The following is a 57018-nucleotide window of genomic DNA, read 5'->3' as shown; positions in this document are numbered from 1 at the left end:
GGGCACCAGCGCCAAGATGCTCTCCATCGTGCCCCTGATGGAGGGTGGCGGCCTGTTCGAAACCGGTGCCGGCGGCTCGGCGCCTAAGCACGTGCAGCAGCTGCTCGAGGAGAACCATCTGCGCTGGGACAGCCTGGGTGAATTCCTGGCGCTGTGCGCCTCCCTGGAGCACCTCGCCAAGACCTTCGACAACGAGCGCGCCGCCTTGATGGCCGAAGCCCTGGACACGGCTACCGGCCGCTTCCTCGAGGAGAACAAGTCGCCGTCGCGCAAGGTCGGCGAGATCGACAACCGCGGGAGCCACTTCTACCTGGCCCTCTACTGGGCAGAGGCGCTGGCCGCCCAGGACAAGGACCCCGGCCTCAAGGAGCGCTTCGCCCGCCTGGCCGAGACGCTCGTGGCCAAGGAGGCGACCATCATGGAGGAGCTCAATGGCGTGCAGGGTGAGCCGGTGGACCTCAAGGGGTACTACCATGCCGACTCCAAGCTGGCCCGTGAGGTGATGCGTCCCAGCAAGACACTGAACGAGGCCCTGGCCATGGTTGCCGAGGCCTGAGGGTAGCGCCCTCCGAGGTGTCACGCCTCCTCCGAGGAGGCGACTCTGGCCCCCGTCCGCCACCCGGCGGGCGGGGGCCTTGTCGTTATGTCGAAGGGTGTGTCATGGGCCGGGTAGGGCGGGCGATGCTATACTTCGCGCTCCACTGAACACACCACTACAGGGGAGTTCTCAATGGGATTCCAGAAAATTGTCGTTCCGGAGGGCGGCCAGAAGATCACCGCCAACGCCGACAACACTCTGAACGTGCCGAACGAGCCGATCATCCCGTTCATCGAGGGCGATGGCATCGGTGTCGATGTCACCCCGGCGATGATGATCGCCATCGACGCCGCCGTGCAGAAGGCCTACAACGGCGAGCGCAAGATTCACTGGATGGAGGTCTTTGCCGGCGAGAAGGCCACCCAGGTCTATGATGCCGATACCTGGCTGCCGGAAGAGACCCTGGAAGCCGTCAAGGACTATGTGGTCTCCATCAAGGGGCCGCTGACCACCCCGGTGGGCGGTGGCATACGCTCCCTGAACGTGGCCCTGCGCCAGAAGCTCGACCTCTACGTCTGCCAGCGTCCGGTACGCTGGTTCGAGGGCGTGCCGAGCCCGGTGAAGAAGCCCGCCGACGTCGACATGGTCATCTTCCGCGAGAACTCCGAGGACATCTATGCCGGCATCGAGTGGAAGGCCGGTACCCCGGAGGCCGACAAGGTCATCAAGTTCTTCCGTGAGGAGATGGGCGTAACCAACATCCGTTTCCCGGAGAACTGCGGTATCGGTGTCAAGCCGGTCTCCGTCGAGGGCACCAAGCGTCTGGTACGCCAGGCCCTGCAGTACACCATCGACAACGACCGCGAGTCGCTGACCCTGGTGCACAAGGGCAACATCATGAAATTCACGGAGGGTGCCTTCAAGGACTGGGGCTACGAGCTGGCCCGCGAGGAGTTCGGCGCCGAGCTGCTCGACGGCGGCCCCTGGATGACCATGAAGAACCCCAGGACCGGAAAGGAGATCGTCATCAAGGACGTGATCGCCGACGCCATGCTGCAGCAGATCCTGCTGCGCCCGGCCGAGTACGACGTGATCGCGACCCTGAACCTCAACGGCGACTACCTCTCCGATGCCCTGGCGGCCGAGGTGGGTGGCATCGGCATCGCGCCGGGTGCCAACATCTCCGATACCACGGCCATGTTCGAGGCGACCCACGGCACCGCACCCAAGTATGCCGGCCAGGACAAGGTCAACCCGGGCTCGCTGATCCTCTCCGCGGAGATGATGCTGCGCCACATGGGGTGGGTCGAGGCCGCTGATCTGGTGCTCAAGGGCATGGAGAAGGCGATCTCCAGGGGCGAGGTTACCTATGACTTCCATCGCCTGATGGACGATGCCAAGCTGCTCAAGTGCTCCGAGTTCGGTCAGGCAGTCGCCGACAACATGTAAGTGGCGATGCGGGATCCGGGCCCCCGTCCGCCATCCGGCGGACGGGGGCCTTTACGTTTCGCCCTGGTATCTAAGCGGGGCGGTGAACCCTGTCGGCAGCGTGACGTCCAACCTCGGTCGAGACCCTCGAATGGCTGCCGGCTTGTCGAGATGGAAAGTGGGCCCTATGTTCAGAAATGAAGTGGTGTGCGGCATGACGCGCCCCCCGGCGCCGGGGGAGGAGGACGGCGATCTGGCGGTACAGAGCGCCGATCCTCAACTGGCGACGCCGCCGATGTACAAGGTGGTGTTGCACAACGATGACTTCACCCCCATGGAGTTCGTGGTGGAGGTGTTGCAGACCTTCTTCCACCTGGATAGCGAGACCGCGGTGCAGGTGATGCTGACGGTGCATACCCAGGGAAAGGCGACCTGTGGCATCTTTACCCGTGACATCGCTGAAACCAAAAGTCATCAAGTCAATCAATATGCTAGAGAGTGTCAGCATCCGCTGCTCTCGGATATCGAGGCGGCGGACTGACTCCCCGGACATGGTCGCGACGGGTGTGCCATCGGCTGCCGTTGGTAAGTGAGCTTGCAACGGTGGCGTTTGTACCCGATGTTGATGATGCCGGACCGAGAAAGATCCGACGCAATGCCCTGGGCGGCAAGAAGGGGACTGCCATGCTGAGCAAAGAACTTGAACTGACCCTGAACACGGCCTTCACCGTGGCGCGCTCCAAGCGCCATGAGTTCATGACCGTGGAGCACCTGCTGCTGGCGCTGCTCGACAACGCCTCGGCGGCCGATGTGCTGCGCGCCTGCGGGGCCAACCTCGACAAGCTGCGGTCCGACCTGCAGGACTTCATCAATTCCACCACGCCGCTGATTCCCGAGGATCACGCCGACCGCGAGACCCAGCCCACGCTGGGCTTCCAGCGCGTGCTGCAGCGTGCCGTGTTCCACGTGCAGTCATCCGGCAAGAGCGAGGTGACCGGTGCCAACGTGCTGGTGGCGATCTTCTCCGAGCAGGAGAGCCAGGCGGTCTACTTCCTCAAGCAGCAGAACGTGGCGCGTGTCGACGCCGTCAACTATATCGCCCACGGCATCTCCAAGGTGTCCGGCCATGATCAGGCGCCATCCTCCTCGTCGCCCGATTCCGACGAGGTCGAGGAGGGCGGCGAGACAGCATCCAACCCGTTGACCGGTTATGCCACCAACCTTAACGAGCAGGCCCGCATGGGCAAGATCGACCCGCTGATCGGCCGTGAGCACGAGCTGGAGCGGGTGGTGCAGATCCTCGCCCGGCGGCGCAAGAACAACCCGCTGCTGGTGGGTGAGGCCGGCGTGGGCAAGACCGCCATCGCCGAGGGGCTGGCCAAGCGTATCGTCGAGGAGGATGTGCCGGAGGTGATCGGCGACGCCGTGGTCTACTCGCTGGACATGGGTGCGCTGCTGGCCGGCACCAAGTATCGCGGTGACTTCGAGAAGCGTCTCAAGGCGCTGCTTGCCGAGTTGCGCAAGCAGCCCAATGCCATCCTCTTCATCGACGAGATACATACCGTGATCGGTGCCGGGGCCGCCTCCGGCGGGGTGATGGACGCCTCCAACCTGCTCAAGCCGATGCTCTCTTCCGGCGAGCTGCGTTGCATCGGCTCCACGACCTTCCAGGAGTATCGTGGCATCTTCGAGAAGGATCGCGCCCTGGCCCGTCGCTTCCAGAAGGTGGACGTCCCCGCGCCGTCGGTGGATGACACCATCCGCATCCTCAAGGGTCTGCGTTCGCGCTTCGAGGAGCACCACCAGCTCAAGTACACCGATGGTGCCCTGGAGAGTGCGGCGCGCCTGGCGGATCGCTATATCAACGACCGCCACCTGCCCGACAAGGCGATCGACGTGATCGACGAGGCGGGTGCCCACCAGCGCCTGCTGCCGCCGGAGATGCGTGTCGATACCATCGATACCGACCAGGTCGAGGCGGTGGTCGCTTCCATCGCACGGATTCCACCGAAGAGCGTCTCCAGTTCCGACCGCAAGCTGCTGGCCAATATCGATCGCGACCTGAAGATGCTGGTGTTCGGCCAGGATGAGGCGATCGACAGCTTGTCGGCGGCGATCAAGCTGTCGCGGGCCGGCCTCAAGGCGCCGGACAAGCCGGTGGGCAGCTTCCTGTTCGCCGGTCCGACCGGGGTGGGCAAGACCGAGGTGGCCCGCCAGCTCGCGCACATCATGGGCATCGAGCTGGTGCGCTTCGACATGTCGGAGTACATGGAGCGGCACACGGTGTCACGCCTGATCGGTGCCCCTCCCGGCTATGTCGGCTATGACCAGGGTGGGCTGTTGACCGAGGCGATCACCAAGCAGCCGCACTGCGTGCTGTTGCTCGACGAGATCGAGAAGGCGCACCCCGAGGTCTTCAACCTGCTGCTGCAGGTGATGGACCACGGCCGGCTCACCGATAATAACGGCCGCGAGGCGGATTTCCGCCACGTGATCCTGATCATGACCTCCAATGCCGGGGTCGAGCAGGCTACGCGGCGCTCCATCGGCTTCCAGACCCAGGATCACTCCACCGACGCCATGGAGGTGATCCGCAAGACCTTCTCGCCGGAGTTCCGCAACCGCCTGGACGGCATCATCCAGTTCCACTCCCTGCCGACCTCGGTGGTGCGCAGCGTGGTCGACAAGTTCCTGGTGGAGCTGCAGGCCCAGCTGGACGAGAAGCGAGTCCAGCTCGACGTGGACGAGGAGGCCCGCGCCTGGTTGGCGGAGAAGGGGTACGATCCGGACATGGGGGCACGACCCATGGCGCGCCTGATCCAGGAGAAGCTCAAGAAGCCGCTGGCGGAGTTGATCCTGTTCGGCGAGCTTTCCGAGCACGGCGGATTGGTCCACGTCAGCGTGGAGGAGGGCGAACTGCACCTCGAGACCGAGTCGGAGATGGCCGACGCACCGTGATCGGGCGGGCGTCAGCCCGCCGCTCACCCACGACACAGCGCCCTGTCGAGAGACGGGGCGTTGTCGTGTCGGCGTCAGGGGAGGTCGAGTCGCTCGACCGCCGGGATCAGCGGGAGCGGTAGACGATGCGACCCTTGGTCAGGTCATAGGGAGTCAGCTCGACCTTGACCTTGTCGCCGGTGAGGATGCGGATATAGTTCTTGCGCATCTTGCCGGAGATATGCGCAGTCACCACGTGTCCGTTCTCGAGTTCGACGCGGAAGGTGGTGTTGGGAAGGGTGTCGACGATGACGCCTTCCATCTCGATATGGTCTTCACGTGCCATATAGGCGATTCCTCGCTGTTGGTTAATCACGACCCGCGGGCCAGCGTGGCCCCTGGGTACAAGAATAGCGCGGTATTGTGCCGCATGCCGGCCAGCAAGGCAAAGAAAGGGCGGTTGCAGTCACACGGAAATCAGCCGCCGCCAGTGGCGGCCCTCCAGCCGCTCGAGCGGTTGGAAGGCGTGCTTGTAGGCCATCTTGCGGCATTCACGTATCCAGTAGCCCAGGTAGATGTGGGGCAAGTCGCGGCGCCGCGCCAGGTCGACGAGGCTCAGCACCGCGTAGGTACCCAGGGAGCGCCGCTCCAGATCCCGGGCGGGATCGAAGAAGGTATAGATCGCCGAGAGGCCGTGCTCGAGCTGGTCGAAGGCGGCAACCGCTACCAGGCGACCTGCGAGGCGGAATTCGAGCAGCCGAGCATAGGGCTGATCGAGGGTCAGGAAGGTGCGGTACTGCTCGTGGCTCGGTGGATACATGTCGCCATCGGCGTGACGTGTGCGGATGTACCGGGCATAGAGCGCATAGTGTTCGGGGTCATAGATGGCCGGCCTCAGATGGAGGGTCAGGTCGGCGTTGCGCCTGGCCAGGCGCCGCTGGGTGCGGTCGGGGGTGAACTCCGCCACCGGGATGCGCACCGAGATGCAGGCGCTGCAGCCCTCGCAGTGAGGGCGATAGAGATGGCGCCCGCTGCGCCGGAAGCCGAGCAGGGCCAGGGCGTCATAGACCCCCTGGCCAGGAGACTCCTGGGGATCCAGGAACAGCGTGGTGGCCTCGCGCCCCTCCAGGTAGCTGCAGGCGTGGGGCACGGTGAGGAAGAAACGCAGGTCCCGGGTCGGCTGGCGGGGGGTGTTGCTGCTCACGGCGGTTCTCCCTGGCACAGGGCAGTCAGTCGGAATCGCTGGCAGGCCCGGCGAGGGGCGCAAAAGACCAGCAGGCGGGCGTCCAGCGGTGGGTCGATGAGTCATCATCACCGGGGCAACCCAGCCACTCTTCAAGATAGCCGATGAACGTTTTTCGGGCGATATCCCGAGCCCCCAGGCTGGCCAGGTGAGGGGTGTGCATCTGGCAGTCGATCAGCCGTCCGCCGTCCGCTGACATGGCGCTGGCCAGCCGCACCAGGGCGATCTTGGAGGCGTCGGCGACCCACGAGAACATCGACTCGCCGAAGAATACCGGTCCCAGGGCGACGCCGTAGAGTCCACCGACCAGCTTCCCGTCTCGCCAGACTTCCACTGAATGGGCCGCGCCGATGGCATGCAGGCGAGCGTAGGCGGTGCGCATCTCGTCGCTGATCCAGGTGCCAGGCTGGCCCTCCCGGGGCGCCGCGCAAGCCGCCGTCACGGCGTCGAAGGCGCGGTTGGCGGTCACCGTGAAGCCGCCGTTGCGCAGGCGCTTGGCCAGGCTGCGATGTACCCGAATCTCATTCGGGAACAGCACCATACGCGGGTCGGGGCTCCACCACAGGATCGGCTGGTCGTCGCTGTACCAGGGGAAGATGCCGCGGCGATAGGCGGCCAGCAGCCATTCGGGAGCGAGTGTCCCGCCGGCCGCCAGCAGGCCGTCGGGGTCGCGCAGCGCCTCGTCCACGGAGGGGAACTGCACGGGGGAAGGGGGCAGCCAGGGCAGCATGGCGTCGGCATCCTTGCGGTGGAGTGGGCAGTGTGCCGCCCGCGGCAACGTCGCTCAAGCCGCGACGACTGTGATGCGGCGCCCTCGCTCGGGTATGATTGGCCCCACGCATTCGCAAGGCGCCAGGCGTGGCGCAAGGGGGATGACCAGTTGAGTGTCGATAAGCAGACCGGGTCGCGCCAGACCGCGTCGCGGCGAGATCGCGCGACCAATGCCAGGGAATCGGCGAAACGCTTCGGGGTGAAGCTGCAGGGAGCGGCGCGCGAGGGCGTGGTGATCGTGCTGCTGGCGACCTGCGTGTTCCTGCTGCTGGCCCTGTTCAGCTACGAGGGAGCCGACCCCGGCTGGTCGCGCAGTGGTCCCGAGACCGAGGTGGCCAACTGGATGGGCCCGGTGGGTGCCTGGTTGGCCGATGTGCTCTATTCACTGTTCGGCGTCAGCGCCCTGTGGTGGCCGGGCATGCTGGGCTTTGCCGCCTGGCGGATGCTGCGTTCCCGACAGGTTCGCCTGGTCTGGGATGCCACGGCGCTGGCAGTGCGTGGCGGTGGGCTGATCCTGCTGCTGCTGGGGACCACCACCCTCGGCGCGCTGCACTTCTATCGTCCGGAGGGCCCCTTGCCCTACTCCACGGGGGGCATCCTCGGTGAAGGCCTGGTGGGGGCCCTGCTGCCCATGGTAGGCGTGGGCGGCAGCGGCCTTCTGGCGGCGGCAGCCCTGCTCTGCGGCTTTCCGCTGTTCAGTGGAATCTCCTGGTTCAGCGTGATGGATGAGCTGGGCCGCGGGGCGCTGCGCCTGTGGGGCTGGGTGGCAGGGCGTTTCGCCTTCACTCGGCAGGAAGCCTCGTCGCCTGCCGAGCCCGAGACGGCCAGCAGCGCTGCCACCGAAGAGGCCGAAGCCGACTCGGCGCTGGAGGAGGAGGGTACCGATCGACCGCGCTGGTGGCAGCGCCTGTTGCCAGGCCGGCGCGCCACGCAGCCCGCGTCGGCTGCTGCCTCCGCGCCGCGCCGTGAGCCCGGTTTCGGCGATGACGGCAATACCGAGATTCCCTGGGAAGTGCCCGAGCGGACACCGTCGGCCAAGCAGCCCGGCGCCGCCTATGCAGCGCGTGAATCCGCGCCTTCTGCATCTTCCGCAACGGCGACAACTTCCGCTTCACCCGCACCTCGTGGCACGACTGACGGCACAGGCGTGGCCGCCGGCGCCGCGGGCAGTGCCGCAGGCATGGCTCGCGCCGCCACCCAGGGTGCCACTGTCGGCGCGGCGGATGCGGCCGCGGAGTCGTCCGCAACCGGCGGTTCGACGCCTCCTCCCTCCGCTGCAGGGGCTCCCGAGGCCGGGCAGGCGTCGCCGGGGCGAGTGCCGGAGAGCGTGCCCGAGCCCATGCTGCCCGATGATGATGAGCCGGCAGCGGCCTGGCACGGGCCGGCCCTGAGGGCTACCCGCGACGACGAGGCCCCGGTGGCCGATCGGAGCCGGGTGGACGAGAAACCGGCGGTCGGGTCGGTCGCCCCCGCGGCGCAGACCCACCGGTCGGAGTCGGCCGGTCACCAGCGCCGCGAGCCGGCCCTGAGCGGCGGCCACCTCGATGGTGACGGCACGGACGATGATGAGCCGAGGCTCACCTGGGACGAGCCGGCGGTGGCCGAGGAGGCCACGGAAGACGAAGTGCCGCCGGCCGTGACCCCGGCGCCGGCTCCCGGCGCCTCCGCGCTGCACCAGCCGCCCGAGCCTCAGCAGGCTGGCGACGATGACGAGCCGGAGACGCCGCGAGTGGCCACCGCCGAGCAGGCCAGGGAGGCCACCGAGGAGGAGGGCATGCGGCTATGGACCGTGGAGCACCTGCAGAACCAGCGCCCGGCGCTGGATGACCTGCCCGAGCCCGATGGTGACCTGCCCAGCCTGCGCCTGCTGACCCCGCCGGAACCCCAGAAGCAGAACTACTCCGGCGAACAGCTAGCCGAGATGGCCGAGCTTCTCGAGGTCCGCCTGCGTGAGTACGGGGTCAAGGCCGAGGTGGTGGAGACCTGGCCGGGACCGGTGATCACCCGCTTCGAGATCAAGCCCGCCGCCGGCGTCAAGGTCTCCAAGATCAGCAACCTGGCCAAGGACCTGGCGCGCTCGCTGATGGTCAAGAGCGTGCGGGTGGTGGAGGTGATCCCGGGACGGCCCACGGTGGGCATCGAGATTCCCAATCCCCACCGGGCGATGATCCGCCTGCGCGAGGTGATCGACTCCGACCGCTACCAGCAGGCCGACTCGGCGCTGACCCTGGCGTTGGGGCAGGACATCGGCGGCGGCCCGGTGGTGGCCAACCTGGGCAAGATGCCCCACCTGCTGGTGGCGGGTACCACCGGTTCGGGCAAGTCGGTGGGGGTCAACGCCATGCTGATCTCCATGCTGCTCAAGGCGACTCCCGATGAGCTGCGGCTGATCATGGTCGACCCCAAGATGCTCGAGCTGTCGGTCTACGATGGCATTCCCCACCTGCTCGCTCCGGTGGTCACCGACATGAAGGAGGCCGCCAACGCCCTGCGCTGGTGTGTGGCCGAGATGGAGCGCCGCTACAAGCTGATGGCCTCCATGGGGGTGCGCAACATCGCCGGGTTCAACGCCAAGCTCGACGAGGCCGAGCGGGCCGGTGCCCAGGTGGCGGACCCGCTGTGGGAGCCCCAGCCCTGGGAGATGCACCAGAGCCCGCCGGTGCTCGAGAAGCTGCCCTACATCGTGGTGGTGATCGACGAGTTCGCCGACATGTTCATGATCGTCGGCAAGAAGGTCGAGGAGCTGATCGCGCGCCTGGCCCAGAAGGCTCGGGCCGCCGGTATCCACCTGATACTCGCCACCCAGCGCCCCTCTGTGGACGTGGTTACCGGCCTCATCAAGGCCAACATTCCTACCCGCATGGCCTTCCAGGTCTCCTCGCGGGTCGATTCGCGCACCATCCTCGATCAGGGAGGCGCCGAGAACCTGCTGGGCCACGGCGACATGCTCTACCTGCCGGCGGGTTCCGGCATGCCCTCCCGGGTCCATGGTGCCTTCGTCGACGACGATGAGGTGCACCGGGTCGTGGAGGACTGGAAGCGTCGCGGTGAGCCCGAGTACATCGAGGAGATCCTCTCCGGCGGCGTCTCCGCCGAGGCCCTGACCGGACTGGAGGCCGAGGGCGGAGATGGTGATGACGCCGAGCAGGATGCCCTCTACGACGAGGCGGTAGCCTTCGTCACTGACTCGCGCCGGGCCTCCATCTCGGCCGTGCAGCGCCGCTTCAAGATCGGCTACAACCGCGCCGCTCGTCTGGTTGAGGCGATGGAGATGGCGGGGGTGGTCTCCACCATGGGCACCAATGGTGCCCGTGAGGTGCTGGCACCGCCGCCGGCCGGCGGCTAACCTGCTGTCGCTGTCTGGCGACAGCATCATGTAACCATGCAGCTACCATGAACACGCCGCCGGGGACGCAACCCGGTGGTGCACGCGGGGTCCGAGTGTCAGGATCTACCGGAACCGCCCAGGGAGACAGACATGACAGTGAAGAAGACCCTCGCCACCCTCGTCGTTGGCCTCGCCATGCCGCTTTCGGCGATCGCCAGCGAAGGCGCCGAGCGGCTCAGTCGCATACTGGAGCCCATGCAGACCTACGAGGCCGCCTTCGAACAGCAGATACTCGATGCCAGCGGCGAGCGGCTGCAGGAGGCGCGCGGCAGTATGTGGCTGTCGCGTCCCGGCAGGTTCCGCTGGGAGGTGGATGCCCCCTATCAGCAGGTGGTGGTCTCCGACGGCGATGAGGTCGTGCTCTACGACCCCGACCTGGAGCAGGCGACCGTGCAGGCGTTGGACCAGCGGGTGACCCATACCCCGGCCCTGCTGCTCTCCGGCAGCGCCGACGAACTGGTCGAGAGCTTCGACGTGACACGCAGCCAGCAGGGCAGCGCCGAGCGCTTCACCCTGTTGCCGAAGGATCCCGACACCCTCTTCGAGGAGCTGGAGATGACCTTCCGCGGCGAGCAGCTGCGGGGCCTGGAGATGGTCGACAGCACCGGCCAGCGCACCGCCATCGCCTTCAGCGAGGTGAAAATGAATGACGACATCGACGACGAGCGCTTCAACTTTCAGATTCCGGATGGCACCGACGTGATTCGCGATACGCGCTGAGGCCTTCGGCCAGCAGTGAGCCACAAGGAGCAAGCTTCAAGGAAACCCCTTGGCTTGCTCCTTTTTTCGTCTGCTGTGCAGCCTGCTTGCCCCTTGCCCCTTGCCCCTTGCCCCTTGCCCCTTGCCCCTTGCCCCTTGCGCGCTATTCGCCGCCTTCGTCCGCCTCGGCGTCGAGCTGCTCCCGCCACGCCATGATCTGGGCGTAGCGCTTCTCCTGGCCGAACTCGGTGGGACGATAGAAGCGCTCGCGAGGGAGCTCATCGGGCCAGCAGTCGTGGCCGCTGCCGGCGGGGTAGCCATGGGGCTCGTTATGCGCATAGCGGTAGCCCTGGCCGTGGCCCAGGCTCTCCATCAGCTTCGTCGGGGCGTTGCGCAGATAGGTCGGCACCTCCAGTTGTGGCTGGCCCGCCGCGAAGGCCTTGGCCTGGTGCCAGGCCCGGTCGATGGCATTGCTCTTGGGGGCTACCGCCAGATGGATCGCGGCGTGGGCGATGGCGCGCTGGCCCTCGTAATCGCCCAGGCGCAGGTAGGCGTCCCAGGCGGCCATCACCAGCGGCAGGGCGCGGGGGTCGGCATTGCCCACATCCTCGGAGGCGATGGCGGTCAGGCGGCGAATCACGTCCAGCGGGTCGCCGCCGCCCTGGATAAAGCGGGCCATATAGAGCAGGGCGGCGTCCGGGCGCGATGAGCGCACCGACTTGTGGATCGCCGAGAGCAGATCGTAGAAGTGATCGCCCTGCTTGTCGAAGGCACTGGCCTGGTGACCGATCACCGCCTCCAGGGCTTCCCGGCGCAGCGTCTCGCCACCCCCCGGATTGGCCTGGGTAAAGTCGCAGGCGCTCTCCAGCAGCCCCAGGGCGCGGCGGGCATCGCCGGCGGCGGCCCGGGCCAGCACCCCGAGCACCCCCTCCTCGACGTGGATACGGCGCGTGCCCAGGCCTCGCGCCTCGTCGGCCAGCGCTCGCTGCAGCACCTCCACCAGCTCCTCCTCGGAGAGTGACGTCAGCACATGCACCCGAGCGCGGGAAAGCAGCGCCGAGTTGACCTCGAAGGAGGGGTTCTCGGTGGTGGCGCCAATCAATGTCAGCAGGCCGGACTCCACATGGGGCAGCAGGGCGTCCTGCTGGCTCTTGTTGAGGCGATGGATCTCGTCGAGGAACAGCAGGGTCGCCATCCCCTGGGACTGTCGCGCCTGGGCGCGCTCCACGGCGGCGCGGATCTCCTTGACGCCGGCCATCACCGCGGAGAGGTGCTCCAGGTGGGCGCCGGACTCGGCGGCCAGGATCTCGGCCAGGGTGGTCTTGCCGGTGCCCGGTGGTCCCCACAGGATTATCGAGCGCACCAGGCCGCTCTCGACCATGCGCCGCAGCGGCTTGCCGGGGCCGACCAGCGCCTGCTGCCCGACATAGTCGTCGAGGCGGCGCGGCCGCATGCGCCAGGCGAGCGGGGCGTCATCGTCGCGGTCGCTTGCGAAAAGGTCCATGGGCGGCTCCTTGCGTTGATCGGGAAGCGGCAGGTCGGCGGTCGGGCTGCTAGAGTGGGGAGACGTCGAGGGGCCGAGCGGGCTCCGCGATGAACCCTGTCCCGGATGGCGCATCCAATGGAGAGTGCCTTCTCCCATGTACCATACAGGAGGGCCCGACATGCCCATGCTGACCCAGTTGCGTCAGGATCATGCCAATATGGCGCGCATGTTGCACGTTCTGCAGCTCAAGCAGAAGACCCTCGCCACCGGCGAGCGTCCCAATTTCCAGCTGGTCCGCGAGGTCGTCGACTATATCCTCGACTATCAGGAAGGCTTTACCCAGCCGCTCGAGAAGGTCTGCACCGAGCGACTCACCGAGCTGGATCCCTCCAGCCACGAGGTGACCGAGCGCCTGGCCAGGGACTACCGGGCGCTGCAATCCCGGCTGCAGCGCCTGTCCAACGACCTGGACATGATCCTGATGGATGCCGTGGTCCCCATGGATCGCTTCGCCGAGGACCTCAAGGCTTACCTGGACAGCCATCGCGCCTACCTGCGCGACGAGCGTGAGCTGCTGTTTCCGCTGATCCGCGAGAACTTCAACGACGAGGACCTCAAGGCCCTCGCGGCGGCGCTTCCCGAGGGCGCCCAGGCGCAGCTCGAACGGCTGCAGGAGGCCTACCCCGAGCTCTATGCCGAGCTGCGCGATGCCCCCGACCCGGTGACCTGAGCACATCCTGCCTGGCGTCGGGTCAGCGCTTCGGCTCGTCGCCGAGTGTGAGGTAGAATGGCCGGCACTCTCAGCGGCCAACGCCTTGTCATGCCCATCCCGACCCTCATCACCTCGCCATCGTCCTGCCTGTGTCACCCCTCCCCGGGGCGACGGAGGGCAGTATGATGGCGGGTCCGATCCTGGTCTTCGACTCCGGCGTGGGCGGCCTCTCGGTGGTGGCCGCCCTGCGCGCGCGGCTGCCGCAGGCGGCCCTGGCCTATGCCTGCGACAACGCCATGCTGCCCTACGGTCTGCGCGAGGATGCCTGGCTGGTGCGGCGTATCCTGACGGTATGCGAAGCCGCCGTGGTCGCCAGCGGCTGTGTGGCCCTGGTGGTGGCCTGCAATACCGCCAGCACCCTGGCCCTGGATGCCCTGCGCGAGCGCCTGCGGGTGCCGGTGGTGGGGACGGTGCCGGCCATCAAGCCGGCCGCCGCCCTCAGTCGTAGCCGACATATCGGCCTGCTGGCCACCAGCGCCACGGTGGCGCGACCCTACACGCTGCGCCTGATCGAGGCCTTCGCTAGGGACTGCACGGTACGGCGAGTCGCGGCGGATCCCCTGGTGCGCGAGGCGGAGCGCCGCCTGGCCGGCGAGGCCCCCGATGCCGCCGTGATCGAAGAGGCCTTGGCGCCGCTGTGGGAGGATCCCGAGCTCGACACCGTGGTGCTCGGCTGCACCCACTTTCCTCTGCTGCGTGACGCCCTGGCGGCCGCCGCCTCCCGTGAGGCGGCCTGGGTCGATTCCAGCGAGGCCATCGCCCGGCGCACGGCCCAGGTGGCGGCCGGCGTGGCTCCCGCAGCGGGCCCCGGGGCGAGCTTTGCCACTGCTCCCGACGCGGCACTGGCCAGCGCCCTGGCACGCTTCGGCTTCGCCGCCCCGCAGCTGCTGCACCTGGACTGAATGTCCGGGACCCGTTCCCCTTTTCCTGTTCACTGGTACCCCTGGAGGCTTCTTGGCCATTCCCGTCGTCGACCCCGCCCGCTATGACCAGCAACTCGAGGCCAAGGCCGCGCGCATCCGCCGCGACTTCGCTCGCTTCGCCCCGCCTGCCCTGGAGGTCCATCCCTCGCCCCCCAGCCACTATCGCCAGCGTTGCGAGTTCCGGATCTGGCACGAGGGGGATGACCTCTTCTACGCCATGTTCGAAATACAGGAGACCGAGGGGGAGGCCGAGGAGTCGAAGAAAAAACAGAAGACGGTGGTCCGCCTGGATGACTACCCGGTGGCCAGCCGGCAGATCAACGCCCTCATGCCGCGCCTGCTCGATGCCATCCGCGACAACGACCTGCTGCGTCACCGGCTCTTCCAGGTTGAGTTCCTGACCACCCTCTCCGGCGAGGCGCTGGTCACCCTGATCTACCATCGTCCGCTGGACGAGGCCTGGGAGGCCGAGGCACGGCGCCTGCAGGAGCGCCTCGGGGTGATGATCATCGGTCGCGCCCGCAAGCAGCGCCGGGTGCTCGAGCGCGATCATGTCTGGGAGCGTCTCGAGGTGGAGGGGCGCGAGTTCGTCTATCAGCAGGTGGAGAACAGCTTCACCCAGCCCAATGCCGAGATCTGCCGCTCCATGCTGGCCTGGGCCCGGGACGTGACCCGGGGCAGCCAGGCGGAGGATCTGGTGGAGCTCTATTGCGGCAACGGCAACTTCACGGTGGCACTGGCCGAGAATTTCCGGCGCGTGCTTGCCACCGAGATCTCGCGCACCTCGGTGGCAAGCGCCCGGGAGAATCTGGCCGCCAACGGCATCGACAATGTCACCGTGGGACGCATGTCCGCCGAGGAGTTCGCCGCGGCTCTCAAGGGTGACAAGGGGGGGCGCCGTGTCGCCGAGTGGGGGCTCGATGACTATGCCTTCGGTACCGTGCTGGTGGACCCGCCCCGAGCCGGCCTCGACGAGGCCAGCTGCCGCCAGCTGAGCGGCTATTCGCGTATCGTCTATATTTCATGCAACCCGGAGACATTGGCGAGCAACCTGGAGCGCCTGACCGAGACCCACCGGATCACGCGCTTCGCGCTGTTCGACCAGTTTCCCTGGACCCACCACTGCGAGTGCGGTGTGCTGCTCGAGCGACGCGACTGACGGCGTCGGGCCGCTGAACGGCGATGCGCATCCGACATGCTCCATGAGCAGAACATCAAGTGGCTGGGTCACGCTCCGGGAGTCGCGTAAGCTGGCGACAGGGCCCCGTCGGGGCCGTGTCGAACACTTCCGGCCGCAGCAGCGGCCGCCGGTAGCCGAGGTGATGGATGCAGCACGTTGCGAATGACGAAGCCAGACAGGATCTGCTCAAGCAGCTTCATGAGCGTCTGAACGCCAAGCTGGACGCCGCCAAGGCGGAGGCCGTCGGCGCCTTCGCCGACTACTTCTATGCCGCCGTGCCGCTGGATGACCTGGAGGATCGTCGCCTCGACGACGTCTATGGCGCTACCCTCTCGGTGTGGCACTTCCTGCAGCAGTTCGATCCGGCCGACCCCAAGGTGCGGGTATTCAACCCGGACTTCGAGGAGCACGGCTGGCAGTCGCCCCACACCTTCGTGGCGGTGCTGCACGAGGATATGCCCTTCCTGGTCGACTCTGTGCGCATCGAGCTCAACCGGCGTGGCATCACCGTGCACGCCATTCACAATGCCGTGCTGGCCACCGAGCGCGGTCGTGACCATCGCCTGCAGCAGGTGACCTCGCCGAAGGATCCCGCTGCCCCTGCCCAGCGCGAATCGCTGATCGTCATCGAGATCGATCGTCACTCCGATGTCGAGATGCTGCAGGAGATGCAGTCCAGCCTCGAGGAGGTTCTGGTCGACGTGCGCACCTCGGTGGCCGACTTCGACCCCATGCGTGCCAAGGTCGAGGAGGCCCTGGCGGAGTTGCGTGCCGGCTGCCCGCCGCAGACCGATCCGGATGACCATGCCGAGGCGATCACCTTCCTGGAGTGGATGCTCCACGACAACTTCACCTTCCTGGGATACGACGCCTACGCGGTGAAGGAGAAGGGCGGCAAGGAGACCCTCGACAAGGTCAAGGGCAGCGAGCTCGGGGTGTTCCGCCTCGACCAGCCCCGTTATCGGGAGCGCATCCGCACCGAACTCGGCATCGAGGATGGCCATTACGTGCTGGTTCCCGAGCTCCTGAGCTTCTCCAAGAGTGCCCACCACGCTCGGGTTCACCGCCCCACCTATCCCGACTACATCTCCATCGACCGCTATGACGAGCGGGGGCAGCTGATCGGCGAGCATCGCTTCCTGGGGCTGTTTACCGCCACCGTCTACAACGAGTCGCCGCGCAACGTGCCGATCCTGCGCCGCAAGCTCAAGTCGGTGATGGAGATCGCCGGCTTCAACCCCAAGGGGCACAACGGCAAGCAGCTGCTGCAGATCCTCGAGGTCTATCCCCGCGACGACTTCTTCCAGATCGATACCGAGGAGCTGGCGCAGACGGCGCTGGGCATCCTCAGCATCCGCGAACGACGCCGCGTGCGGCTCTTCGTGCGCGAGGATCGTCCGGGGCGCTTCTACTCCTGCCTGGCCTTCGTGCCACGGGACGTGTTCTCCACCGAGCTGCGCCTGCGCATCCAGGAGATGCTCTGCGAGGAGCTCGATGCCACCTTCGGCGACTTCAATACCTACCTCTCGGAGTCGGTGCTGGCGCGCATCCAGTTCATCCTGCGCTTCAAGGACGAGCACCCGGCCGAGTATGACATCAAGCGCCTCGAGGCCAAGCTGTCCAAGCTGGCACGCAACTGGCGCGATGACCTCCAGGCCGCCTGCATCGACGGCTTCGGCGAGGAGCAGGCCAACCGCCTGATGGATCGCTTCCGCGATGCCTTCCCGGCCAGCTACCGCGACGACTTCAGTGCCCGCACCGCGGTCTATGACCTGCACCATATCGGTGAGCTGGATGATGGTGACGCGCTGTCGCTGTCGCTCTACCGGCTGGTGGAGGAGGAGGGCAGCGGGGTCAACCTCAAGCTGTTTCACCGTGATGCGCCGATCCCGCTCTCCGATGTGCTGCCGATGATGGAGAACCTGGGGCTCAGGGTGATTGGCGAGCGTCCCTATGAGATCGGCGCCACCGACTCCAGCTACTGGATCCATGACTTCAACCTCGAGCACCACACCAGCACCGAGGTCAATCTCCAGGAGATGCGTGAGCCCTTCATCGAGGCCTTCCAGCGCATCTGGGCCGGCGAGGCGGACAACGACGCCTTCAACCGGCTGATCATCGGCGCCAACCTCGACTGGCGCGAGGTGGCGATGCTGAGGGCTTACGCCCGCTACCTCAAGCAGATCCGCTTCGGCGTCTCCCAGGACTACATGGCCAACACCCTGGCCAGCTATCCGGAGATCACCCGCGAGCTGGTGACGCTGTTCGAGCTGCGCTTCGACCCCGCCGACCGCCCCGACGAGGGTGAGGTGGAGGCCTGCGTGGAGCGCATCCAGCGGCTGCTCGATGAGGTGGCCAGCCTCAACGACGACCAGCTGCTGCGTCGCTACATGGAGCTGATCCTGGCGACCCTGCGCACCAACTACTACCAGCGCCGCGAGGATGGTGGCGTCAAGGACTATATCGCCTTCAAGCTGGAGCCCTCGAAGGTCACCGGCATGCCCAAGCCGCGTCCCGCCTTCGAGATCTTCGTCTGCTCCCCGCGGGTCGAGGGCGTTCACCTGCGCGGCGGCAAGGTGGCCCGCGGCGGGCTGCGCTGGTCCGACCGCCACGAGGATTTCCGCACCGAGGTGCTGGGCCTGGTCAAGGCCCAGCAGGTCAAGAACTCGGTGATCGTGCCGGTAGGCGCCAAGGGCGGCTTCGTCTGCAAGCGCTTGCCCGAGGGCGATCGCGAGGCATTCCAGCGCGAGGGCATCGAGTGCTACAAGACCTTCATCCGTGCCCTGCTCGATGTGACCGACAACCTCAAGGGGGGCGAGGTGGTGCCGCCGCGCGACGTGGTGCGTCACGACGACGATGACGCCTACCTGGTGGTGGCCGCCGACAAGGGCACCGCTACCTTCTCGGATATCGCCAATGAGATCTCCGCCGAGTATGACCACTGGCTGGGCGATGCCTTCGCTTCGGGGGGCGCCAACGGCTACGACCACAAGAAGATGGGAATCACCGCCAAGGGCGCCTGGGAGTCGGTCAAGCGCCACTTCCGCGGCCTGGGGGTGAACACACAGGAGGACGAGTTCAGCGTGGTGGGCATCGGCGACATGGGCGGCGATGTCTTCGGCAACGGCATGCTGCTGTCGGACAAGATCCGACTGGTGGGGGCCTTCAACCACCTGCATATCTTCGTCGACCCCGAGCCCGACGCGGCGGCCACCTTCGCCGAGCGCAAGCGCCTGTTCGAGATGCCGCGCTCCAGCTGGGAGGATTTCGACAGCGCGCTGATCTCCGAGGGTGGCGGGGTGTTCAAGCGCAGCGCCAAGTCGATTCCCATCTCCAAGCAGATGAAATCGCGCTTCGGCATCCGCGAGGACAGGCTCTCGCCCAACGAGCTGATCAGCGCCATGCTCAAGTCCGAAGTCGACCTGATCTGGAACGGTGGCATCGGCACCTACGCCAAGGGCAGCGACGAGACCGATGCCCAGGTGGGGGACAAGGCCAACGATGGCCTGCGCATCGACGGCCGCGAGCTCAACTGCAAGGTGGTGGGCGAGGGCGGCAACCTCGGCTTCACCCAGCGTGGCCGCATGGAGGCCGCCGCCCGGGGCGTGCGGGTCAATACCGACTTCATCGACAACGCCGGCGGGGTGAACTGCTCCGACCATGAGGTCAACATCAAGATCCTCATCGACGAGGTGGTCAAGCGCGGCGACATGACCGACAAGCAGCGCAACCAGCTGCTTGCCGAGATGACCGGTGAGGTCAGCGACCTGGTGCTGCTCGACAACTATCGCCAGACCCAGGCGCTGGATCTCGCCGAGCTGCTCTCGCAGCAGGGGGTCGGGCCCTTCCGGCGCTTCATCAGCGAGCTGGAGGCCGCCGGTCAGCTCGACCGCGAGCTGGAGTTCCTGCCCGCGGACGAGGAGCTGCAGGAGCGTGCCGCCAACCAGCAGGGCATGCTGCTGCCGGAGCTGGCCATGCTGATCTCCTACGCCAAGAGCGTGCTCAAGGGTGACCTGATCGTCTCCGACGTTCCCGACGACCCGGTCATCGTGCGCTATGTGGAACGCATCTTCCCGCGGGTGCTGGTGGAACGCTACCGCGACGAGATGTACGAGCATCGCCTCAAGCGTGAGATCGTTGCCACCCAGGTGGCCAACGACCTGGTCGACCACATGGGTATCGTCTTCGTGCGTCGGCTGATCGACTCCACCGGGGCCGGCCGGGCCGAGATTGCCCGCGCCTATATCATTGCCCGCGAGGTGTTCGGGCTGAGCGAGACCTGGTCGCAGATCGAGGCGCTGGACAACCGGGTACCGAGCCACGTGCAGTACTCGATGATGCTCGACCTGATGCGGATGATCCGCCGTAGCACGCGCTGGTTCCTGCGCGGTCGTGTCGGCCTCGATACCCACGACTGCATCGATTACTTCGCCCCGCGCCTGGCGGCGATCCGTGAGGGTATCGGCGAGCGGCTTAGCGGCGAGGAGCGCGAGAGCTGGGAGGCGCGTCGTGACGAGTTGGTGGACTCCGGGGTGCCCGAGGCACTGGCGGCCAGCGTGGCGGCCGCCGGGAGCCTGTATGCCGGGCTGGGTATCATCCAGGCCGCACGCCAGGCCGATGTAGCGCCGGAACAGGTGGCCGAGGTGTTCTACGAGATCGGCAGTCGCCTGGAGCTGCCGTGGATGATTCGCCAGATCACCGATCTGCAGGTGCGCGACAGCTGGCAGGCCCAGGCCCGCGAGACCTTCCGTGACGACATCGATCGTCAGCAGCTGGCGTTGACGGTCAGCGTGCTGCAGATGGAGGCGGGGCCCGACGACGCCGTGGCCCGTGTCGCCGAGTGGCTCGAGCGGCATGATGCCATGCATGCGCGCTGGCGCCGTCTGCTCGAGCAGGTGGGTAGCGGCGGCCAGGGTGGCTTCCCGCTCTTCGCTGTGGCGGTTCGCGAACTGGTCGACCTGGCCGAGAGCAGCCGCGATCTCTGAGCACTTTCCATTCACCACCAACGAGGAACCCCGCCATCAGGCGGGGTTCCTCGTTATGGGCAGAGCGAAGGTGGGTGACACAAGGTTTCGAGCCGGTCAGGGCTCACAGCAGGAAGTAGGTGGCCAGGCCCAGGAAGGACATGAAGCCCACCACGTCGGTGACGGTGGTGAGGATCACCGAACCCGACAGTGCCGGGTCGATTCCCGCCCGCTTGAGCAGCAGCGGGATGACGATGCCGGCGATGCCTGCTGCCAGCATGTTGATCACCAGGGCGGCGCCGATGATCGTGCCGATGGCGATGCTCTTGAACCACAGCAGTGCCAGTACCGCCACCACCAGGGCCCACAGCACACCGTTGAGGATGGCGATGCCGACCTCCTTGCGCAGCAGCCAGGCGCTGTTGGTGCTGCTGATCTGGCCCAGGGCCAGGCCGCGGATCGCCAGGGTCAGGGTCTGGCTGCCGGCGATGCCCCCCATGCTGGCGACGATGGGCATCAGTACCGCCAGGGCGACAATCTGGTCCAAGGCATCCTCGAAGCGGCCGATCACCCAGGCGGCCAGGAAGGCAGTGATCAGGTTGATGCCCAGCCACACGGCGCGACGCTTGGCGCTGGGCAGCACCGGGGCGAACAGGTCCTCCTCCTCGTCGAGGCCGGCCATGTTCATCAGTGCCTGCTCGGAGTCCTCGCGGATGACGTCGACGATATCATCGATGACGATGCGACCGAGCAGCAGGCCCGCTTCGTCCACCACCGGTGCCGAGACCAGGTCGTGGGTCTGGAACAGGGTGGCCACGTCGCGGGACTTCATGTCCACGCGGATGCTGTCCACCTCGTGGTCCATCAGGTCGGCCACTGCCATCTCCGGCGGGTGGCTGATCAGCCGCGCCATCGGCAGGGTGCCCTGGAAGAGGCCGTCGCGGTCCACCACCATCAGCAGGTGGGTGTTGTCGGGGATCGACTCCTTCCAGCGCAGGAAGCGGCACACCGTCTCCAGGCTGACGTCGCTGCGCACCGCGATGGTGTCGGTGCGCATCAGGCGCCCGGCGCTGTCCTCCTCGAAGGAGAGGGTCTCCTCCAGGCGTTCGCGCTGCAGGGCATCCATGGAGCGCAGCATGTCCTCGGCGACCTGCTGGGGCAGGTCCTCGAAGATCTCCGCCAGGTCGGCGGTGTCCATGCCGGTGGCGGCGGCCACGATCTCCTCGTGGTCCATGTCGTCCAGCAGGGTGCTGCGCACCTCGTCGTGCACATGCAGCAGCACCTCGCCGTCGACCTCGCCCGGTACCCGCTGCCACAGGCGGATACGCGCGGCGGGAGGCAGCGATTCCAGCAGCAGGGCGATCTCGGCCGGCTCCAGGTCGTCCAGCACGGCATCGACGGCTTCGAGATGCTCATCCCCCAGCGCACGGTGTATGCGCGACAGGCGGTCCTCGAGGGTTTCGGTGGTCTCGGCCATATGCATCTCCCTGGCTCCGCGGCGGTGTGTTCCGGGTGCTCCACACCCCGGTGTCTCTTGGTTGGCTACAGTAGATCACAAAATCGGCGTCGGCTGCCCCCTGTGACGTCGTTTCCCCAGGGAGGCGCTGCTATACTCACGCCCCGCCCGTGACCGCCACCCTCCGGAGACGCCATGTACTCTCTTGCCCGCTCGCTGCTCTTTCGTCTGGACGCCGAGACAGCCCACGGCCTGACCCTGCGCGGGCTGGACCTGGCCGCCAGGGTGGGGCTGGCGGCACGCCTGGGGGGCGAGCGAGTGGCGGACCCGGTAGAGCTGATGGGGCTGCGCTTCCCCAACCGGGTGGGACTCGCCGCCGGACTCGACAAGAATGGCGACCACCTCGATGCTCTGGGCGCGCTGGGCTTCGGCTTCGTGGAGGTCGGTACCGTGACCCCCAGGCCACAGCCCGGCAATCCACGGCCGCGGCTGTTCCGGCTGCCCGAGGCGGGTGCCATCATCAACCGCATGGGCTTCAACAACGCCGGGGTCGACCACCTGGTCGCGAAGGTCAGGGCCAGCCGTTTCGACGGCGTGATCGGCATCAATATCGGCAAGAACCTGACGACCCCGGTGGAGCAGGCGGTGGATGACTACCTGACCTGCCTTGAGAAGGTGCACGCCCACGCCCACTACATCACTGTCAATATCTCCTCGCCCAATACCCCGGGGCTGCGTAACCTCCAGTTCGGCGAGCACCTCGACGGACTGCTCTCGGCGCTTCGCGAGGCGGGCTCGCGCCTCGACCGCGACAGCGGTCGCCGCGTGCCCCTGGCGGTGAAGATCGCGCCGGACATGGAGGCCGAGGAAGTGGGGCTGGTGGCCGATTGCCTGGCGGTTAATGCCATCGATGCGGTGATTGCCACCAATACCACGGTGTCCCGCGAAGCGGTGGCGGGCCTGGCCCATGCCGACGAGGCCGGTGGCCTCTCCGGTCGACCGGTGTTCGAGGCCTCCAATGCGGTGATCCGGGAGCTGCGCCGCCGGCTTCCCGAGATGCCGATCGTCGGCGTGGGTGGCATCGACAGCGGTGCGGCGGCACTGGCCAAGCGCGAGGCCGGGGCCGACCTGGTACAGCTCTATTCGGGCTTCATCTACCGCGGCCCGGCGCTGGTAGGGGAGTGCGCGCGGGCGCTGCGCGACGGGGCCTGAGCCGCAGCGTACCCACGCAAAAAGCCCGCGGCTTGCCGCGGGCTTGAGGAAGCGTGAACCTCGATAGGTTCGGGTAGCGGGTTCACACCACCATGGGGTTCTTGTGGATGCCGGAGACACCGGTCATGCCGGCCCAATGATCCCCACGACCTTCACGCCAACCGCTCATCCAGTATTCGCGAAGATTGACGTCCTGACTGGGACAGTCATCGCGGGAGCGACCTGAGACACCTGCCTTGTAGCCATGCGTATAGGCACGCTGGAAGCGATCACGTTTCTGTCGTTTCATTGGACTACCTCTTGATAAGGTATCTGACTGGCTCGGGGATTATTGAAGCGGCCCGAGCCGTAACATGCCATGGGCCCAGAATCTGGAAAGGGCAGGCCCGATGACAGGAAACGCATGCGTGTTCTCAGTAGCTACTGTCCTATTGATAGCCCATCCCGATCCGGGTTGTCGACCACCGATTTGTAACAGCTCGTTCACCTGCCTGACATGGCACACATTTACCCTACTGCCTCGCGGTGATTGCCGATGAATCCGACCCCATCCACGTCCTCCCTTGAGCTATTGGTGACCTGCCCCCGCGGTCTCGAGGAACTGCTGGCCGAGGAGCTGGCAGCCCTTGGCGCCGCACCCGGCAAGAGCACCGTGGGGGCGGTGAATGCCCGGGCTGACCTGGCCTCGGCCTACCGGCTCTGCCTGTGGTCGCGCCTGGCCAACCGCGTCATCCTGTGCCTGGTCCGCGAGGAGGGCGTGAATACCCCCGACCAGCTGCGCGAGGCGGTGGCCGCGGTGGCCTGGGAGCAGCACCTGCCGCTCGGTGCCAGCCTGGCGGTGGACTTCCATGGACGCAGCGAGGAGATCCGCCACACCCGCTTCGGTGCCCAGACGGTCAAGGATGGCGTGGTCGATCGCCTGCAGGCCCGGGAGTTGCCGCGCCCCTCGGTGGATCTCAAGCAGCCGGACCTGCGTCTCTACGCCAATCTCCACCGTGGTCGCCTGGTGGTGGGTATCGACCTCTCCGGCGAGAGCCTGCACCGTCGCGGCTATCGTCGTGACGTGGGGCACGCGCCGCTCAAGGAGAACCTGGCCGCGGCCCTGCTGGTGCGTGCCGGCTGGCCCGAGCTGGCCCGCCAGGGGGCGCCGCTGGTCGATCCGCTGTGCGGCGCCGGGACCCTGTTGATCGAGGCGGCACTGATGGCCGCCGACATGGCACCCAACCTGCCCCGGGAGCGCTTCGGCTTCCACGGCTGGGCGGGGCACGACGAGGCGGCATGGCGAGAGCTCCGGCGCGAGGCCGAGGCGCGGGCCAGCATCGGTCGCAAGCGCTGCCGTTCGCGGTTCTATGGTTTCGACCAGAGCCCGGCGGCGCTCTCCGCGGCCAAGGCCAATGCCATGCGCGCCGGCATCCCGGCGCTGATCGAGCTTCAGGGCGCGGGGCTCGCCGAGCTGGCCCGCCCGCAAGGGCTCGAGGAGGCGCCGGCGGGCCTGGTGATCACGAATCCGCCCTACGGCGAGCGACTCGGCGAGCTGCCGGAGCTAGTGACCCTCTACGCCCGGCTGGGCGAGCGGGTGCGCGCGGCCTTCCCCGGCTGGCGCCTGGCGGTATTCACCGGCAACCCCGACCTGGGCCATCGCATCGGCCTGCGTGCCCACAAGCAGTATGCGCTGCGCAACGGTCCCCTGGAGACGAAGCTGCTGCTGATGGCGGTACCCGAGCGGGAGGATGAGGAGACGGCTACGCCGCCGTCCCGCTCGGAGGGGGCGCAGATGTTCGCCAACCGGCTGGAGAAGAACCGCAAGCGGCTCAGGAAGTGGCTGAAGAAGAGCGGCGAGAGCTGCTACCGCCTCTACGATGCGGATATGCCGGAGTATGCGCTGGCGGTGGATATCTATGCTGGCTGGGTGCATGTGCAGGAGTATGCGGCGCCGAAGTCGGTAGATGCCGGCCAGGCCCAGAAGCGGCTCTTCGAGGCGCTGGCGGTGATCCCCGAGGTGCTCGAGGTGGACCCCGCACGGGTCGTGGTCAAGCGACGCCAGCGCCAGAGCGGACGCGACCAGTACCAGAAGCAGGCCGCCACCGGCGAGCGCTTCGAGGTGCACGAGGGGTCGGCCAGGCTGTGGGTCAACCTGCGCGACTACCTGGATACCGGACTCTTCCTCGACCATCGCCCGGTACGCCGGATGCTCGGTGAGATGGCGGCCGGCAAGCGCTTCCTCAACCTGTTCTGCTACACCGGGACGGCCACCGTGCAGGCGGCCCTGGGCAGCGGCAGCGCGGGCGGTGCGGTGGAGAGCGTCAGCATCGACCTCTCCAACACCTACCTGCAGTGGGCCCGCGACAACTTTGCGCTCAACCGCCTCGATGCGGGACGACATCGGGTGGTGCGTGATGACTGCCTGCGCTGGCTGGAGAGTGCCCGGGCCGAGTTCGACCTGATCTTCATGGACCCGCCGACCTTCTCCAACTCGAAGAAGATGGAAGATACCCTGGATATCCAGCGCGACCACGGCCGGCTGGTACGTCTGGCCATGGCGCGCCTGGCGCCCGGGGGAACCCTGGTGTTCTCCAATAACCAGCGTCGCTTCACGCTGGACGCCGACCTCGCCGAACACTACGCGGTGGAGGAGATCTCGGCGAAGAGCTTCGATCCGGATTTCTCCCGCAACCCCGACCTGCACCATGTGTTCCTAATCCGCCACCGGGAGGCAATGGCATGAGACCTTCGATCCGCTCTTTATCCTGCTCCCGCAACCCCGATCTGCACCATGTGTTCCTGATCCGCCATCGGGAATCACGGAAAGGGGGCGGTGCATGATCCAGTTGACCCTCTACACAACCCTGGGCTGCCACCTCTGCACCCAGCTGGAGGCGTTGCTGGCACGGCTGTGTCACGAGCCGGTAGTCCTGGAGCGGGTTGAGATCAGCGAGGACGAGGGCCTCATGGCGCGCTATGGCGTGCGTATCCCGGTGCTCGCCGATGGCGAGGGCGACGAGCTCGATCGCGGCTTCGAGCCCGAACGGCTCGCCGCCTGGCTGCGGGCCCGGGGCTGGCTGGATGAGGCGGCCTGGGCGTCACTCCTGCGCGAGCTTTCCGGCAAGGACGAGCCCCGGGAAGCGCGGCCGGCGACGGTGCGTGGCGGCAGGCGCTATCTGGGGTGACCCGACGTAGTCGGGAGCTGGAAGAGCGTCGCTTCGCTCCTGGAAGCTGGAAGAAACCCCTTGAGCGCGACGGTAATGGGATATGTTGCCTTTCAGCTTTCAGCTTACGTCTCGAGCAGCGACAGCTGGCTGACCGCCTCGCGTCCCTCGGGGCTATGGTCCTCAACCTCCAGCACCTTGCGAAAGCCCCGGGAGGCCTGGATGGTGGCCTCGTCGGCCAGCCACATCATCGCCTGGTCGCGTTCGTCGGCCAGCTGATGCTTGAGACCGCCGAACTGGGTGCCGATCTGGCCCCAGGCGCGGCTGAATATCCAGTCGCCGAACATGTCCTGATGGATGTGCACCAGCACATAGTCATGGTCGGTTTCCCAGCGAATGATCATGGAGACTCCCGCGTGCTGCTGTGTGCCGGCCTGGGCGGCGAAGTGGTAAGCTGGCGCCTATTGTAATGGCTTGCTGGGGGCGAACAACGTTCATGAAGATCCTCGTCGACGCCAATGTGCCTGCCGCCGATGCCTGCTTCGGGGCATTGGGGGAGGTGGTTCGCCGCCCGGGACGCGAGATCGCCCCCGGCGACCTGCGCGATGCCGATGCCCTGGTGGTGCGTTCGATCACCCGGGTCGATGCGACGCTGCTCGCCGAGGCGCGGTGTCTGCGCTTCGTGGGCACCTGCACCATCGGTACCGACCATGTCGATACCCGGCTGCTGGCCGAACGCGGCATCGCCTTCGCCAGCGCCCCGGGCTGCAACGCCGAGGCGGTGGTCGACTATGTGCTGGTGAGCCTCGCGACCCTGGCCGAGCGCCAGGGCTGGCGGCTCGCCGAGCGGCGCGTGGGGGTGGTCGGTGCCGGCAACGTGGGCGGGCGGTTGCTGCACCGCCTCTCGGCCATGGGCATCGACTGCCTGGCCTGCGACCCGCCCAGGGTAGAGGCGGAGGACCTCAGTGCACCCGACAGCGGTGCGCCTGCCGACTTCGTGGACCTGGATACCCTGATCGACGAGTGCGACGTGCTCTGCCTGCACACTCCGCTGGTGCGCGAGGGCCCGCACGCCACCCATCACCTGCTCGATGCCGAGCGCATCGCCGCCCTGGCGCCGGGGTCAGTGCTGCTCAATGCCGGGCGCGGTGACTGCCTCGATGGCCAGGCGCTGCGTGCGCGCCTGGCGGGGCAGGGCGATATCTCCGCGGTGCTCGACGTCTGGGAGGGTGAGCCCGGCATCGACGCGGCGCTGCGTGACCTGGTCGAGCTCGCCACCCCGCATATCGCCGGCTACAGCCTCGATGGCAAGCTGCGCGGCACCCACCAGGTCACCCGAGCGCTATGCCGGGCGTTTGGCCTGCCGTGCCGCGTCACCCTCGACGAGCTGCTGCCGGCGCCGCCCCTCGCCCGGCTCGAGCTTGGCCCGGGGCTCTCCGCCGAGGAGGCGGCGTCCCTGGCCATGCGCGCCGTCTATGACCCGCGCCGCGACCACGATGCCTTGCGCCGCGAGGGCCGCCGCCAGGGCATGGCCGCCGGCTTCGATGCCTGCCGGGCGGCCTATCCGCTGCGCCGGGAGTTCGCGACCCTCGAGGTAGCGCTGCCAGAGGCGGAGGGCGAACTGGCGGTTTGGCTTGTGGGGGTCGGGTTTCGGGTCGCCACGCCCTGAGCGCGATGGAGAGGTGAAACGCAGCGGGCCCGCCAATCGGCGGGCCCGCTGCGTGTCGCTCATGAGTCAGTCGTTACTCGCGGTAGGCCGCCTCCTTCAGTGCGCGGATGCGGCCGTACAGAGAACAGCGGCGGGTAGGCCCGCCGCGGATCGTCGTTACTCGCGGTAGGCCGCCTCCTTCAGTGCGCGGATGCGATCATCCAGCGGCGGGTGGCTGGCGAACAGCTTCTCCACCAGCGAGCGGGTCTGGCCCTTGGTGATGGCCATGGCACGCAGGGTGTCGGGCATCTGGTCGGGCAGCTCGGTCTCGCCCTTGAGGCGAGCGAGGGCGTTGATCATGGCGCCGGAGCCGGCCAGCTTGGCGCCGGCGGCGTCGGCGCGATATTCGCGGAAGCGCGAGAACCAGGCGACGATGGCCGAGGCGGCGATGCCGAAGACGATCTCGGCCACCATGACCACCGCGAAGTAGCCCATGAAGCCCAGGCCGCCCTCGCCGTCGCTGCGGCTCTTCAGGAAGCCGTCGACCAGATGGGCCACCACCCGGGCGAAGAACATCACGAAGGTGTTCACCACGCCCTGGATCAGCGCCAGGGTGACCATGTCGCCGTTAGCCACGTGGCCGATCTCGTGGGCCAGAACCGCGCGCACCTCCTCGGGACGCATGCGGTTGAGCAGCCCGGCGGAGACCGCCACCAGGGCGTCATCCTTGTTCCAGCCGGTGGCGAAGGCATTGGACTGCTGGGCCGGGAAGATGCCCACCTCCGGGGTCTTGATGCCGGCATCCCTTGCCAGCTCCGCCACGGTGTCCACCAGCCACTTCTCGGTGGCGTTGGAGGGCGTCTCGATCACCACGGTGCCGGTGCTGCGTTTGGCCATCCACTTGGAGATGAACAGCGAGATCATCGAGCCGGCCATGCCGAAGATGAAGCAGAAGATCAGCAGGCTCTGGAAGTTGATCCCCTGGTCGCTGAGGTAGCTCTCCACGCCCAGCAGGCGCAGGGTGATGCTGGCCACCAGCAGTACCGCCAGGTTGGTGCCCAGGAAGAGCAGGATTCGCATCATGTCGGTGGATCTCCATCGATCATCGAAAGGATGCCGCCCGGACGGGCGGCGTGGTCAAGCTGTTGCTTAGATACGGCCAGGCGCTGCGGGTTTCAAGCGCCGCTACTGGCGGTAGCGCGACAGGAAGCGCGCGAAGCGGTCCAGGGCATCACCCAGCTGGTCGGCCCAGGGCAGGGTGACGATGCGCACATGGTCCGGCTCGGGCCAGTTGAAGGCGGTGCCCTGGACCAGCAGGATCTTCTCCTGGAGCAGCAAGTCGAGCACCATCCGTTGGTCGTCCTGGATATTGAAGACCTTGGGGTCCAGGCGCGGGAAGGCGTAGAGCGCGCCCTTGGGCTTCACGCAGGAAACGCCGGGGATGGCGTTGAGCTTTTCATGGGTGATATCGCGCTGGGCCAGCAGGCGCCCGCCCGGCAGGATCAGGTCGTTGATCGACTGGTAGCCGCCGAGGGCGGTCTGGATAGCATGTTGCGCCGGCACGTTGGCGCACAGGCGCATCGAGGCGAGCATGGTCAGTCCCTGGATGAAGTCGGCGGCGCGCTGCTTGGCGATATTGCCGGAGAGGATCATCCAGCCGGAGCGGAAGCCGGCGCAGCGGTAGCTCTTGGAGAGCCCGTTCATGGTCACCACCAGCTGGTCCTCGCCGGCGAGTGCCCCGGTGGAGACGTGCTCCACGTCGTCGTAGAGGATCTTGTCGTAGATCTCGTCGGAGAACACCACCAGGTCGTGCTGGCGCGCGATCTCGAGCAACTCGCGCAGCACTTCCGGCGGGTAGACGGCACCGGTGGGGTTGTTGGGGTTGATGATCACGATCGCCCGGGTGTGGGCGGTGATCTTGGCGCGGATATCGTCCAGGTCCGGCGCCCAGTCGGCCTGCTCGTCGCAGCGGTAGTGGACGGCGTGGCCGCCGGCGAGGTTGGCCGCCGCGGTCCACAGCGGGTAGTCGGGGGCCGGGATCAGCACCTCGTCGCCGTCGTTGAGCAGCGCCTGCAGGGCCATCACGATCAGCTCGGAGACTCCGTTGCCGATATAGATATCCTCGATGCCGACGCCCGGGATCTCCCGGCGCTGGCACTCCTGCATGATCGCCTTGCGCGCCGAGTAGAGCCCCTTGGAGTCGCAGTAGCCCTGGGCGGTGGGCAGGTTGCGCATCACGTCCTGGAGGATCTCCTCGGGCGCCTCGAAGCCGAACGGGGCAGGGTTGCCGATGTTGAGCTTGAGGATGCGCTGGCCTTCCTCCTCCAGGCGCTTGGCGTGGTCGAGCACCGGGCCGCGGATGTCGTAGCAGACGTTGTGCAGCTTGTGCGATTTGCGGATCGGGGTGGTATCCATGTCGTTCGGTGTCCAGGTCGGCGAGGGCGATAGGATTATGCGTCGTGCGGGGACTCGGCGTCATCGGCGCCGTTCGGCTCGATGATGGGCTCCGGGGGAATGTCTGCCGGGTTCTCCAGGGTCAGGCGGCCGAGCTTGCCGTCGCGCAGCTCATGCAGCAGCACCTCGGCACCGCGATGCAGGTCCACCTCGCCGCCGGGGCGCAGGCCGCCACGCCGGCCGGCGATATCGGCCAGGATGGCGTGGCCGTCGAAACCGGCCACGGCCAGCAGGTCCACGCGCAGCGGGCCGTCGGCCTCGACCCGCGCGGCCTCCGGGTTGGCCCGGTAATCGGGCAGTGCCTTGAGCTTGTAGCGGGCTTTGAGGGCCTCAGGGTAGCGGCGGGCCAGCTCGGCGGCGGCGACCACCGCAACGTCCACATAGTCGATGGCAGTGTCGCGGATGGCACCGCTGGCCGCCAGGCGGTAGGCGCTGGCCTGGTCCTCGATCTTGGGCCACAGCACCCCGGGGGTGTCGATCAGCGCCACGCGCCCGCCGATGCGCACCTTCTGCTGGCGCTTGGTCACCGCGGGCTCGTTGCCGGTCTTGGCGATGCTCTTGCCGGCCAGGCCGTTGATCAGGGTCGACTTGCCGACGTTGGGTATGCCCATCACCATCACCCGCACGTCGCGGTCGGCGCGGACCGCCCCGGCGAGCTCGTGGCAGAGCTTGGGGATGCGCTTGAGCTCGCGGGCGTTGGTGGTGGTCACGGCAAGCGCGCGCATGTCGGGCTGGGCGTCAAAATAGGCCACCCACTCACGGGTGCGCTCCGGGTCGGCCAGGTCGGCCCGGGAGAGGATCTTGAGCACCGGCTTGTGGCGGGTGAGCTCGGCGAGCATGGGGTTGGCGCTGGAGTAGGGCAAGCGGGCGTCGAGGACCTCGATCACCACGTCGATCTCCGGCAGCGCCTCGGTAATCTGGCGCCGCGCCTTGTTCATGTGTCCCGGGTACCAGCCGAGCATGGACCTCTCCTGCCTTCAAAAGATTCGGCCGCCCATCTTAGCAGATGCGCGCCCGCGGCAGGATGGGATGGATGGCTATTCTCCGGCGTGGAAGTCCAGCGCCACGGAGTTGATGCAGTAGCGCAGGCCGGTGGTGTCGGCGGGGCCGTCGGGGAAGACATGGCCGAGGTGCGCGCTGCAGCGCGCGCAGGTCACCTCGGTGCGGCGCATGCCGTGGGTGGTGTCGAGATGCTCCTCCACACATGACGGTGTCATGGGCCGATCGAAGCTCGGCCAGCCACAGCCGGCCTCGAACTTGTGCTCGTTCTCGAACAGCGGAGCGTTGCAGCAGACGCAGTGGTAGATGCCGTGCTCGTCGGTGACCCGGCAGTCGCCGCTGAAGGGCGGCTCGGTGCCCTTCTCGCGGGTAACGCGGTACTGTTCGGGGGTCAGCTGCTCGCGCCATTCGGCGTCGGGCTTGTCGATCTTCCAGGGCATGGCAGCTCTCCTTGTCGTCGGGGCAATGATCCTATTGTGGCACGCACCGGGCATGGCGGGGGAGTCCTTGCCGCGGTAGCGGTCACGACGCCTCAACGCAGTCGCCCCCGGTGGCGTGCCGGGGGCGTGAGTCTCGGGGGAGTCGAGGAGGGGCTCACACGTTGAAGCGGAAGTGGATCACATCGCCGTCCTGGACGATGTACTCCTTGCCCTCCAGCCGCCACTTGCCGGCGTCCTTGGCACCCTGCTCGCCACCCAGCGTGACGAAGTCGTCGTAGGCGATGACCTCGGCGCGGATGAAGCCCTTCTGGAAGTCGGTGTGGATCCCCCCGGCGGCCTCGGGGGCGGTGGCACCCACCTTCACGGTCCAGGCGCGCACCTCCTTCACCCCGGCGGTAAAGTAAGTCTGCAGGCCGAGCAGGGCGTAGCCGGCGCGGATCACGCGGTCGAGCCCCGGCTCCTGCATGCCCATCTCGTCGAGGAACATGGCACGCTCCTCGTCGTCGAGCTCGGCGATCTCGGCCTCGAGCTGGTTGCATACCGGCACCACCACGGCGCCTTCCTCGGCGGCGATCTCGTTGACCACGTCGAGATAGGGGTTCTCCTCGAAGCCATCCTCGTTGACGTTGGCGATGTACATGGTGGGCTTCAGCGTCAGGAAGCCGAACCCCTTGAGCTGGTGCTTCTCGTCGTCGTTCAGGCCGAAGCTGCGCAGCGGCAGGCCCTCGGCGAGATGGGGCTGGATGCGCTCGAGGATCGCCTTGGTGGCGATGGCCTCCTTGTCGCCGCCCTTGGCCACGCGCACCAGGCGCTGGATGGCGCGTTCCACGGTGTCGAGGTCGGCCAGTGCGAGTTCCATGTTGATGATCTCGATATCGGCCCGCGGATCGACCTGGTTGGCGACGTGGATCACGTTGTCGTTGTCGAAGCAGCGCACCACATGGGCGATGGCCTGGGTCTCGCGGATATTGGCCAGGAACTTGTTGCCCAGTCCCTCGCCCTTGGAGGCACCGGCGACCAGACCGGCGATATCCACGAATTCCATGGTGGTGGGAAGCACCTTCTGGGGCTTGACGATCTCCGCCAGCTTGTCGAGACGCGGATCGGGCATCGGCACGATGCCGACGTTGGGCTCGATGGTGCAGAAGGGGAAGTTCTCGGCGTCGATGCCGGACTTGGTCAGGGCGTTGAAGAGGGTCGACTTGCCGACATTGGGCAGGCCGACGATACCGCAGTTGAAACCCATGGGAGTGTCCTGGAAAGCGTGTTCGCGAGTGGAAAGTGGCGACCATTCTACCCGACTGGAGGGCAAGCTATAAGCTGGAATAGCGCCGCTTCGCGGCTGGAAGCTGGAAGAAGGGCCATTGCGCCTGCGCTGGCAGATCATGATGCCTTCGAGCTTCGAGCTTCGAGCTTCGAGCTTCGAGCTTCGAGCTTCGAGCTTGCGGCTGGCTTTTCGGCCTCAGGCGGAAAAGCTGTGCAACCGGTTCATGGCCCGGGCCCACTCTCCGTCGAGGGCGTCGGGCAGGGTGGCCAGGCACTCGTCGATGGCGGCCTCGATGGCGATATGCTCGGCCTTGCCGGGGCGCCCGAGCACATAGTTCGTCACCTGGCGCGAGTCCCCGGGGTGACCGATGCCGAGGCGCAGGCGATGGAAGCCGCGTTCGTTGCCCAGGGCGCTGATGATGTCGCGCAGGCCGTTGTGGCCGCCGTGGCCGCCGCCGGTCTTGTAGCGGGCGCTGCCCGGGGGCAGGTCCAGCTCGTCGTGGGCCACCAGCAGCTCATCCGGTGCCAGCTTGAAGAACTGGCAGAGTGCTGCCACCGCACCGCCGCTGCGATTCATGAAGGTGGTGGGGTTGAGCAGGTGGAGGTCACGCCCCTCGAACTGGACTCTGGCATGCAGGCCCAGGAACTTGCGGTCGGCGCGCAGTTCGCCACCGGCGCGTCGTGCCACCGCCTCCACCAGCCAGGCTCCGGCGTTGTGACGGGTGGCCTCGTAGTCGGCACCGGGGTTGCCCAGGCCGATGATTGCTCTGACCTGACTCATGTTTCACCTCCAAAAAAAATCAAGCGCCGGGGCGCTTGATCATCAGCAGGAGGGCCGCGCCAGGCGCGGCCCCTGAGCAGGTGAGGATCACTCCTCGCCCTTCTCGCCCTCTTCCTCGCCCTCGGCGGCTTCGCCTTCGTCTTCCTCGGCGCGCACCTTCGGCTTGGCGATGCTGAGCACGGCGTTGTCGTGGTCTTCACCATGGGTCAGGTCGACCAGGGTGACACCGGCCGGCAGGCTCAGGTCGGAGAGGTGCAGGGTGGTGCCCAGCTCGACCTCGGAGATGTCGACTTCCAGATAGTCGGGCAGATCCTTGGGCAGGCAGCTCACCTGGACTTCGTTGGCCAGCACGTGCAGCTCGCCGTCCTGATCCTTGATGCCCTTGCACTTGTCCTCGCCCACTACGTGCAGCGGCACGTTCAGGGTGATCTCGTGGGTAGCATCCACACGCAGGAAATCGGCGTGGGTGACCAGCTGCTTGAAGGGGTGACGCTGCAGGTCACGAACCACCACCTGCTCGCTCTTGCCGTCGACCACCAGGTTCAGGATGGAGGAGAAGAAGGACTCCTCCTCGATCGCCTTGTAGAAGGCGGACTTCTCGACGGCGATCGGCTGGGGCTCCTTCTCACCACCATAGATGATGGCGGGAACCTGCTCGTTCGCACGACGCAGGCGGCGGCTCGCACCTTTCCCCAGGTCGTTACGAACGCTGGCGTTGAGAGTAAAATCGGACATGGAATTGCCTCTTGCTTGAAGTAGGAAAGCGTCAGGGACCGCGACCAGAGCCCTGACGCTTCCGGATGCCCCGAAGGGCGCTTTCCGGCGCCTGTTGCCGAGGTTGCCCTCAGTGGAACATGGCGCTCACGGATTCCTCGTTGCTCACCCGACGGATCGCCTCGGCGATCAGCCCGGCCACGCTTAGCTGGCGGATCCTGCCGCTGCGGCGTGCGGGCTCGGAGAGCGGGATGGTGTCGGTGACGACGACCTCGTCGAGCACCGAACCGACGATGTTCTCGACCGCCGGGCCCGAGAGGATGGGGTGGGTGGCGTAGGCCACCACACGCTCGGCGCCGTGGTCCTTGAGTGCTTCGCCGGCCTTGCACAGGGTGCCGGCGGTGTCGATCATGTCGTCCACCACCACGCAGTTGCGGCCCTCGATCTCGCCGATGATGTGCATCACCTGGGCCTGGTTGGCCGCGGGACGCCGCTTGTCGATGATGGCGAGGTCGGCGTTGAGCTGCTTGGCGATGGCACGGGCGCGCACCACGCCGCCCACGTCGGGGGAGACCACCACCAGATTCTCGTAGTTCTGGCGCTCGATGTCGTCGAGCAGGATCGGCGAGCCGTAGACGTTGTCCACCGGCACGTCGAAGAAGCCCTGGATCTGGTCGGCGTGGAGGTCCATGGTCATCACCCGGTCGACGCCGGCCTTGACCATCATGTCGGCGACGATCTTGGCCGAGATCGGCACCCGGGCGGAGCGCACGCGACGGTCCTGACGGGCATAGCCGAAGTAGGGCACCACGGCGGTGATCCGCGATGCAGAGGCCCGGCGCAGGGCATCTATCATCAGGATCAGCTCCATCAGGTTGTCGTTGGTCGGCGCACAGGTGGACTGCAGGACGAAGACGTCCTTGCCGCGCACGTTCTCGTTGATCTCGACTGCGATCTCGCCGTCACTGAACTGTCCTACCGTGGCGTTGCCCTGGCGGGTGTCCAGACTCTCGGCGATCTTGCGGGCGAGTTCGGGATTGGCGTTCCCGGCGAAAACCATCAATTTTGACACGCGCAGCCACCTATGCAGTGTGTTGGGTCATCGGGGGTTCGGATCGGGTGCGATCAGCGATCCAGAACGTCATGCAGCGGAGAGCGGTTCAGCCCGCGGGCCTTGAAGGCCTGCCAGCGGCCGTCGATCTCGGCCAGCAGCCGGTCGGCTTCCTGCTCGCTGGCCAGGCTGGCGAAGACGCAGGCACCCGTGCCGGTGAGCATGGTCGGTGCGCGTTGCGCCAGCCAGTCCAGGGCTGCGGCTACCGACGGATAGAGTGACCTGACCGTGGACTCGCAGTCGTTGCGCCAGCGTGACGCTCCCCCCTGAAGGGCGCGCGCCATGGTAATCGGGGGGGTGTGACGTGTCAATTCGGGGGCCTGGAATACCGCCGCGGTGGCCACCTCGATGCCGGGGTGGACCACCACGAACCAGGGCGTGTCGAGGTCCACCGGGGTGAGGCGCTCGCCGACCCCCTCGCCCCAGGCGGCGTGGCCGCGCACGAAGACCGGCACATCGGCACCGAGCGCCAGGCCCAGTTCGGCGAGGTGGTCGAGCGACAGTCCCAGTCCCCAGAGGGCGTCGAGGCCGAGCAGGGTAGTGGCGGCGTCCGAACTGCCACCGCCCAGGCCGCCGCCCATGGGCAGGCGTTTCTCCAGTCGGATGTCTGCGCCCAGTGGGCAGTTGCTTTCGGCCTGGAGCCGACGCGCCGCGCGCACGATCAGGTTGTGCTCATGGGGCACACCGGCAACTTCCGGCATCAGACGGATCTCGCCATCCTCGCGCCGGGTCAGGTGCAGGGTGTCGCCATGGTCGAGGAACTGGAACAGCGTCTGCAGCTCGTGGTAGCCGTCCGCGCGGCGCCCGGTGATATGCAGCATGCGGTTGAGCTTGGCGGGAGCGGGGAGGTCGAGCGTCGTCCCCGCGGCTCCGTGTTCAGGCATCGTCGACCACCGGGCGCCAGTCGTTGACTACCAGGGTCACCCGCAGCTCGTCGTAGGTCATCACCAGGCGGCGTGGCAGCCACAGGCCGTCGGTATGGATCCAGTCGCGGTAGTTGACCTCCCAGCCATCCTGCTCGAGGCGGGCCGGGAAGCCGAGCTCGTCCTCCTCAAGCCGATAGTCGCTGGCGTCGCCGGGCAGGCCGCGGATCCAGTCCGACAGTGCGCCGAGCGGCAGCGACCAGCCCAGCTGCTGCTCCATCAGTGCCTCGGGAGTCTCGGCCTCGAAGCGCCCCTCGGCGTTGGTTAGCGAGAAGCGCCCCTCGCGGCCCTCAAGGGTAGTGCGGCCGCCGCCGAAGGGGCCGCTGATCAGCAGGCGATAATAGTGAGGGTGCTGGCTCCAGTCGAGATTGGCGCTGGTGGAGTCCTCGGGGGTGCGCAGCCCGGCCTTGCCGGCCAGCTGCCAGGTATCCAGCGACTCGATGCGTGACTCCTGGGCTTGCCACTGACCAGCGGCTCGCTCCCCCTCGGGCAGCGGAGCCTGGCGGGCGCAGCCGGCGGCCAGGGCCATCAGCAGCAGGGCGGCGGTGAGTCGAAGCGGGTGTCTGCGTCGCATGGCGGTCTCATGGTCGGGTGGTCGTGTCATCGGGGTGCAATCCCCGGGAGGCGTTGCAGCAGGTCGTCGATCAGCGGGCGTTCGTCGAAGCGCTCGAGAGCCTCGCCGACCAGTTCGCGGGCCTCATCGCGGCGGTCCAGCACCCACAGCACCTCGGCCAGATGGGCGGCAATCTCCTGGTCGGGCATGGCGCGATAGGCGCGCTCCAGCCAGGGCAGGGCAGCCTGGGGGTCGCCCTCGCGATAATGCAACCAGCCCATGCTGTCGAGGATCGCGGGGTTGTCGGGCTCGAGGGCATGGGCGCGCTCGATCAGTTCGCGGGCTTCCGCCAGGCGTGATGCGGGTCCCTGGTCGGCCAGGGTGTAGCCCAGTGCATTGAGGGCCATGGCGTTGTCGGGGGCGCGCTCGATGATCCGCTCCAGGTCACGCTCCATGCCCGCAAGGTCGCCTGCCTCCCAGGCGCGCATTCCGCGCAGGTAGAGCAGCTGCTCGTCGTTGGGAGTGCGTGCCAGCTCGCGGTCGAGCAGGGCGTCGGCCTCTTCGCCGAGATCCTCGCGATCGAGCAGCTCCACCTCCAGGGCCACCAGGTCGCTGAACCAGTCATCGTGGCGCAGTCGCTCGTTGCGCAGGAAGCGGCGGGCGTCGTCCAACCGGTCGTCCTCGACCAGCATCTCGGCGGCACGCAGCCGGCTGAGCAGGAACCCCTCCTCCGGCGGCACCTGGCGGTAATAAAGCAGGGCGTTGTCGATCTCGCCCTCGGCACGGGCGATGTCGCCGAGCAGCAGGAAGGCGTCGGCGGGGGGCTCGACGGACTCCACGAGCGGCAGCAGCAGACGCCGCGCCGGCTCGAGGTGCCCTTCATCAAGGTAGAGGCGAGCCAGGCCGATGGTCAGCGCGGCATCGCCGGTGTGCTCCTCGAGCAGGGCATCGGTCTGCGCCTCGGCGGCGGCCACGTTGCCCAGGCGCAGCTCGCTCTGGGCCAGCAGCAGGATGAAGCGGGCATCGCCGGGCGAGACCTCGAGGCCGCGGCGTGCGGCGCTGCGGGCGGCTCGCGGGTCGTCCGCCTCCTGGGCCAGACGGGCACGGGTCAGCCACAGGGCCGGCAGCTCCGGGGCTCGGGCACCGAGACGCTCCAGGCGTCGTTCGGCGGCGTCGGTCTCTCCGACGGCCACCTCGAGCATTGCGGTGGCGAGCTCGGCGTCATGGCGGCGGGCATCCTCAGGCGCCGTGGCCAGGTAGTCGCGCAGTCTGGACAGCAGCGGGGTCGGGTCGGCGTTGGCAGCCAGGGCGGATTCGACCAGCGACGAGATCTCGCTGTCGCCGCCCTCCCGAACCAGGGCGAGTCGCTGGCGCAACGCTTCGTCCCAGTCGCCGCGCTGCACGGCGAGACCAGCCAGCAGTCGCGCCGGAGCGGGGCTGTCGGGTGCGAGCCCCTGCCACTCCCGGGCGGCACGATCGAGCAGTTCGCGTTCGTTGCCGAAGCTCGCGGCCAGGGCCGCGCGCTCCGCGAGGCCGGCGTTGCGGTAGCGTTCGCTGGCAGAGAGGTAACCCTCGGCGGCGCGCTGGTAGTCGCCGCGCTGGCCGGCCAGCTCCGCGGTAAGCAGCCCGGCCAGACCTTCGGCGTCGAGGCCGCGCTCGATGGGCGGGGCACCGGCCAGCGGGTCCTCCATCAGCGAGGCCTCGTCGTCGGCCAGCGGCCACGCCTGACAGCCGGCCAGCAACAGGGCCAGTGCCGGCATCGCCAGAGGCAGGGATAACAGGGAAAGCGGGGCGCGGGCCATGGGGGTCTCGCTTGCGGTGCGGTGGACTCAGCATAACGGCTCGGCCGGCGTGGGCAAAGGCGCAGCGGTGGGGTGCGCCCTTCGCCTTTCGGCTGTGATAGAATCCTGGCGCCTCGATCGCGAGGCCGTAATGGCCGCACACCCCACGTTCAAGATGCCCGACGCATGACGCTGCTTGCCCTTGGAATCAATCACCGAACCGCCACCGTGGAGGTGCGCGAGCAGGTGGCCTTCGACCCCGCCGAGCTGGATGCTGCGCTGGGCGAACTGCGTGGCCTGCCCGAGGTAAAGGAGGCGGCCGTCCTCTCCACCTGCAATCGCACCGAGCTCTACTGCGTGACCGAGCCCGAAGGGGAGGTGGCCATCCTGGACTGGCTGGGCCGCTTTCACGGCCTGCCGGTCGATGACCTCTCGAAGTGCGCCTATCACTACCTGGACAACGACGCCGCCCGCCACCTGATGCGGGTGGCGGTGGGGCTGGACTCCATGGTGCTGGGCGAGCCGCAGATCCTCGGCCAGCTCAAGGACGCCTACCAGGCCAGTCGCCTGGGGCGTGGTCTGGGCAAGGAACTGGAGTGCCTGTTCCAGCACACCTTCGCCGTGGCCAAGCAGGTGCGCACCGAGACCGGCATCGGCCGCAACCCAGTGTCGGTGGCCTATGCGGCGGTGAGCCTGGCCAGCCGCATCTTCGATGACTTCGGCCGCGCCCGGGCGCTGCTGATCGGCGCCGGCGAGACCATCGAGCTGGTGGCCCGCCATCTGGTGGAGGCGGGCGTCAGCCAGCTTACCGTGGCCAACCGCACCCGCGAGCGCGGCGAGCTTCTGGCCGCGCCACTGGGTGGCCGGGCGATCACCCTGGATGCCATCCCCGACGCCCTGGTCGATGCCGATATCGTCATCTCCTCCACCGCGGCCCCACTGCCGATCCTCGGCAAGGGTATGGTGGAGCGGGCGCTGAAGAAGCGCCGTCATCGGCCGATCTTCATGGTTGATATCGCCGTGCCCCGGGACATCGAGCCCGAGGTGGGCCAGCTGGCCGACATCTTCCTGTATACGGTGGATGACCTTCAGGAGGTGATCGCGGAGAACCGCCGCCACCGCCAGGTGGCCGCCGACCAGGCGGAGTCGCTGATCGAGCACGGCGTGGGCGCCTGGCTGCATGACCGTCGCATCCGCAGCGGCGGCGAGCTGATCCATGACTACCGCTCCCGTGGCGAGGCGCAGCGCGACCACTCCCTGGAGCAGGCCCTGGCGCGGCTCGGTCGCGGCGAGGATCCCGAGGCCGTGGTGCGGCGCCTGGCCCACCAGCTCACCAACCGGCTGCTGCACGGCCCCACCGTGGCGCTGCGCGAGGCCGCCTCCGCAGAACGCCACGACCTGCTCGAGGCGGCCAGCGTGCTGCTGCTCGAGGCGACCCCCGACAAGACCCGATAGGACCGATTCATGAAAGCTTCCCTGCGTGCGCGTCTCGACGCCTTCGGCGAGCGCTTCGAGGAGCTCGCCGCCCTGCTGGCGGAGCCCGAGGTGATCGGCGACCAGGCCCGCTTCCGCGACTACTCACGAGAATATGCCGAGCTCGAGTCCCTGGTGGAGGCGTGGCGGGAATATCGCGCCGTGGAGGACGATATCGAGGACGCTGCACAGCTCGCCTCCGACAGTGACCCCGAGATGCGCGAGCTGGCCGAGCTCGAGCTGGCCGAGAGTCGCGAGAAGCGTGACGCCCTGGAGGTGACCCTCAAGCGCCTGCTGGTGCCGAAAGACCCCGACGATGGCCGTGGCGTCTTCCTCGAGGTGCGCGCCGGTACCGGTGGCGACGAGGCGGCGCTGTTCGCCGGTGACCTGTTCCGCATGTACTCCCGCTACGCCGAGAAGCACGGCTGGAAGGTGGAGGTGATCAGCGCCAGCCACGGCGAGCAGGGCGGCTACAAGGAGGTCATCGCGCGCATCAAGGGCGAGGGGGCCTACGCCCGGCTCAAGTTCGAATCCGGCGCCCACCGCGTGCAGCGCGTGCCGGCCACCGAGTCCCAGGGGCGCATCCACACCTCCGCCTGCACCGTCGCGGTGATGCCCGAGGTGGAGGCGGTGGGCGACATCGACCTCGATCCGGGCGACCTGCGCGTGGACACCTTCCGCTCCAGCGGCGCCGGCGGCCAGCACGTCAACACCACCGACTCCGCCATCCGCATCACCCACCTGCCCAGTGGCGTGGTGGTGGAGTGCCAGGAGGAGCGCAGCCAGCACAAGAACCGCGCCAAGGCGATGTCGCTGCTCGCCGCCCGCCTCAAGCAGCACGCCGTGGACAGCCAGCGCCAGCAGCAGGCCGATACCCGGCGCTCCCTGGTGGGCTCCGGGGATCGCAGCGAGCGCATCCGCACCTACAACTTTCCCCAGGGGCGGGTCACCGACCACCGCATCAACCTCACCCTCTACAAGCTCGCCGAAGTGATCGGCGGCGAACACCTCGATGAGGTGATCGAGCCGCTGATCCACGAGTATCAGGCCGAACAGCTCGCCGCCCTGCAGCAGGAGGCCTGAGGTGGCGGGCGGGAGAGTGACCCTCGACGCCCTGCTGGCCGAGGCCGCGGCGAGTCTGGTTGCGGCGGGCTCGCCGTCGGCCCGCCTCGATGCCGAGGTACTGCTCTGCCATGTGCTGGGTGTCGAGCGCACCTGGCTCTACACCTGGGGCGACCGCGACGCCGACGGCGAGACGACAGAGCGCTTTCGGGCGCTGCTGGCGCGCCGCATGGCGGGAGAGCCGGTGGCCTATCTCACCGGTGAGCGCGAGTTCTGGGGGCTTACCCTGGCCACCGACCCAAGCACCCTGATTCCGCGCCCCGATACCGAGACCTTGGTCGAGGCGGCGCTGGCCCTGGCCACGGCGCCTGGCGGGCGGCTGCTCGACCTGGGTACCGGCAGCGGCGCCATCGCCCTGGCATTTGCCAGCGAACGCCCCGGCTGGCGCGTGCTGGGCCTGGATATCCGCCCCGAGGCGGTGGCCCTGGCGCGACAAAATGCCGCGCGCCACGCCCTGGAGAACGCCGTGTTCGGCGAGAGCGACTGGTTCGCCGCCCTGGCCGGGCAGGACGAGGATGCCCGCTTCGACCTCGTGGTCTCCAATCCCCCCTATATCGCCGCGGACGACCCGCACCTGGCCGAGGGCGACGTGCGCTTCGAGCCGCGCTCGGCGCTGGTTGCCGGTGGCGAGGGCCTGGCCGACCTGCGCCACCTAGCGGGGGCGGCACGTGAGCACCTGCTTCCCGGCGGCTGGCTGTTACTGGAGCATGGTTTTCGCCAGGCCGAGGCGGTGCGTGAGGCACTCCTCGCGGCGGGCTACGCCGAGGTGGCCAGCCGCCGCGACCTCGCCGGCCATGAGCGCATCAGCCTGGGGCGTCGGCCGGCGTGAGTCATACCAAGCGTTGATAGCCGTGGATGCGAGGCTGTGGTACACCTTCGGCAGATGATATTTCCGTCAGCTGCCGTAATGCAGGGTGATTAGCAGTCGATTCTGCTGTTGCGGCGGCGCTCATGACTCTTCCGACCGGTGCCACCCATTACAATGAAAGCCAAGTCCCGCTCCCTCGACCGCATCGACCTCAAGATCCTGCGCTGCCTGCAGGAGAACGCGCGTATCTCCTACGTCGACCTCGCCAGCCAGGTGGGACTCTCCACCACCCCCTGCCTGGAGCGGGTCAAGCGCCTGGAGCGCGCCGGGGTGATTCGCGGCTACCGTGCCGTGCTCGATCCCCGGGCGCTCAAGGCCAACCTGCTGGTGTTCGTGGAGATCAGCCTGGAGACCCAGTCGCCGGCCGTGTTCGACGAGTTTCGCCGCGCCGTGGCGCGCCTGCCCCAGATCCAGGAGTGCCATCTGGTCTCGGGGCAGTTCGACTACATCCTCAAGTGCCGCATTCCCGAGATGTCTGCCTATCGCCAGCTGCTCGGCGACGTGGTGCTGACCCTGCCGGGGGTCAAGGAGTCCAAGAGCTACGTGGTGATGGAGGAGGTCAAGGAGGAGTTCTCCCTCCACGTGCCCGATATCGAGGAGTTCGACAGCAAGTGAATCCCCCCATGAACGACCGCGACCTGCTGCGCTACAGCCGCCAGATCATGCTCGAGGCCATCGACATCGAGGGCCAGGAGCGCCTGCTTGCCGGCCACGCTCTGGTGATCGGCGCCGGTGGCCTGGGGTCGCCGGTGGCCCTCTACCTGGCCGCCGCCGGTGTCGGGCGGCTGACCCTGGCCGATGCCGACGAGGTTGAGCTCTCGAACCTGCAGCGCCAGATCGCCCACGGCGAGGCGGACCTGGGGCGCAACAAGGCCGAGTCGGCCCGCGAGGCGGCGCAGGCGCTCAACCCGGGGTGTCGCATCGAGACGCGCACGACGCATCTGGAGGGCGAGAGCATGGCCGCGGCGGTGGCCGCCGCCGACGTGGTGCTCGACTGCACCGACCGCTTCTCCAGCCGTTACGCCATCAACGCCGCCTGCCACGCGGCCGGGGTGCCGCTGGTCTCGGGCGCGGCGATCCGCTTCTCGGGTCAGCTGGCGGTGTTCGACCCCCGTGATCCCGACTGCCCCTGCTATGCCTGTCTCTATCCCCCGGATGGTCAGGGCGACGCGGCGCTCTCCTGCGCCGAGAGTGGCGTGGTGGCGCCTCTGGTGGGGCTGATCGGCAGCTTCCAGGCACTGGAGGCGATCAAGCTGCTCAGCGGTGCGGGCACCCCCCATCGGGGGCTCTCCACCTTCGACGGCCTGAGCGGCGAGTGGCGTCGCTTCGGCGTGCCGCGGGATCCTGCCTGCGTCACCTGTGGCAAACCCGTGACGACATCGTGATCGTGATTTCTTGACGTTTGGCTCGCCGCGCCGAGCGCCTGTCCGATCGCGACGTACGGCCCTTCATGGCGCAGTGGCGATGCCAGGGCCGGTTGCCTGGGCGCCTCGGCAAGGGTGTCGTATCGATTGGGCGTTGTTATTGAATACTTGACATCCACGCGTCGCCTGGTGTCAAACTGATTCCCAGCAGCACCCGTCTTCACAACAACGACAATGGCCACCGGCGCCCAGCGCCCAACCCCGGGGAGCCCGCATGACCGACCACGCCTCACCGCCGATCTCCTGGTACCGCGATTCCATCGCCGTCGACCTCGGCGCCTGCCCGCCCCTCGAGGGCGAGGTACGCGCCGATGTCTGCGTGGTGGGGGGCGGCATCACCGGCTGCTCGGCTGCGCTGGAGCTGGCCGAACGTGGCTACTCGGTGGTGCTGCTGGAGGCCGGCGAGATCGGCTACGGCGCCTCGGGGCGTAGCGGCGGGCAGATACTGCCGGGGCTGGGCACCGACATGGCCACCGTGGAGAAGGCCCTGGGGCGTGAGCGGGCCCGCGATATCTGGCAGCTCAGTCGCGAGGCGGTACGCCTGACCGCCGAGCATGTCGAGCGCCACGCCATCCCCTGCGACCTGCAGTGGGGCTACCTGCACGCGGCGGTCAAGCCGCGCCATGTGCGCGAACTGGCCGAGCATCGCGAGCGCATGGCCCGGGACTATGACTACCATGATCTGGAGATGCTCGAGGGCGAGGCACTGCGCGAGCGGGTGGTCACCGACGCCTACCCGGCCGCCCTGCATGAGTCCGCTGCCGGGCATCTGCACCCGCTCAACTATACCCTGGGTCTGGCCCGCGCCGCCCGCGAGGCCGGGGTGGTCATCCACGAGCAGAGCGCCGCCGTGGCCATCGAGCGTGGCCAGCCGGCCAGCGTGCGCACCGCCGCCGGGCGGGTCACCGCCGATTTCGTGGTGCTGGGCATCAACGCCTACCAGGCGGGGCTGGTGCCGGAAATGGGGGGGCGGGTGATGCGCGCCGCCAACTACATGATCGCCACCGCCCCGCTCAGCGAGGACCAGGCGGCGCAGGTACTGCCCCACAACGACGCCCTGTCGGATGCCAACTTCGTGCTCGACTACTACCGCCTCTCCGGTGATCGTCGCCTCATCTACGGCGGCGAGGTGAGCTACGACGGCCGCGAGCCCAAGGGCATCCAGGCGCGCATGGACGCCAAGATCGCGCGGCTCTTCCCGGTGCTCGAGGGCATTTCCATCGACTATCGCTGGGGTGGCGACGTGGCCATCACGCTCAATCGTGCGCCGGACTTCGGCCGCCTCGGCGGCAATATCTACTATGCCCAGGGCTATTCCGGACACGGCATGGCCCTGGCGGGGCTGGCCGGGCGGCTGATGGCCGAGGCCATCGCCGGACAGGCCGAGCGTTTCGACGCCTTCGCCGCCATGCCTCATCGACGCTTCCCGGGGGGAGCCCTGTTGCGCACCCCGCTGCTGGTACTGGCGACCACCTTCTACAAGCTGCGCGACCGGCTGTGACGAGCCGGCGAGACACCAAAACAACAGAGAGCAACGCCATGAACGATACCCTGACCCTGGATGCCGCCGAGGCCTCGCGAGCCGAGGCCGCCGAGTCGACTCGCGAGGCCTCCTCCATCGAGATGCAGGGGCTGCACAAGCGCTTCGGGCGCGACACCGTGGCCCTGGACGGCGTCGATCTGGTCATCGAGGCCGGCGAGTTCTTCACCCTGCTGGGCCCCTCCGGCTGCGGCAAGACCACCCTGCTGCGCATCCTCGCCGGGCTGGAGGAGGCCGATGACGGGCGCCTGGCCATCGGCGGCCGTGACGTCACCGAGGTGCCACCCCACAAGCGCAGCGTCAATACCGTGTTCCAGTCCTATGCGCTCTTCCCGCACCTGTCGGTGCGCGAGAACCTGGCCTTCGGCCTCAAGATGCGTGGCATGCCCCCCGGGGAGCGCGAGGCGCGGGTGGCGAAGATCGCCGAATTCATCAAGCTGGGCGACCTGGTGGACCGCCGCGTCGACCAGCTCTCCGGCGGCCAGCGCCAGCGCATCGCCCTGGCCCGGGCGCTGGTCAACGAGCCCGACGTGCTGCTGCTCGACGAGCCGCTCTCGGCGCTGGATGCCGGCCTGCGCAGCCAGCTGCAGGTGGAGCTGCTGCGGGTACAGAAGCGCCTGGGCATGACCTTCGTCTTCGTCACCCACGACCAGCAGGAGGCGATGGTGATGTCCGACCGCATCGCCGTGCTCAACGGCGGAGTGATCCAGCAGGTGGGCCCGCCCCGGGAGGTCTACGAGCACCCGACCAACGCCTTCGTGGCACGCTTCATGGGTCATGACAACCTCTACCCGATCAGTGCCCGCGACGGCGACCGCCTGACCACGTCGCTCGGCGAGCTTACCGCCGAAGCGGCCGGGGAGGGCGACCTGCTGCTGATCCGCCCCGAGACCCTGGACCTGCTGCCCGGTGAGCAGGCCGGTGAGAACCAGCTGCCGGCCACCGTCAGCGAGCGGCTCTATCGCGGCAGCCACGCCGAGTATCGCCTGGAGGTGGGCGAGACCACGCTGCAGGCCACGCTGAACAACCGTGGACGGCGCCTGCCCGAGGTGGGCGACCGGGTCACCGTCAAGGTGGCCCCGGAAGACCTGGTCACCCTGAGCGAATGAGGAGTCTCCCATGTCCTACGCCGGCGTGACCCCGACGGCCCGCAGCCGGGCCATGGTGCGCGAGAGTCGCCACCTGCTGTTCACCGTCGCCCCCGGGGCGACCTGGATCATCATCTTTCTGGTGTTGCCCAGCGCTTACCTGATGGGCGTGGCCTTCATGACCAATGGCCCCTACGGCCTGCCGGAGATGCCGCTGTCGCTGGAATCGTTCCGGCGTCTGGCGGGCTTCGGCTTCCTAGGCTGGAGCCCGGGCAACCTCTACACCCTGCTGCGCTCGCTGTGGCAGACCCTGGTCTCCACCGGCCTGGTGGTGATCGTCGCCTACCCCATCGCCTACTACATCAGCACCTGTCGCGCGAAGTGGCGGCCGATCATGCTGCTGCTGGTGGTGGTACCCAGCTGGACCAACCAGGTGATCCGCACCTTCGGCTGGATGAACCTGCTGGCCCCGGGCACCCCGCTCTCCGGTCTGGCCGAGAGTCTGGGGTGGATCGCCCCCAACATGGGGCTCTATCCCTCCAACTTCGCGGTGACCCTGGGCCTGGTCTACAACTTCCTGCCCTTCATGGTGCTGCCGCTCTACGCCGCCTTCGAGAAACTCGATACCGCCCAGGTGGAGGCCGCCCAGGACCTCTACGCCTCGCCGGTGCGCGCCTTCTGGCACGCGGTGTTCCCCCAGACCCTGCCGGGGCTGCTGGCCGGCATCGTGCTGGTGGCGATTCCCGCCTTCGGCATGTACGTGATCCCCGAGCTGCTGGGCGGCGGCAAGGGCATGATGCTCGGCAACCTGGTGGCCAACCAGTTCTCCGGTGGCGCCAACTGGCCGCTGGGGGCGGCCGGCGCGATCCTGATGCTGATCGCCACCTTCATCGGGCTCTACGCCATGCGTCGCATCGGCAAGCGCCTGGGTGGCGGCGAGGAGGTGGTGATATGAGAAAGCGCACGCTCAAGCGAGGCCTGACCGGCTTCTGGTGGTTCACCTTGGCCTTCCTCTACCTGCCGCTGGCGGTGGTGATGTTGTTCTCCTTCAACGCCTCCAACAGCGCGGCACGCTTTACCGGCTTCTCGCTGCGCTGGTACGAGCGGCTGCTGGGCAACGAGGAGATCCTCTCGGCCTTCGCCAACAGCATGGTGCTGGCCATCGTCTCCTCGGTGATCGCACTGGGCGTCGGCTGCCTGATCGGCTACGGCATGTACCGTCACCGGCATCGCAAGCTGGGCTGGCTGATCGTGCTGATCTACCTGCCCATCGTGCTGCCCGACATCGTCTTCGGCATCTCGGAGATGGCCTTCTTTGTGCAGATCCACCGCCTGACCGGGCTCTTCCAGCCGGGCCTGGGCACCATGATCATCGCCCACGTCACCTTCCAGATCCCCTTCGTGGCGCTGATCGTCTACTCGCGCTTCGTGGGTCTGGACCCGACGCTCTTCGAGGCGGCCAAGGATCTCTATGCCACGCCGGCCAAGCGGGTGATCCACTTCATGCTGCCGACCATCAAGCCGGCGCTGATCTCGGCCTTCTTCCTCTCCTTCACCCTGTCGGTGGATGACTTCGTGATCAGCTTCTTCACCGCGGGGCCGGAGAGCGCGACCCTGCCGATCTACATCTGGGGTGCGATCAAGAAGGGGGTGTCGCCCGAGATCAACGCCATCGCTACCCTGATGATCGGCGCAGTGGCCATCGCCGCCATCATCAGCCTGATGTTCAGCCGTCGCCGGCAGGCCTGAGCCGGCACCTCACTCCACGGGGAAACCAGGAGAGTCATCATGACAATCAACAAGACCGCACTTGCCCTGTCCGTCGGCGCCGCGCTGCTCGCCAGCAGCGTCCAGGCCCAGGAGAACAAGCTCTACCTGTTCAACTGGACCGAGTACATGGACCCCGAGATCATCGAGGCCTTCGAGGAGAAGTACGACGTCGAGGTGGTGCAGAACTACTTCAACTCGCTGCCTGAGATGCTCTCCAAGCTCCAGGCCGGGGGTGTCTCCCAGTACGACATCATCGTGCCCTCCAACTACTATGTGCCGCGGCTGATCGAGACCGGCCTGGTGCAGAAGCTCGACAAGGCGAAGATTCCCAACTTCGCCAACGTCATGGAGCAGTTCCAGGACCCGGTGTTCGACCCGGGCGCCGAGTACACCGCCCCCTACCAGTGGGGCACCACCGGGGTGGTCTACAACACCGAGACCTTCCCCGATGCGCCCAAGAGCTGGTCGCTGCTGTTCGACCCCGAGGTCAATCCGGACCATCCCTTCGCGCTGATGGGGGACGGTCAGGTCAGCCTGGGTGGCGCCTGCGCCTACCTCGGCCACGGCTACGATTGCACCGACCCCGAGGGCTGGAAGGAGGCCGCCCGCCTGCTGATCGAGACCAAGGGGCGCGATACCTTCAGCGGCTTCACCGACGGCACCCCGGCGCTGCAGCAGCTGGCCCGCGGCGTGACCCATATCGGGCTCTCCTACAACGGCGACTACCTGTTCTTCAAGGACGAGGACCCGGAGTCCTTCGAAACCTTGGACTTCATGATCCCCGACGAGGGGGCCGAGATGTGGGTGGACTCGATGATGATCACCTCCGAGGCCCCCAATCCCGACATGGCCCACAAGTTTATCGACTTCATCCTAGATGCCGAGGTGGGCGCCCAGCTCTCCAACTACAACTACTACGCCAGCCCCAATGCCGCCGCCGAGCCTTACCTGGATGAGGTGCTGACCGTGCCGCCGGTGCAGCCCAGCGAGGATGACATGGCACGCCTGCGCTTCACGCCGAGCCTGGAGGGCGAGTCCCTGCAGATCTTCCAGCAGCTCTGGTCGGAGGTTCAGTCACGCTGAGCGGACGGCCCCCGGTGCGCCGGGGGCCGCCTTACCATGAGCAAGGACATACCCATGAGTAACCGACAGGAGCAGCCGCTCCTCAACGACTGGTTCCAGAATCACGGTATCACCGAGGTGGAGTGCCTGGTCAGCGACCTGACCGGCATCCTCAAGGGCAAGATCATGCCCGCCGGCAAGTATCTCAATGGCGGGCGACCGCGCCTGCCCGACTCGATCTTCATCCAGACCGTCACCGGGGGCTATCCCGATGACGAGGATATCCGTTTCTGGAATCCCGCCGAGCGGGACATGGAGCTGGTGCCCGATCCCAAGGCCGTCTTCCTGGTGCCCTGGGCCGAGGATCCCACCGCCCAGATCATCCACGACTGCTACTACCTGACCGGCGAGCCGGTGGAACTGGCGCCGCGCCATGTGCTCAAGCGGGTGCTGGAGCTCTATGCCAAGCGTGGCTGGACCCCGGTGATCGCCCCCGAGGTGGAGTTCTACCTGGTCAAGACCAACACCGACTCCGACTACCCCCTGGAGCCGCCCATCGGCCGTACCGGGCGCCAGGAGAGCAGCCGTCAGTCCTTCTCCATCGATGCGGTCAACGAGTTCGATCCGCTGTTCGAGGAGATGTACGACTACTGCGAGGCCATGAATCTCGACCTGGACACCCTGATCCACGAAGAGGGGGCGGGTCAGATGGAGGTCAACTTCCAGCATGGCGACCCGCTGGCACTGGCCGACCAGGTGGTGATGTTCAAGCGCACCCTGCGCGAGACGGCGCTGCGCCACGGCATGTACGCCACCTTCATGGCCAAGCCCATGGCCAACGAGCCGGGCAGCTCCATGCATATCCACCAGAGCCTGCTGGACGCCAAGGACGGGCATAACGTCTTCGCCGGCGACGACGGCCAGCCCAGCCGGCTCTTCCACCACTTCATCGGCGGCCTGCAGAAGTACCTGCCGGCGGTGATGCCGCTGCTGGCCCCCAACGTCAACTCCTATCGTCGCCTGATGCGCACCGAGAGCAGCGGTTCGGCGCCGATCAACGTGGAGTGGGGCATGGACAACCGCACGGTGGGGCTGCGGGTGCCGGTCTCGTCGCCCGAGGCGACCCGTGTGGAGAACCGCCTGGCCGGCGCCGACGCCAACCCCTACCTGGTGATGGCGGCCTCGTTGGCCTGCGGCTACCTGGGGATGCTCAGCCAGTTGGAGCCGCGCCCGCCGATGACCGGCTCCGCTTGGTCCGGCGGCCACAAGCTGCCCGACGATATCGGTCCGGCTCTGGACCTGCTGCACGACTGCCAGCCCCTGGCCGATATCCTCGGTGAGCGCTTTACCCACAGCTACCTGGCGGTGAAGCGCGCCGAGCATCGTGCCTATTTCCAGGTGATCAGTTCCTGGGAGCGGGAGCATCTGCTGCTCAGGGTCTAGGCTTACTGCCGGGCGCCTCGACTCGCCCGGTGATCCGCAACAGGGAGAAAGACGATGCCGATGACACCAAGACGCTGGGCGCCGCTCGCCGGACTGGGCCTGCTCACGCTGAGCGTGGCCGCGGCCGCCGACGACGGCAAGCTGCGGCTATTCAACTGGTCGGACTACATGGATCCGGCCATCATCGAGGACTTCGAGGAGGAGAGTGGCCTGGAGGTGGTACAGAACTACTACAACTCCAACGCCGAACTGTTCTCCAAGCTCACCGCCGGGGGCGACGCCCAGTACGACCTGATCGTGCCCTCGGACTACTTTGTGCCGCGGCTGATCGACGCCGGGCTGGTGCGTCCCCTGGCCGCCGAGGGCGAGGCGCTGGAAGGGCACGACAATATCCTCGACGAGTTCCGCGCACCCAGCTATGACCCCGAGGGCGCCTATACCGTGCCCTACCTGTGGGGCGCCACCGGTATCGTCTACAACACCGAGACCTGGCCCGACCCGGCACCGAGCTGGGGCCTGCTCTATGATCCCGAGGTCAACGGCGACTACCCCTTCGCGCTGCTCAAGGGTGACGCCCAGTTCACCTTCGGCACCGCCTGCGCCTTCCAGGGGGCCGGCTTCGACTGCGTGGGGCAGGAGCCCTGGGTAGCGGCGGCCAGGCAGGTCATCGAGACCCGCGGCCGAGACAACTTCGTCGGCTTCGTGGATGCCACGGCGGCCATCGAACAGGTGGCCAACGGGGTGATTCACGCCGGCGTCGCCTACAACGGTGACCTCGCCGGCAAGCGTGCCGAGGATCCCGAGACCTACGGCAAGCTGGGTTTCTTCATCCCCGAGGAGGGATCCCAGCGCTGGGTCGACGTGCTGGCGATCCCGGCGCGCGCCCCGAACCCCGAGGCGGCGCAGGCCTTTATCGAGTACCTGCTGCGTCCCGAGGTGGCCGCCCGACTGGCCAACTACAACTTCTATACCACGCCCAACGAGGCGGCCCTGTCGCTGGTCAACGATGCCCTGCGCGAACCGCCGGTGATGCCCGACGAGGCCGCCCGCGAGCACTTGCATTTCACCCCCTCGGTGAGTGGCGAGCAGCTGGAGCTGCTCCAGGAGCTGTGGAACGAGGCGCGCAGCCGCTGAGGTTGGCCGCGCTCGCCATCACGCCGCCGGGGGCACCTCCGGCGGCGTCTTTTTTTTGGTGAATATATAGTGCCGTTATGTTTGCCATTTTCCTGACGAGGTCGGTAATATGGCGAATAGGTGTTGAATAAAATTTCCAATGGGGGGTCTCATGTCCGTCTCGTTCGAGCCCGATCACGCCGCGTCCTGGTACGCCGCCACCGCCAACCCTGCTTCCGAGCGCCCCGCCCTCGAGGGCGAGGTCGAGTGTGATGTCTGCGTGGTGGGCGCCGGCTTCACCGGCATCTCCGCCGCCCTGCACCTGGCGGAGCGGGGCCTCTCGGTGGTGGTGCTGGAGGCCGTGCGGGTCGGCTACGGCGCCTCCGGGCGCAATGGCGGCCAGATCGTCAACAGCTACAGCCGCGACATGGACGTGATCGAGGCCAAGTACGGTGCCGAGACCGCCCGTGCCCTGGGCGACATGGCCTTCGAGGGCAACCGCATCATCCGCGAGCGCGTCGAGCGCTATGCCATCGACTGCGATCTCAGGGACGGCAACCTCTTCGCCGCCTGCAATCAAAAGCAGCTCGAGGGGCTGCGCGAGCACCAGGCGCTCTGGGAGCGCTATGGCTACCGCGAGCTCGAACTGCTGGAAGGCGAGGCACTCAAGCGCGAGGTAAATTCCGACCGCTACACTGGCGCCCTGGTGGATCACGGCGGCGGCCACCTGCACCCGCTCAACCTGGTGCTGGGTCAGGCCGCCGCCCTGGAGTCGCTCGGCGGGCGTATCTTCGAATACTCGCCGGTGACCGGCCTTGCGCATGGCGAGCCCGTGGTGGTGAGCACCGCCAATGGCTGGGTACGCGCCGAGCGGGTGGTGATGGCGGGCAACGCCTACCTCAAGGGGGTGCTGCCGGAGATCGAGGGCAGGTCGATGCCCTGCGGCACCCAGATCATCACCACCGAGCCGCTGGGCGAGGAGCGGGCCCGTCAGCTGATTCCCAATGGCCTGGCGGTGGAGGACTGCAACTACCTGCTCGACTACTACCGCCTGACCCGCGACAACCGCCTGCTCTACGGCGGTGGGGTCAACTACGGCGGCAGTGACCCGGCGGACATCACGGCGGTGATCCGTCCCAAGATGCTCAAGACCTTTCCCGAACTCGCCGACGTCAAGGTCGACTACGCCTGGAGCGGCACCTTCTTGATGACCCTGAACCGTCTGCCGCAGTTCGGGGTGGTCAACGGCAATGTCTACTACGCCCAGGGCTATTCCGGCCACGGCGTCACTTGCACCCATCTCGCCGGCAAGCTGATCGCCGAGGTGATGCACGGCCAGGGGGAGCGCTTCGATGCCTTCGCCGGGCTGCCACAGTTGCCATTCCCGGGGGGGCGCCTGCTGCGGGTGCCGCTCTCGGCCGTCGGCGCCTGGTATTACCAGACCCGCGACAGGTTGGGGATATAAGCACCGTTCCCCCCCTTACCGATGCCGGGACAATGACCGGCGCGGGAGGCGGGGGCGGTTGATCAGCTGAACTTTCGGAACAGGCTCGTCATGTCGAACAGCTCATCCAGTCGCTCATAGCGATCACGGGCTTCCGGCCAGCGCTGCTCCTGCACCGCGGCGATCATGGTCTCCAGCAGCATCATGGTCGCCACGCTGGAATCCCATCCCGAGGGAATCTCGACCCAGCAGTTGAAGGTGAAGTCGGCCAGCGAGGAGATGGGGGAGCCCCACTGGTCGGTGAACAGCACGACGCGCACGTCACGCTTACGCACCATCTCCGTGAGCCGCAGCAGGTTGGTCTCGTAACGGCGGATATCGAAGATCAGCAGGGTCTCACCCGGCTCCATGTCCAGTACGTAGTGTGGCCAGGTGCCGGAAGACGAGGTCATATGGGTCACGCGAGGGCGCACCGCCTGGAAGTGCGTGAAGGCGTAGTCGGCGAGCGCCTGGGTGATGCGTCCGCCGACGATGTAGAGCCGCCGGTCGGCATCGGCCAGTTGAGCGGTGGCCCGGTCGAACCGCTCCGTCTCGATATGCGCGAAGGTCTGCTGGATGTTGCCCGTGACCGCCTGGGCGAAGCGGTTGAGCAGATGGGTCTCGGGGGCTTCGGATGACCAGTTGGCGCGCCTCTGGGTAGGGCCGACCCCCGTTGCCTCCAGCTCGCCCAGAAGCGCCCGGTGAAACTCCGGGTAGCCCTTGAACCCCAGCTTCTTGACCATCCTTGCCACCGTTGGAGAGGAGACGCCCACGTTGCCAGCCACGATGGTGATGGAGGCCAGGCCGGCCGCTGGATAGTTGTCGAGCAGGGCGTTGGCAAACTTGCGTTCCGCTTGCGTGAGCGCTGGGTAATGCTGGCGGATCAGCTCTCGCACGGTGGGGGGGGAGTTGGCGGTCGTCATGACGAGTCCTTCATAACGCGTCCTTCCTGGTAGGCATCGGTTACCCGATTACACGGGCGGATCGACGTTGAAACGGTGATTGAATAAATATTGACACCCCGACTTTTCGACGTCTATATCTTTACAGGACCGTGGAGGAGTCCTGATGTCCAGCGCAATCGAGTCGTCATCCCCGAGTGTCGAGATCCATAACCGTCAGGGCAGCGGCCCCGCCGTGATCCTGTGCGAACATGCGTCTCATCAAATCCCCGAGCGATACCATGACCTGGGTCTGAAGCCCGAGCATCGTTGCAGTCACGCGGCATGGGATCCCGGTGCTAGGGCCGTGGCCGTGACGCTGTCGGCGATGCTGGATTCGCCGCTGGTAGCCAGCCGGATCTCCAGGCTGGTCTACGACTGCAACCGTCCTCCCGAGGCGGAAAGCGCGATGCCCGAGCGCGTGGAAGTCATCGACGTGCCGGGCAATCACCAGCTGACGGCAGATGAGCGCTTGGCCCGGGTCGAGGCGGTCTATCGTCCGTTCTGCGACGCCGTGGCTCGGGTGATCGCCGAGCGTGCGTCGCGCCGTGCCCCGACGGTGCTGATCACTATCCATAGCTTCACGCCGAGCTTTCACGGTCAGGCCCGCACGGTCGAGATCGGCATCCTGCATGATGTCGACCGGCGAATGGCCGATGCGATGCTGGCGCTATCCCACCTCCTGCCGCATCGAAAGATTCAGCGTAATGCCCCCTATGGACCCGAGGATGGGGTCACCCATTCACTGAAGCGGCATGGCATCGACAACGGGCTGGCGAATGTGATGATCGAGATTCGCAATGACCTGCTGGCCACGCCGGAAGGGGAGGACACCCTGGCTCGGGAGCTGTCGCAGTTGATCCTGCCCGCGCTGGACACCTTGGGGATCGCGTCGGTGGCTCGGGAGGGTCAGCAAGATGCCTAGGGCCATCCTGATCTATATCGGTGCCATCGACGCCATGAACCGTGTCATCGGTCGAATGGCGATGTACCTGATCTTCGTCCTGATGGCGGTACTGCTCTGGTCATCGACCTCTAAGGTGTTCATGACGCCCTCGGCGTGGACGCTGGAAACTGCGCAATTTGTCATGGTGGCCTATTTCGTGCTGGGGGGGCCCTACTCGATCCAGATGGGTTCGAATGTGCGCATGGACCTCTTCTATGGCGACTGGAGCCCGAAGACCAAGGCCTGGGTCGATGCCATCACGGTCTTCTTCCTGATCTTCTATCTCGGCGTGCTGCTCTATGGCGGCTTGGTGTCGACGGCCTATTCGCTCGGCTACTTCGGCAGCGAGCCGTTCGACTTCTTCCTGTCCCTCATCGCTACCTTCTTCACCGAGGGCCCGTCGGCGGCGGGAGAGAAGCTCGGCTTCCTGGAACGCAGCCCCACGGCCTGGCGACCCTGGCTCTGGCCGATCAAGACAATACTATGTCTCGGCGTGTTCCTGATGATCCTTCAGTCCCTCGCCGAGTTCTTCAAGGATATCGGCCGTCTGCGCGGGGTGCTCGACTGATGCCGTACGAGATGATCGCCATCGTGATGTTCAGCGCCATGATGCTGATGCTGTTTACCGGCCAGCGTGTGTTCGGCGCCATTGGTTTCGTCGGTGCACTGGCCGGTGTCCTGCTGTGGGGCACGGGCGGGGTCGATATCCCGTTTTCATCGGCGATGAAGCTGATGAAATGGTATCCGCTGCTGACCCTTCCGATGTTCATCTTCATGGGCTATGTGCTCTCGGAGAGTCGCATCGCCGATGACCTCTACCGCATGTTCCATGTCTGGATGGGGCCGGTCAGGGGAGGCCTTGCCATCGGGACGATAGGACTCATGGTGCTCATCTCGGCCATGAACGGCCTGTCGGTGGCCGGGATGGCGATCGGTGCCACGATCGCCTTGCCCGAACTGCTGCGGCGGGGCTACGACAAGATCATGGTGACCGGCGTCATCCAGGCGGGCTCCAGTCTCGGGATTCTCGTGCCGCCCTCGGTGGTGCTGGTGCTGTACGCGATGATCGCGCGCCAGCCCGTCGGGCAGCTGTGGCTTGCCGGGGTGCTGCCGGGGCTGATGATGGCGACGCTGTTCATCATCTATATCTATGTCCGCTGCCGCCTGCAGCCCTCCCTGGGCCCGGTCCTGCCTGTCGAGGAGCGCGATATATCGCTGGCCGAGAAACTGCGCCTGCTGAGGGCGGGCCTGCTGCCGCTGGTCATCTTTGCCGTGATGATGGTGCCCTTCGTCAAGGGCTGGACATCACTGGTCGAGAGTTCCGCCGTGGGGGCGGTGACTGCGCTGCTGGCGGCAACGCTCAAGGGGCGGATGACCCGTAGGGTGTTCGAGGTATCGGTGCGCCAGACCCTGGCCATCACCTGCATGTTCATGTGGATCATCCTGGCCGCGCTCGCCTTCGGCGCCATCTTCGACGGGCTGGGCGCGGTCAAGGCCATCGAGGACCTCTTCACCGAGCGCCTGGGGCTGTCGCCCTGGATGATCCTGATCCTGATGCAGCTCAGCTTCATCGTGATGGGGACCTTCCTCGACGATACCGCCATGCTGGTGATCGTGGCGCCGCTCTATGTCCCGCTGGTCGATGCGCTCGGCTTCGACCTGATCTGGTACGGGGTGCTCTACACGATCACCACCCAGATCGCCTACATGACGCCGCCGTTCGGCTACAACCTGTTCCTGATGCGTGCCATGGCGCCGCCCGAGATCGGGCTGCGCGATATCTATCGGTCGATCCTCCCCTTCGTCTTGGTGATGACGGTCGCCCTCAGCCTGGTGATGGTCTTTCCGCAGATTGCACTCTGGCTTCCGGGCTATATCTATGGGAGCTGACCATGGCAGGAACCAACAACAAGAGCCTCACCAGGGGCCGAC

49 protein-coding genes (1 of these 49 running past the window's edge) are annotated in these 57018 nt (G+C 67.1%); 30 read left to right on the top strand and 19 right to left on the bottom strand.

The features are described from left to right. From ACJ7IV_RS10750 to clpA, 4 genes are all read left to right on the top strand, one after another. Positions 1-556, top strand: partial view of an NADP-dependent isocitrate dehydrogenase gene (locus ACJ7IV_RS10750; RefSeq protein WP_483864374.1) — the end only. It extends 1682 nt beyond the left edge of the window; the window shows 556 of its 2238 coding nt (coding positions 1683-2238); its start codon lies beyond the left edge, outside the window; it ends in the stop codon at positions 554-556. Between the two features lie 174 nt (positions 557-730). Further along, positions 731-1987 carry an NADP-dependent isocitrate dehydrogenase gene (gene icd / locus ACJ7IV_RS10745; RefSeq protein WP_213313015.1) on the top strand — a complete coding sequence of 419 codons (1257 nt, stop codon included), beginning with the start codon at positions 731-733 and terminating at the stop codon, positions 1985-1987. A 193-nt stretch (positions 1988-2180) separates the two neighbouring features. Further along, positions 2181-2507 (top strand): ATP-dependent Clp protease adapter ClpS, encoded by a 327-nt coding sequence (gene clpS, locus ACJ7IV_RS10740; RefSeq protein ID WP_161432463.1) that lies wholly within the window; start codon positions 2181-2183, stop codon positions 2505-2507. A 143-nt stretch (positions 2508-2650) separates the two neighbouring features. After that, positions 2651-4924, top strand: coding sequence for an ATP-dependent Clp protease ATP-binding subunit ClpA (gene clpA, locus ACJ7IV_RS10735; protein ID WP_483864373.1), 2274 nt, complete (start codon positions 2651-2653; stop codon positions 4922-4924). A 106-nt stretch (positions 4925-5030) separates the two neighbouring features. On the opposite strand, the gene infA is transcribed toward clpA, so the two are convergent. From infA to aat, 3 genes are all read right to left on the bottom strand, one after another. After that, on the bottom strand, positions 5031-5249 hold the full coding sequence (infA, locus tag ACJ7IV_RS10730) for a translation initiation factor IF-1 (protein ID WP_027961652.1): 219 nt from the start codon (positions 5247-5249) through the stop codon (positions 5031-5033). A 120-nt stretch (positions 5250-5369) separates the two neighbouring features. After that, positions 5370-6107, bottom strand: a complete 738-nt coding sequence (locus ACJ7IV_RS10725; RefSeq protein ID WP_483864372.1) for an arginyltransferase — start codon at positions 6105-6107, stop codon at positions 5370-5372. Positions 6108-6132: 25 nt separating this feature from the next. Continuing rightward, positions 6133-6876, bottom strand: coding sequence for a leucyl/phenylalanyl-tRNA--protein transferase (gene aat / locus ACJ7IV_RS10720; protein WP_483864371.1), 744 nt, complete (start codon positions 6874-6876; stop codon positions 6133-6135). A gap of 150 nt (positions 6877-7026) precedes the next feature. Between aat and ACJ7IV_RS10715 the strand changes: the two genes are divergently transcribed. Both ACJ7IV_RS10715 and lolA read left to right on the top strand, forming a co-directional pair. Further along, a complete protein-coding gene (locus ACJ7IV_RS10715) occupies positions 7027-10263 on the top strand; it encodes a DNA translocase FtsK (protein ID WP_483864370.1) in 3237 nt (1078 codons plus the stop codon). A 132-nt stretch (positions 10264-10395) separates the two neighbouring features. Next, positions 10396-11025 (top strand): outer membrane lipoprotein periplasmic chaperone LolA, encoded by a 630-nt coding sequence (lolA, locus tag ACJ7IV_RS10710; protein ID WP_483864369.1) that lies wholly within the window; start codon positions 10396-10398, stop codon positions 11023-11025. A gap of 142 nt (positions 11026-11167) precedes the next feature. On the opposite strand, the gene ACJ7IV_RS10705 is transcribed toward lolA, so the two are convergent. Further along, positions 11168-12508, bottom strand: coding sequence for a replication-associated recombination protein A (locus ACJ7IV_RS10705; protein WP_483864368.1), 1341 nt, complete (start codon positions 12506-12508; stop codon positions 11168-11170). 166 nt (positions 12509-12674) lie between these two features. Here ACJ7IV_RS10705 and ACJ7IV_RS10700 point away from each other — a divergent pair, with 166 nt between their 5' ends. The 4 genes from ACJ7IV_RS10700 (at position 12675) to ACJ7IV_RS10685 (ending at position 20350) form a co-directional block, all read left to right on the top strand. Beyond that, positions 12675-13220, top strand: coding sequence for a hemerythrin domain-containing protein (locus ACJ7IV_RS10700; protein WP_483866578.1), 546 nt, complete (start codon positions 12675-12677; stop codon positions 13218-13220). A gap of 167 nt (positions 13221-13387) precedes the next feature. Beyond that, positions 13388-14164: a glutamate racemase gene (gene murI, locus ACJ7IV_RS10695; protein ID WP_483866577.1), complete on the top strand. Its 777-nt coding sequence runs from the start codon at positions 13388-13390 to the stop codon at positions 14162-14164. Between the two features lie 52 nt (positions 14165-14216). After that, positions 14217-15344, top strand: coding sequence for a tRNA (uridine(54)-C5)-methyltransferase TrmA (trmA, locus tag ACJ7IV_RS10690; RefSeq protein ID WP_483864367.1), 1128 nt, complete (start codon positions 14217-14219; stop codon positions 15342-15344). Between the two features lie 167 nt (positions 15345-15511). Next, positions 15512-20350 (top strand): NAD-glutamate dehydrogenase, encoded by a 4839-nt coding sequence (locus tag ACJ7IV_RS10685; RefSeq protein ID WP_483864366.1) that lies wholly within the window; start codon positions 15512-15514, stop codon positions 20348-20350. Positions 20351-20453: 103 nt separating this feature from the next. On the opposite strand, the gene mgtE is transcribed toward ACJ7IV_RS10685, so the two are convergent. Then, on the bottom strand, positions 20454-21806 hold the full coding sequence (mgtE, locus tag ACJ7IV_RS10680) for a magnesium transporter (protein WP_161432453.1): 1353 nt from the start codon (positions 21804-21806) through the stop codon (positions 20454-20456). A gap of 174 nt (positions 21807-21980) precedes the next feature. Here mgtE and ACJ7IV_RS10675 point away from each other — a divergent pair, with 174 nt between their 5' ends. Beyond that, the gene (locus ACJ7IV_RS10675; RefSeq protein ID WP_483864365.1) at positions 21981-22997 is read left to right on the top strand and encodes a quinone-dependent dihydroorotate dehydrogenase; all 1017 of its coding nucleotides are present in this window, start codon (positions 21981-21983) and stop codon (positions 22995-22997) included. A gap of 82 nt (positions 22998-23079) precedes the next feature. Here the strand turns inward: ACJ7IV_RS10675 and rmf are convergent, their stop codons facing one another. Then, positions 23080-23286, bottom strand: a complete 207-nt coding sequence (gene rmf, locus ACJ7IV_RS10670; RefSeq protein WP_161432451.1) for a ribosome modulation factor — start codon at positions 23284-23286, stop codon at positions 23080-23082. 246 nt (positions 23287-23532) lie between these two features. Here rmf and rlmKL point away from each other — a divergent pair, with 246 nt between their 5' ends. Together rlmKL and ACJ7IV_RS10660 are read left to right on the top strand one after the other, a co-directional pair. Beyond that, positions 23533-25722, top strand: coding sequence for a bifunctional 23S rRNA (guanine(2069)-N(7))-methyltransferase RlmK/23S rRNA (guanine(2445)-N(2))-methyltransferase RlmL (gene rlmKL, locus ACJ7IV_RS10665; RefSeq protein ID WP_483864364.1), 2190 nt, complete (start codon positions 23533-23535; stop codon positions 25720-25722). A gap of 94 nt (positions 25723-25816) precedes the next feature. Next, entirely contained in the window at positions 25817-26164 is a 348-nt protein-coding gene (locus tag ACJ7IV_RS10660) for a glutaredoxin family protein (RefSeq protein WP_483864363.1), read from the top strand. Positions 26165-26268: 104 nt separating this feature from the next. Here ACJ7IV_RS10660 and ACJ7IV_RS10655 read toward each other — a convergent pair whose 3' ends face one another. Beyond that, on the bottom strand, positions 26269-26547 hold the full coding sequence (locus ACJ7IV_RS10655; protein WP_232913314.1) for a hypothetical protein: 279 nt from the start codon (positions 26545-26547) through the stop codon (positions 26269-26271). Positions 26548-26639: 92 nt separating this feature from the next. Here ACJ7IV_RS10655 and pdxB point away from each other — a divergent pair, with 92 nt between their 5' ends. After that, positions 26640-27812, top strand: a complete 1173-nt coding sequence (gene pdxB / locus ACJ7IV_RS10650) for a 4-phosphoerythronate dehydrogenase PdxB (protein ID WP_483864362.1) — start codon at positions 26640-26642, stop codon at positions 27810-27812. 156 nt (positions 27813-27968) lie between these two features. Here pdxB and htpX read toward each other — a convergent pair whose 3' ends face one another. From htpX to ACJ7IV_RS10595, 11 genes are all read right to left on the bottom strand, one after another. Continuing rightward, a complete protein-coding gene (gene htpX / locus ACJ7IV_RS10645) occupies positions 27969-28874 on the bottom strand; it encodes a protease HtpX (RefSeq protein WP_483864361.1) in 906 nt (301 codons plus the stop codon). A gap of 102 nt (positions 28875-28976) precedes the next feature. Continuing rightward, entirely contained in the window at positions 28977-30206 is a 1230-nt protein-coding gene (locus ACJ7IV_RS10640) for a pyridoxal phosphate-dependent aminotransferase (RefSeq protein WP_483864360.1), read from the bottom strand. Positions 30207-30241: 35 nt separating this feature from the next. Beyond that, on the bottom strand, positions 30242-31207 hold the full coding sequence (gene ylqF, locus ACJ7IV_RS10635) for a ribosome biogenesis GTPase YlqF (protein ID WP_483864359.1): 966 nt from the start codon (positions 31205-31207) through the stop codon (positions 30242-30244). Positions 31208-31282: 75 nt separating this feature from the next. Continuing rightward, positions 31283-31684: a peptide-methionine (R)-S-oxide reductase MsrB gene (msrB, locus tag ACJ7IV_RS10630; RefSeq protein WP_213313021.1), complete on the bottom strand. Its 402-nt coding sequence runs from the start codon at positions 31682-31684 to the stop codon at positions 31283-31285. 154 nt (positions 31685-31838) lie between these two features. Next, complete coding sequence (gene ychF, locus ACJ7IV_RS10625) at positions 31839-32930, bottom strand: redox-regulated ATPase YchF (RefSeq protein WP_483864358.1); 1092 nt, start codon at positions 32928-32930, stop codon at positions 31839-31841. A gap of 216 nt (positions 32931-33146) precedes the next feature. Further along, positions 33147-33731, bottom strand: a complete 585-nt coding sequence (pth, locus tag ACJ7IV_RS10620; protein WP_483864357.1) for an aminoacyl-tRNA hydrolase — start codon at positions 33729-33731, stop codon at positions 33147-33149. An 87-nt stretch (positions 33732-33818) separates the two neighbouring features. Further along, a complete protein-coding gene (locus ACJ7IV_RS10615) occupies positions 33819-34466 on the bottom strand; it encodes a 50S ribosomal protein L25/general stress protein Ctc (protein WP_483864356.1) in 648 nt (215 codons plus the stop codon). A gap of 109 nt (positions 34467-34575) precedes the next feature. Next, the gene (locus ACJ7IV_RS10610) at positions 34576-35517 is read right to left on the bottom strand and encodes a ribose-phosphate pyrophosphokinase (RefSeq protein WP_483864355.1); all 942 of its coding nucleotides are present in this window, start codon (positions 35515-35517) and stop codon (positions 34576-34578) included. Positions 35518-35570: 53 nt separating this feature from the next. After that, positions 35571-36440, bottom strand: coding sequence for a 4-(cytidine 5'-diphospho)-2-C-methyl-D-erythritol kinase (ispE, locus tag ACJ7IV_RS10605; protein ID WP_483864354.1), 870 nt, complete (start codon positions 36438-36440; stop codon positions 35571-35573). Further along, positions 36433-37053, bottom strand: a complete 621-nt coding sequence (gene lolB, locus ACJ7IV_RS10600; protein ID WP_483864353.1) for a lipoprotein insertase outer membrane protein LolB — start codon at positions 37051-37053, stop codon at positions 36433-36435. The genes ispE and lolB overlap by 8 nt, the downstream gene beginning before the upstream one ends. A 26-nt stretch (positions 37054-37079) precedes the next feature. Continuing rightward, positions 37080-38834 carry a tetratricopeptide repeat protein gene (locus ACJ7IV_RS10595; protein WP_483864352.1) on the bottom strand — a complete coding sequence of 585 codons (1755 nt, stop codon included), beginning with the start codon at positions 38832-38834 and terminating at the stop codon, positions 37080-37082. A gap of 165 nt (positions 38835-38999) precedes the next feature. Here ACJ7IV_RS10595 and hemA point away from each other — a divergent pair, with 165 nt between their 5' ends. The 13 genes from hemA (at position 39000) to ACJ7IV_RS10530 (ending at position 53181) form a co-directional block, all read left to right on the top strand. Beyond that, the gene (gene hemA, locus ACJ7IV_RS10590) at positions 39000-40268 is read left to right on the top strand and encodes a glutamyl-tRNA reductase (protein ID WP_483864351.1); all 1269 of its coding nucleotides are present in this window, start codon (positions 39000-39002) and stop codon (positions 40266-40268) included. Positions 40269-40277: 9 nt separating this feature from the next. Beyond that, positions 40278-41369 carry a peptide chain release factor 1 gene (gene prfA / locus ACJ7IV_RS10585; protein WP_483864350.1) on the top strand — a complete coding sequence of 364 codons (1092 nt, stop codon included), beginning with the start codon at positions 40278-40280 and terminating at the stop codon, positions 41367-41369. 16 nt (positions 41370-41385) lie between these two features. Next, positions 41386-42237 carry a peptide chain release factor N(5)-glutamine methyltransferase gene (gene prmC / locus ACJ7IV_RS10580; RefSeq protein ID WP_483866576.1) on the top strand — a complete coding sequence of 284 codons (852 nt, stop codon included), beginning with the start codon at positions 41386-41388 and terminating at the stop codon, positions 42235-42237. Positions 42238-42390: 153 nt separating this feature from the next. Beyond that, on the top strand, positions 42391-42891 hold the full coding sequence (locus ACJ7IV_RS10575; protein WP_161432435.1) for an Lrp/AsnC ligand binding domain-containing protein: 501 nt from the start codon (positions 42391-42393) through the stop codon (positions 42889-42891). 8 nt (positions 42892-42899) lie between these two features. Then, entirely contained in the window at positions 42900-43661 is a 762-nt protein-coding gene (locus ACJ7IV_RS10570) for a HesA/MoeB/ThiF family protein (protein ID WP_483864349.1), read from the top strand. A gap of 253 nt (positions 43662-43914) precedes the next feature. After that, positions 43915-45201 carry an NAD(P)/FAD-dependent oxidoreductase gene (locus ACJ7IV_RS10565; RefSeq protein WP_483864348.1) on the top strand — a complete coding sequence of 429 codons (1287 nt, stop codon included), beginning with the start codon at positions 43915-43917 and terminating at the stop codon, positions 45199-45201. Positions 45202-45239: 38 nt separating this feature from the next. Further along, positions 45240-46349 carry an ABC transporter ATP-binding protein gene (locus ACJ7IV_RS10560; protein ID WP_483864347.1) on the top strand — a complete coding sequence of 370 codons (1110 nt, stop codon included), beginning with the start codon at positions 45240-45242 and terminating at the stop codon, positions 46347-46349. Positions 46350-46359: 10 nt separating this feature from the next. Then, the gene (locus ACJ7IV_RS10555) at positions 46360-47283 is read left to right on the top strand and encodes an ABC transporter permease (RefSeq protein ID WP_483864346.1); all 924 of its coding nucleotides are present in this window, start codon (positions 46360-46362) and stop codon (positions 47281-47283) included. Beyond that, positions 47280-48077: an ABC transporter permease gene (locus ACJ7IV_RS10550; protein WP_161432431.1), complete on the top strand. Its 798-nt coding sequence runs from the start codon at positions 47280-47282 to the stop codon at positions 48075-48077. Before ACJ7IV_RS10555 ends, ACJ7IV_RS10550 begins: the two co-directional genes overlap by 4 nt. 39 nt (positions 48078-48116) lie before the next feature. Further along, entirely contained in the window at positions 48117-49181 is a 1065-nt protein-coding gene (locus ACJ7IV_RS10545; protein WP_483864345.1) for an ABC transporter substrate-binding protein, read from the top strand. 54 nt (positions 49182-49235) lie between these two features. Beyond that, a complete protein-coding gene (locus ACJ7IV_RS10540; RefSeq protein WP_483864344.1) occupies positions 49236-50603 on the top strand; it encodes a glutamine synthetase family protein in 1368 nt (455 codons plus the stop codon). Positions 50604-50657: 54 nt separating this feature from the next. Beyond that, positions 50658-51737 (top strand): ABC transporter substrate-binding protein, encoded by a 1080-nt coding sequence (locus ACJ7IV_RS10535; protein WP_483864343.1) that lies wholly within the window; start codon positions 50658-50660, stop codon positions 51735-51737. 151 nt (positions 51738-51888) lie between these two features. Beyond that, positions 51889-53181 carry an NAD(P)/FAD-dependent oxidoreductase gene (locus ACJ7IV_RS10530; protein ID WP_483864342.1) on the top strand — a complete coding sequence of 431 codons (1293 nt, stop codon included), beginning with the start codon at positions 51889-51891 and terminating at the stop codon, positions 53179-53181. A gap of 62 nt (positions 53182-53243) precedes the next feature. On the opposite strand, the gene ACJ7IV_RS10525 is transcribed toward ACJ7IV_RS10530, so the two are convergent. After that, positions 53244-54122 carry a MurR/RpiR family transcriptional regulator gene (locus ACJ7IV_RS10525; protein WP_232911012.1) on the bottom strand — a complete coding sequence of 293 codons (879 nt, stop codon included), beginning with the start codon at positions 54120-54122 and terminating at the stop codon, positions 53244-53246. 145 nt (positions 54123-54267) lie between these two features. Here ACJ7IV_RS10525 and ACJ7IV_RS10520 point away from each other — a divergent pair, with 145 nt between their 5' ends. The 3 genes from ACJ7IV_RS10520 to ACJ7IV_RS10510 are packed head-to-tail and all read left to right on the top strand — an operon-like array spanning position 54268 to position 56976. Continuing rightward, complete coding sequence (locus ACJ7IV_RS10520) at positions 54268-55065, top strand: N-formylglutamate amidohydrolase (protein ID WP_483864341.1); 798 nt, start codon at positions 54268-54270, stop codon at positions 55063-55065. Continuing rightward, positions 55058-55654 (top strand): TRAP transporter small permease subunit, encoded by a 597-nt coding sequence (locus ACJ7IV_RS10515; RefSeq protein ID WP_483864340.1) that lies wholly within the window; start codon positions 55058-55060, stop codon positions 55652-55654. Before ACJ7IV_RS10520 ends, ACJ7IV_RS10515 begins: the two co-directional genes overlap by 8 nt. After that, positions 55654-56976, top strand: coding sequence for a TRAP transporter large permease (locus tag ACJ7IV_RS10510; protein ID WP_483864339.1), 1323 nt, complete (start codon positions 55654-55656; stop codon positions 56974-56976). The genes ACJ7IV_RS10515 and ACJ7IV_RS10510 overlap by 1 nt, the downstream gene beginning before the upstream one ends. The last annotated feature ends 42 nt before the right edge of the window (positions 56977-57018 follow it).

It is taken from the genome of Halomonas sp. C10-5 (genome assembly GCF_057169305.1).
This window is presented reverse-complemented; position numbering and strand designations above follow the sequence as displayed.

Coding starts and splice junctions, on each gene's coding strand:
- ACJ7IV_RS10675 (WP_483864365.1), top strand. CDS start 21,981: ATGTACTCTCTTGCCCGCTCGCTGCTCTTTCGTCTGGACGCCGAGACA.
- rlmKL (WP_483864364.1), top strand. CDS start 23,533: ATGAATCCGACCCCATCCACGTCCTCCCTTGAGCTATTGGTGACCTGC.
- htpX (WP_483864361.1), bottom strand. CDS start 28,874: ATGATGCGAATCCTGCTCTTCCTGGGCACCAACCTGGCGGTACTGCTG.
- ACJ7IV_RS10685 (WP_483864366.1), top strand. CDS start 15,512: ATGCAGCACGTTGCGAATGACGAAGCCAGACAGGATCTGCTCAAGCAG.
- ACJ7IV_RS10575 (WP_161432435.1), top strand. CDS start 42,391: ATGAAAGCCAAGTCCCGCTCCCTCGACCGCATCGACCTCAAGATCCTG.
- ACJ7IV_RS10565 (WP_483864348.1), top strand. CDS start 43,915: ATGACCGACCACGCCTCACCGCCGATCTCCTGGTACCGCGATTCCATC.
- prfA (WP_483864350.1), top strand. CDS start 40,278: ATGAAAGCTTCCCTGCGTGCGCGTCTCGACGCCTTCGGCGAGCGCTTC.
- mgtE (WP_161432453.1), bottom strand. CDS start 21,806: ATGGCCGAGACCACCGAAACCCTCGAGGACCGCCTGTCGCGCATACAC.
- ACJ7IV_RS10550 (WP_161432431.1), top strand. CDS start 47,280: ATGAGAAAGCGCACGCTCAAGCGAGGCCTGACCGGCTTCTGGTGGTTC.
- clpS (WP_161432463.1), top strand. CDS start 2,181: ATGACGCGCCCCCCGGCGCCGGGGGAGGAGGACGGCGATCTGGCGGTA.
- ACJ7IV_RS10555 (WP_483864346.1), top strand. CDS start 46,360: ATGTCCTACGCCGGCGTGACCCCGACGGCCCGCAGCCGGGCCATGGTG.
- lolA (WP_483864369.1), top strand. CDS start 10,396: ATGACAGTGAAGAAGACCCTCGCCACCCTCGTCGTTGGCCTCGCCATG.
- ACJ7IV_RS10595 (WP_483864352.1), bottom strand. CDS start 38,834: ATGGCCCGCGCCCCGCTTTCCCTGTTATCCCTGCCTCTGGCGATGCCG.
- ACJ7IV_RS10535 (WP_483864343.1), top strand. CDS start 50,658: ATGCCGATGACACCAAGACGCTGGGCGCCGCTCGCCGGACTGGGCCTG.
- hemA (WP_483864351.1), top strand. CDS start 39,000: ATGACGCTGCTTGCCCTTGGAATCAATCACCGAACCGCCACCGTGGAG.
- pth (WP_483864357.1), bottom strand. CDS start 33,731: ATGAGTCAGGTCAGAGCAATCATCGGCCTGGGCAACCCCGGTGCCGAC.
- murI (WP_483866577.1), top strand. CDS start 13,388: ATGGCGGGTCCGATCCTGGTCTTCGACTCCGGCGTGGGCGGCCTCTCG.
- pdxB (WP_483864362.1), top strand. CDS start 26,640: ATGAAGATCCTCGTCGACGCCAATGTGCCTGCCGCCGATGCCTGCTTC.
- ACJ7IV_RS10525 (WP_232911012.1), bottom strand. CDS start 54,122: ATGACGACCGCCAACTCCCCCCCCACCGTGCGAGAGCTGATCCGCCAG.
- ACJ7IV_RS10570 (WP_483864349.1), top strand. CDS start 42,900: ATGAACGACCGCGACCTGCTGCGCTACAGCCGCCAGATCATGCTCGAG.
- ACJ7IV_RS10640 (WP_483864360.1), bottom strand. CDS start 30,206: ATGGATACCACCCCGATCCGCAAATCGCACAAGCTGCACAACGTCTGC.
- ACJ7IV_RS10515 (WP_483864340.1), top strand. CDS start 55,058: ATGCCTAGGGCCATCCTGATCTATATCGGTGCCATCGACGCCATGAAC.
- ACJ7IV_RS10520 (WP_483864341.1), top strand. CDS start 54,268: ATGTCCAGCGCAATCGAGTCGTCATCCCCGAGTGTCGAGATCCATAAC.
- ispE (WP_483864354.1), bottom strand. CDS start 36,440: ATGCCTGAACACGGAGCCGCGGGGACGACGCTCGACCTCCCCGCTCCC.
- msrB (WP_213313021.1), bottom strand. CDS start 31,684: ATGCCCTGGAAGATCGACAAGCCCGACGCCGAATGGCGCGAGCAGCTG.
- rmf (WP_161432451.1), bottom strand. CDS start 23,286: ATGAAACGACAGAAACGTGATCGCTTCCAGCGTGCCTATACGCATGGC.
- ACJ7IV_RS10655 (WP_232913314.1), bottom strand. CDS start 26,547: ATGATCATTCGCTGGGAAACCGACCATGACTATGTGCTGGTGCACATC.
- infA (WP_027961652.1), bottom strand. CDS start 5,249: ATGGCACGTGAAGACCATATCGAGATGGAAGGCGTCATCGTCGACACC.
- ACJ7IV_RS10700 (WP_483866578.1), top strand. CDS start 12,675: ATGCTGACCCAGTTGCGTCAGGATCATGCCAATATGGCGCGCATGTTG.
- ACJ7IV_RS10530 (WP_483864342.1), top strand. CDS start 51,889: ATGTCCGTCTCGTTCGAGCCCGATCACGCCGCGTCCTGGTACGCCGCC.
- aat (WP_483864371.1), bottom strand. CDS start 6,876: ATGCTGCCCTGGCTGCCCCCTTCCCCCGTGCAGTTCCCCTCCGTGGAC.
- ACJ7IV_RS10660 (WP_483864363.1), top strand. CDS start 25,817: ATGATCCAGTTGACCCTCTACACAACCCTGGGCTGCCACCTCTGCACC.
- ACJ7IV_RS10510 (WP_483864339.1), top strand. CDS start 55,654: ATGCCGTACGAGATGATCGCCATCGTGATGTTCAGCGCCATGATGCTG.
- ychF (WP_483864358.1), bottom strand. CDS start 32,930: ATGGGTTTCAACTGCGGTATCGTCGGCCTGCCCAATGTCGGCAAGTCG.
- ACJ7IV_RS10560 (WP_483864347.1), top strand. CDS start 45,240: ATGAACGATACCCTGACCCTGGATGCCGCCGAGGCCTCGCGAGCCGAG.
- icd (WP_213313015.1), top strand. CDS start 731: ATGGGATTCCAGAAAATTGTCGTTCCGGAGGGCGGCCAGAAGATCACC.
- lolB (WP_483864353.1), bottom strand. CDS start 37,053: ATGCGACGCAGACACCCGCTTCGACTCACCGCCGCCCTGCTGCTGATG.
- ACJ7IV_RS10540 (WP_483864344.1), top strand. CDS start 49,236: ATGAGTAACCGACAGGAGCAGCCGCTCCTCAACGACTGGTTCCAGAAT.
- ACJ7IV_RS10705 (WP_483864368.1), bottom strand. CDS start 12,508: ATGGACCTTTTCGCAAGCGACCGCGACGATGACGCCCCGCTCGCCTGG.
- ylqF (WP_483864359.1), bottom strand. CDS start 31,207: ATGCTCGGCTGGTACCCGGGACACATGAACAAGGCGCGGCGCCAGATT.
- ACJ7IV_RS10545 (WP_483864345.1), top strand. CDS start 48,117: ATGACAATCAACAAGACCGCACTTGCCCTGTCCGTCGGCGCCGCGCTG.
- ACJ7IV_RS10615 (WP_483864356.1), bottom strand. CDS start 34,466: ATGTCCGATTTTACTCTCAACGCCAGCGTTCGTAACGACCTGGGGAAA.
- clpA (WP_483864373.1), top strand. CDS start 2,651: ATGCTGAGCAAAGAACTTGAACTGACCCTGAACACGGCCTTCACCGTG.